Here is a 57,671-nt window from a genome sequence, read left to right as displayed (position 1 = left end):
AAAAGAGATATTTCAGATACATGCCGATAAAGAACAGTTGGATAATCATCCGTACTGTACCAATCAGGGCAGGTTTCAGTAGTCCCGTTTTAAACTTCCAAAGATAAAAGAACGGGATGGCAAGCAGAAGCAAGCCTATAAAAAGATTATAATATGATATATCAATCGTTCCCACAATGTATTCTTAACAATTCTATCCGATTCGTATTAGAGTTCTCTCCAATCGTTACAATTCTATTAAATAATGACAACCCGAAGCAAAATCCTTATCATGCGATACGGCCAGCACTGCTGTTCCCTTTTCCGCCTGTCGCCGGAAAAAAGACAAGACCCTACCGGTCGAATCGGCATCCAAAGCAGAAGTCGGTTCGTCTATAATAATCAGAGGTTTATTGAGCATAGCGGCTACGGCGAGCATGATGCGTTGACGCTGACCGCCCGACACTTCATTCACTCTCTTGGTATATAATTCATGTTCCAGTCCCAATTCATCAAAACAGGCAAAAAGCCTTTCTTCCGAAAAAGGGACAGAACGGTTCACTTTCAGTCCGAACGGGAGAGCTACCATCTCTTTCACCCATTCGAAAGGCAATGCCAATTCCTGGGGAATCCATGCAATCTGCCGCCTGACTGTATCAATAGTCGATTTATCCAGTACCATTCCTCCTATCCTGATTATCCCTTCTTTCAACGGAACAAAACCCATTATCGCATTCAGTAACGAAGTCTTTCCACAGCCAGATTGTCCTACAATACAGGCAGTTTCTCCCCTTTCCAATTTCATATTAAAACCGGAAACAAGAACCTCTGTCCCAAAAGCAATACAAATGTTCTCAATATGTAGCATTTAATCGTACCTTTTGAAAATTTCACCAAAAGTATAAAAAAACAAGGGCATACGTATCAAAATCCCTTTGTTTTCTTAGAAATTTTCTTAGAACGACATGTTTTGTCGTCACGTGACATTATCTTTGCTCTTGATAATTAAAATTAATACCAAATATGGGCAAGAAACGGGAAGGAATGCAACGAATGCTGGTCATTATCAATAAATTAAAAGGACCTCAACAGTATGTGCCACGTAAAGAATTGGAGAACTACGTGACACATCGCATGGAAGAACGAGATGGAACACCTGTAGACATAAGAACTTTGCAGCGAGACTTCAAAGATATAGAAGATCTATTTGGTATCCGCATCTGTTTTGATAAGAAACAAAACGGTTATTATATCAATGAGGAAGACGATTTGAAAAAGGAGCAGTACGAACGGCTTCTGCTAAACTTCGACCTATTGAATGCTTTGGACAAAACTTCCAACCTACACACCTATGTTCTTGCCGAACATCATCGACCAAACGACAGTGAATGTCTTCCGGCATTGATAAAAGCCATTAAATTCTTTCACCCGGTAGAATTCAGTTATATTTATGTACGTGAAGGAGACAAAGTACGCAAAAAGAAAGTCTTACCTTATTATCTGAAAGAAGACCAGCAAAGATGGTATCTCCTCGCCTATGACAACAACATATTAAAAACTTTCAATATAGACTGTATCCGCAATCTCCAAATCCTTTATGAGGAAACCTTCAAAAGGAATATGAATATTGATGCAAACAACTTATTTAAAGACAGCTACGGCATCTGGAATCAGACAGATATTCCAGTAGAAAATATTGAACTAAGCTATAGTGCATTAGATGGTAGTTTCTTGAAATCGATTCCTTTGCATCATTCACAAGAAATCATTACGGACAATGAGATGGAATTTCGAATCAGATTACGCCTTCGTATTACTAATGATTTTGTAATGGCATTGCTCTCACGTAGTAGTTCACTTACAGTAATTGAACCGTTACATCTTCGGGAACGAATACGGAGAATTTATGAGGAAGCAATAAAAAGACATTTATAATATAACGTTTAACATTAAAACTATGAATCTATTTAAAGCATTATTTGGTAGCAGTTTTTTTCAGCAAGAAATGAAACGTAATCAACAATATCGCGACAACTATGCCTGCTGCGATGATATTGACGTAAATATTGATCTTGCAGAAGAAATTGAAAACGAAACACAGAATGAAAAACTGGTTTTGTCTGACTATATACCTGAATCTTATTTATATGACAATGAGAATAGAGAAATGGATGATGAGATAGATTTGATAGAGTAAGAAACGAAGACTATACTTAAACCTAAAAAAAACAATACCCTAGAGTGTTATATTGCAAAATATATCTATATTTGCACTGTCATCATAAGCAATTATATGACATTACATTTTATTAGATGAAAGTGTTTTGCTTTTATCCTTATTCGGGAAATCTGGTAAATTTCAAAAGGAACAGGGATAACAATAACACTCATCACTTGTATTTTCGTATGTGTTACCTATGCGCATATCTATACAAGTGTGGGGTATTGTTTATTTGTTCCTTAGGTTTACCAGAACCTCCCGATAGATAAACAGACGACTCCACACTTTCTTTTTTATGTATAACCTCATTTTAGGGAGTCGAAATGATATTATAAATAGGATGTTTATGGAAAAAATTTCGGCAATTCCCAAACCTGAAATTGGAGTTAGAATTCTTCTTTCCCAAGAAGTTGGTGTAAAAAAACACAATGAAGATTTTTTAATTCTAACAGTACTATTCTGTTTATTCATGTTATGTTGGATATTTGCGTTTTTAAATTTTATAGGAATAGATGTTTAATAATATAAACTTTGATTATATGGAAAACAATAATGAAATAAAAAAGATTGATTCTTCAATGGTTGAATGTCCCTTTTGTAAGAATGTGATAGAAGCTCCTTCTAAACCGGACGTTATATTCAAATGTCCCAAATGTTATAAGGAGCTTATTACTTATGATAAAAGTAATGAGCCTACACTAAATTATTCACAAAATTCCACAACTCTCAATTGTAAAAATATGTCCTTAATTTATTGTAAAGATTGCGGGAAGCAAATATCAGATAGTGCTTCAAACTGTCCATTCTGTGGTTGTTCACAAAATAACATCCCATCTAATAATAACGAAATTAGTCTAAGTTATCTGTTCGTCAGCTTCTTAATACCACTGATTGGTCTGATTTTGTGCTTTACTTCATGGAATCGCCATGAAGGAAAAACAAAATCTGCTTTGATAGGTACATTAGTCGGAATCATATTTACAGCAATACTTTATTCTATTATCTAAACATATTCATTCTCATGAATAATTCTGATAAGTTCATTTTATTTAGTATCATAGTTATAATAGGATTACTAATCATCTGGGGTGTTTCTTTTCAGAAAGATTATCTCCCTGAATTCAATCCCAATGCAAGTGAAGAACAAAAGACAAACTGGATTAAGGCAAAAACAAAAGAATATATTAAAAACAATTTGTACAATAATGAAGAATATATAGCATTAAAATGGGAAGGAAGTGGTTATACTGATGATTTAGGTCATACAACTACGTATAGCACTTTTCATATACCTTCCGTTGAATGGAATACATTGCGCCTTTCACATACATTCAAAATAATCAATAAAAAAGGTTGTGAATCTCATTATTGTAAACATATTGAATTTGACAAAAAAGGGAATATTACAAATTTTGTCAATCGTATTGATGGAGAAGATTATACAGGGATAGAACAAATTACAGGTATGATACAAGGTCCATTAAGAAATAGTAATAACGAGGAGCTTATAATATGGGGAGAGGATATAGTAAGAAAACATATTTCAGAAAATCTGAATAACTCACAAAAATATATTCCTATAGAATGGACACTATATACAAAATTAACTTTAGAACGAAAAGTCTTTGATGCGTTGGATTTTACATTTTCTTCTATTAAACAAGTTGCTGATTTTCATCCTAACTGGATACACGCAGCATTATGTATTGAGCATAAATATATAATAGAAGGAAGAGATGGATATAAGCAAACAAAGCACAGCGTATTCATAATATCTCCCAAAGGAAAAGTTAAAGAAGTTTCCTACGGATATTTCTCTATTAGTAAAAGTGCAGAGGAACAGTACAAGCTATTATTTACCAATTTTTATTGATATAGAATTTGTCATGCTTTAATATTATTGTTTATGAGAAAGTATATTTTTTTATTCCTGCTTTTATGTTTTACAACAAATGTTTTAGGACAAAATACGGAAAGTTCTCAAACGGAACAACATCAATTAGTTGAATGGTCAAAAAACTGTATCAAGGAGTTTTTCAATGCAGTATCATTATCGGATACTCTCATTCATGAACCTATTGAATGGATCTTAATTGTGCAAGACGCACGTTATCCCATAAAATTGAAAATGGAGGAGCAAAAAACAGACACACTTCGCGGTTGTATAAAACTTCTTGATAGCAGAGGAGTGTTTGACCAATATTTTGAAATATCAGAAGCCCCTGATGCATTTATAGCTGTATCATTGGTTCATAATATAAAATCCAAACGTACAGGTTTAAAAGTAGAATCAGGTGAAATTACATTCGTTCTTGATAATAAAGGAAAGGTATTGGAAATCAAGGACTATGTTAGACCTATGGCAATACGCCAAATGACGACAATGCTAGTGCTTGATAAGACAAAGCAACTATTAGCTGAAAACTTAGGTAAGGATATATTAAAGTTGGAATGGAAATTTCAATCTGATACTCAAAACTGGGTATTAGAAAATGATAATAAAATTATTTACCGATTGACACCTCTTGAAATTATCTATTTTGCTCAAAAATTTATGAGAAAAAGAAATTAGATTTATTTCTATTCAATCAATAGTTCGTTAAACATTTCCTTAACACTTATGCTACGTAAAGAATTGGAGAACTACATGACACATCACATAGAAGAACGAAAACATAACTTTCATCATTAAACTAATTTTATTTATATGAAACCAAGAGAATATGAAGAGTATATCCGAGAATTATTCAATAAACAAGGATATACCACTGAATTAACTCCACAAAGCGGAGATTATGGAATTGATATTTTTGCCACAAAAGGAAGGGAAAAGATAGCGATTCAAGTAAAAATGTACGGAAACTCTAGAAAAGTAAATAGAAGCATGATAATGGAGTTACATGGTACAAAAGATTATTTTGGATGCAATAAAGCTATTTTAGTTACCAATGGAGAAATCATGCCTGATGCTATAGAAGTAGCCAACCGTCTACAAATAGATTTGCAAATAATTGATTATCCTGACAAAACAACCAAAACAGCAGAAGGTACCCTTTATTCATCAGCCTCCCCCAAAAAAGTACAAGATATAGAATCTAAGAGCTCAAACATTTTTTTTACCAATGAGGAATACACGTTCGATTCCATTTGGGAAACATACATTATGCCACTCAAAGGGAAAACTTTGTATAATAACCGAGGAAAAGAAAATATAATCACAAACGTAGATTGGGCAGGAATAACAAGAATAACCTCACAAGGAAACCCAGGTAAAATTGAAATAGAACATTTCAAAAATGCCATTAAAATACTATTAAAAAAAGGAGAAATCACTCGGGATTATATCAACCAGAATTGCGTAAAACGAGCTTCTTCCGGTATTGTATTAATCTTGTCACAAGTACCATTCTTTAAGTTGGATGAAAACCCCTTAAGACTTACTTTTAAGTTGAAAGAATAAGTTTTACTTTCAAAAATGACAGTATCATACCTTGAAAAATGAACTTTAAGCGTAAGCACTCAGCCTGTTTCCTCTTTGATAAAATGAGATATTCGATGCGAAGGTTACGGACAGTGAAAGTGTAAACTACGAAAGTGTAAAGAAGCGATTTTCCCTTTTTTCTTTCATCGTTTAATGTAAAGTTTTCCAATTTTGATTTATCTTTGCCTCACTAATTAATTCAAGAAAAGTTATGATACTGAACGAAAGAGATGCCCGTCATGAGCATGTATTACAAGTAGCCCGCCAGATGATGACGGCTGCGCGTACTGCTCCGAAAGGAAAAGGAATCGATATTATCGAAGTGGCCCTAATCACGGATGAAGAGATTAAACAACTATCGGACACTATGATAGCTATGGTAGAAGAACACGGAATGAAATTTTTCCTTCGTGATGCCGACAACATCTTAAGTGCCGAATGTGTTGTATTGATAGGAACACGCGAGCAGACACAAGGCTTAAACTGCGGTCATTGCGGCTTCACCACCTGCGACGGACGTACCGGAGGAGTTCCCTGCGCATTGAACAGCATAGACGTAGGTATCGCCATAGGTTCCGCCTGTGCTATGGCAGCCGATTTGCGTGTAGACACACGTGTGATGTTCTCCGCCGGGCTGGCAGCACAACGCCTGAACTGGCTGAAAGACTGCAAGATGGTAATGGCCATTCCTGTAAGTGCATCTTCTAAGAATCCGTTCTTTGACCGGAAGCCAAAGCAAGAAACGAATTCATAATAATACGTAATGATGCGTAACAGGCACACTGACGACTGACGCAGACAATAAACTGATTTTATAAATAACCAAATAGATAATAGTCTAATGGGAATCATGGTTGGACTTCCCAGCCCAAGTGGCTCGGAGAAAGATTTGCAATTGAATTTCGGCAAAAACATGACCGTGCAGGTAGAAATGAGAGCCCCTCATTTGCCCGCCGAATGGCATACGCAGAGTGGTATACAGTTGACATGGCCACACGCCGGTACAGACTGGGCATACATGCTGGCAGAAGTGCAAGAGTGTTTTATAAACATAGCCAGGGAAATAGCGAAGCGAGAGTTACTATTGATTGTCACCCCCGAACCGGAAGAAGTGAAAAAACAGATAGCCGCTACCGTCAACATGAACAACGTCCGCTTTCTGGAATGTGCCACCAATGACACATGGGCACGCGACCACGGAGCCATCACCATGATAGACACCGGCACCCCTTCCCTGCTCGACTTTACATTCAACGGCTGGGGACTGAAATTTGCTTCCGAACTGGATAATCAAATCACCAAACAAGCGGTAGAAGCCGGAGCCTTGAAAGGCCAGTATATAGACCGCCTCGATTTCGTTCTCGAAGGAGGCTCCATCGAAAGCGACGGAATGGGCACACTGCTCACTACCTCCGAATGTCTGCTGTCTCCCCAGCGGAACGGGCGACTGAACCAGGTAGAGATAGAAGAATACCTGAAATCAACCTTCCACCTGCAAAAGGTTCTTTGGTTAGACCACGGCTATCTTGCCGGCGACGACACTGACAGCCACATCGACACTTTGGTACGTTTCTGTTCTACCGACACCATTGCTTACGTAAAATGCGACGACAAAGAAGACGAACACTACGAAGCATTACTCGCAATGGAGGAACAACTGAAAACATTCTGCACCTTAGCAGGAGAACCCTATCGCCTGTTAGCCTTACCGATGGCGGACAAGATCGAAGAAGACGGCGAACGCCTGCCCGCAACTTACGCCAACTTCCTGATTATGAACGAAGTTATTCTCTACCCGACATACCATCAGCCGGCAAATGACCAAAAAGCAAGAGAAGTGTTACAACAAGCATTCCCAGACTATCAAATAATCGGAATAGACTGCCGTGCCCTGATTAAGCAACACGGTTCCCTGCATTGTGTCACCATGCAATACCCATTGGGAGTTATAAAATAACGAATGAATCAACCAAGTAATTATTCATCATGAAAAAGATAAAAGTCGGAATCATCCAACAATCCAATACCGCAGATATTCGGGTCAACCTGATGAACCTCGCAAAGAGTATCGAGGCTTGCGCTGCTCACGGTGCGCAACTGATTGTGCTTCAAGAGTTACACAATTCACTTTATTTCTGCCAAACAGAAAACACCAACCTGTTTGATCTGGCTGAACCCATTCCCGGACCATCCACAGGCTTTTATTCCGAGTTGGCAGCCGCCAATAAAGTAGTCCTTGTCACCTCTCTTTTTGAGAAACGTGCCCCCGGACTATATCATAACACCGCTGTTGTGTTCGACCGCGACGGAAGCATTGCGGGTAAATACCGGAAAATGCATATTCCCGATGATCCGGCTTACTACGAAAAATTCTATTTCACTCCCGGAGACATCGGTTTTGAACCCATTCAAACCTCTTTAGGAAAGCTGGGCGTACTGGTATGCTGGGATCAATGGTATCCGGAAGCTGCCCGCCTGATGGCACTGAAAGGTGCGGAACTTTTAATTTATCCTACTGCCATTGGCTGGGAAAGCAGTGACACGGACGACGAAAAAGCCCGCCAACTCAACGCCTGGATTATTTCGCAGCGTGCCCATGCCGTTGCCAATGGTCTTCCTGTTATCTCCGTCAACCGTGTAGGACACGAGCCCGATCCTTCCGGACAGACAAACGGCATCCTATTTTGGGGAAACAGTTTCGTAGCAGGACCGCAAGGAGAATTCCTGGCACAAGCCGGAAACGATCATCCGGAAAACATGGTAGTGGAAATAGATATGGAACGCTCGGAAAACGTCCGCCGCTGGTGGCCTTTCCTCCGTGATCGCCGGATTGACGAATACGAAGGACTTACCAAACGCTTTCTCGATTAAAGTTCAATGCAGAAGTTCCCCAATAAAGTTCACTCCCAAAGACATAAGAGAGGATATTTATAAATATCACAACAAAAAAGGAGCTGTCTAACGAATTCTAAATATTGAAAATCACCCACGCTACAGATAGTTATAGCGTGGGTGAAATTATTAATAGGGACTTGTCAGACAGTCCCTATTATATTTATTATGTGGGAAATGTCTCTGCTACAATAAGGAAATAAGAAGGGCACAGAGTCAAAATCTAAATTTAAAACTCTGTGCCCTTTCTATATATTATATTTAATAACTATTTCATTGAAAAGTTATTTTCTTGTTGGCTAGGAAATTAGCTCCTCCATAAATAAACAATCCCAGAAATTGAGCCAGATATTCATTCATGTCCAGTCCTTCTACCAATAAGATAAGAAATAAAAACTGTGCGGTGTAAGCCACGGCAAAAGCAGAACAAAAGAGCAGTATCTGTTTCCAGATACTATTCTTTTTATTTTCTACAGGGAATATCCAGTATTTGCACCAGATAAAGTTATGGATTTGAGCTATCAGATACGCTGTTATATTAGCCACCATATAGTCGCCGTCAAATGACATTTCTTTCATCATTAACCATACAACCAACGCCATAATCAAAGCGTTCATTGTACCGATGACTATAAAACGGAATATGCGTACAGATTCTTTCACTCGCCCTCTTTCAAATCTACGATCAAATTCAGTTCATCAAGCTGGCTCTGGTCGATTGCAGAGGGTGCGTCCAGCATTACATCACGTCCGGAATTATTTTTCGGGAACGCAATACAGTCGCGTATAGAATCCAATCCTGCAAACAAAGACACCCAACGGTCGAGTCCGTATGCCAAACCACCGTGAGGAGGCGCACCATACTTAAAGGCATTCATCAGGAAGCCAAACTGTGCCTCTGCCTTCTCCGGAGTGAATCCAAGAATCTCGAACATCTTCGCCTGCAATTTCGCATCGTGGATACGGATAGATCCGCCGCCAACTTCCACACCGTTGATTACCATATCGTATGCATCTGCACGTACAGCTGCCGGGTCAGTGTCCAACATCGGAATATCTTCCTCTTTCGGATGAGTAAACGGATGATGCATAGCCATCAGGCGTCCTTCCTCTTCGCTCCATTCGAACATCGGGAAGTCAATCACCCAAAGGCAAACAAACTTATTCTTATCACGCAATCCCAGTTGAGCACCCATTTCCAGACGAAGCTCGCAAAGTTGTTTACGTGTTTTCATTACATCGTCGCCAGACAGAATCAGAATCAAATCACCCGGTTTAGCTCCGAATGCTTCTTTCATTTGCTGGAGCACCTCCTGCGCATAGAATTTATCTACACTCGATTTCACCGTTCCGTCGGCTTCCACACGGGCATAAACCATTCCTTTCGCACCAATCTGCGGTTTCTTTACAAATTCGGTCAATGCATCCAGCTGCTTGCGGGTATAAGTCGCAGCACCTTCGGCACAGATACCACCCACATAAGCCGCATTATCGAATACAGAGAATCCGTGACCTTTCATGATATCCATCAGTTCCACGAATTTCATGCCGAAACGCAAATCCGGTTTATCGCTACCATAATATTTCATGGCGTCCGCCCAAGACATACGTTGGAATGGTTCATTCAGTTCCACACCACGAAGAGTCTTAAACAAATGTTTAGCCATTCCTTCGAAAGTAGTGATAATATCTTCTTGCTCAACGAAGCTCATTTCACAGTCGATCTGTGTAAATTCCGGCTGACGATCGGCACGTAAGTCCTCGTCGCGGAAACATTTCGCAATCTGGAAATAACGGTCGAAACCGGAAACCATCAACAACTGTTTTAAGGTCTGCGGAGACTGCGGAAGTGCGTAGAACTGTCCCGGATTCATACGTGACGGCACCACGAAGTCGCGTGCGCCTTCAGGAGTAGAACCGATCAAAACGGGCGTTTCCACTTCGATGAAACCCAGACTATCCAGATATTTGCGAACTTCAATTGTCATTTTATGACGCAGTTCCAAATTGGAACGTACAGCGTTACGGCGTAAATCCAGATAACGGTATTTCATGCGGATATCATCCCCCCCATCCGTGTTATCTTCGATAGTGAACGGAGGAGTCATGGCAGTATTTAGTACGTTCAGTTCGGAAACAATGATTTCAATGTCTCCGGTAGGAATGTTTGCATTCTTGCTGAAACGTTCATTAACCGTTCCTGTCACTTGAATGACGAACTCACGTCCCAATTTATTAGCACGTTCACAGAGTTCAGCATTAATTTCTTCATTAAAAACCAATTGGGTAATTCCGTAACGGTCGCGAAGGTCAATGAAAGTCATCCCTCCCATCTTACGGCTGCGCTGTACCCATCCGGACAGCGTGACTTGCTTGTTTACATCAGAGATTCTAAGTTCTCCACATGTGTGCGTTCTAAACATATATTTTTTATTTAAACGATTATCACTCGCGTTTTTATTTTGATCGAACCAAAACTGCGCAAAAGTACGCAATAATTTGTAATTCGGTGTCAGTAATCCGTTATTTTATCAGACTTTCTTTGTCAGCTTTTTCAATATTTTCTTGTTTCTATCTGTTATATTGTCGACGATGGCTTCATTCATCAATTTGATACCATTCATATATTCCTGCGCTCTTTGGAGCACATTGGCTGCGTCCTTTTCCGATGCTCGTGGCACTACCACGCGCAATCCTCTTTGAATCAGTTGAATATTTACATTGGCATCCGTTTCCATGGGGTCACCATCAAAATGCACGACGCCCGGAGTAGTCCGGCGGATGCACAACTGTTTGCAGCGGAAAGTCTTGATACGGCTATTCTGATCGATTGTTTTATTGAATAATTGAAAGGCCAATGAAGGAACGTCCAATACGGTGAACGGTTCGAGAATGGTCACATCCAGCAAACCATCTGTCAGAGTGGCTTGTGGCGCGATATAAGCATTGTTTCCATATTGCGACGCGTTTCCGCAGGCAATCAGGAAGGCTTTATACTTGGAGACTCCGTTTTCCGTTTCCAGTTCATACGTTTCCGGCTCATATTTAAGACTTTCCTGCAGGGTTTTCTCCAGATAAGTCAATAGCCCCCGTTTACCGGCATGCGCAAACTTCAGACTGACAAACGCGTCGAATCCCACTCCGCAAGTGCAGAAAAAATCTGTACCGTTGATCTTACCATAATCTATCACATCCATGCAACCTTCGTTCAGCACTTCCAATGCTCTCTTCGGTTCCATCGGTATATGCAGATGCCTCGCCAGTCCATTGCCCGATCCGCAGGGAATAATTCCCAGTGCGGTATCAGTATGCACCAACGAACGAGCTATTTCATTGATCGTTCCGTCCCCACCGATAGCCACTACTATATCTGTTTTCTCTTCGGCAGCTTTGGCAGCTATTTCTACTGCATGACCGGCTCTTTCCGTATACACTACTTCCCAAGAGTATCTCGCCTTGTCTATTTTTTCGTCCAGCAAGTTAAGAATCAATTCTTTACTTTGTGTTCCCGAAATAGGATTGACGACGAATTTTATTTTTTTCATTCTTTCGTTCATGCTATTCTTGTCGATTGTAGACGACAAAAGTAATATAAATATCTTAAATTTTAATCTATTAGAGGTTTCTAATCATACGAGAGCAACTTTTTTCTCTTAAAAAGAACAGATAAAAGCAAATTTTGTTATCTTTGCCCCCTGTTTTTAAACACTTGTTAAGATAAAAGGATGTAAGATCGTCAGCGAACGATCTGAGTATGAGTATAAAAATTATAATTCATGGGATTATTACAAGAGAAGTTAGCTAAGTACGACCTGCCACAAAAGTTTATGGCACAGGGCGTTTACCCATATTTCCGTGAGATAGAAGGAAAGCAGGGTACAGAGGTAGAAATGGGCGGACACGAAGTGTTGATGTTCGGTTCCAATGCATACACTGGCCTTACGGGAGATGAAAGAGTGATTGAAGCAGGTATCAACGCCATGCATAAATATGGTTCCGGTTGCGCAGGCTCGCGCTTCTTGAATGGTACGCTTGACCTGCACGTTCAGTTGGAAAAAGAACTGGCTGCCTTTGTAGGCAAAGACGAAGCACTCTGCTTCTCAACCGGTTTTACGGTGAATTCCGGAGTTATTCCTGCTTTGACAGACCGCAATGATTATATCATTTGCGATGACCGCGACCACGCATCTATCGTAGATGGCCGTCGTCTCTCCTTCTCTCAACAATTAAAATACAAGCATAACGATATGGCGGATCTGGAAAAGCAACTTCAAAAGTGCAATCCGGATTCAGTGAAACTAATCATAGTGGACGGTGTGTTCTCTATGGAAGGTGACTTGGCAAACTTGCCCGAAATCGTACGCTTGAAACATAAATACAACGCTACTATCATGGTAGACGAAGCTCACGGCTTGGGCGTATTCGGAAAACAAGGACGTGGCGTCTGCGACCATTTCGGTCTGACTCACGAGGTTGATTTGATTATGGGTACTTTCAGCAAGTCACTGGCTTCTATCGGCGGATTTATCGCTGCTGATTCTTCTATCATCAACTGGTTACGTCACAACGCACGTACTTATATTTTCAGTGCATCCAACACTCCGGCTGCTACTGCATCTGCTCTCGAAGCTCTCCACATCATCCAAAATGAACCGGAAAGACTTGAAGCATTGTGGGAAGCTACCAACTATGCATTGAAACGTTTCCGTGAAGCTGGCTTTGAAATCGGTGCAACAGAATCACCTATCATCCCTCTTTACGTACGTGACACGGAAAAAACGTTTATGGTTACCAAATTAGCTTTTGATGAAGGTGTATTCATCAATCCGGTTATTCCTCCGGCATGTGCACCGCAAGATACTTTGGTACGTGTGGCATTAATGGCTACTCATACAAAAGATCAAATAGACCGTGCTGTAGAAAAGCTAGTTAAGGCATTTAAAGCATTGGATCTTTTATAATCTACGAAAAATATATCACTCATTATTGGGTGAATAAAATGAAGTCTGACACAAATCAATGTGCCGGACTTTTATTTTATCTTATTCACTTTTGAGTACTTCTGCTGGATTTTGCCGGGCGGCTTTCCACACGCGCCAGATGATGCTTAAGAAAATGACAAGGCCCATTCCTATAAATATAACTGCATATAACCACCATTCCATCGGTGTTTGCTTTATATAATTTTCAAGCCAATGCTTCATCATAGCATATCCTAGCGGAAAAGCAAAGAACGATGAAAGTACAAGTAAAAATAAATATTCTTTAAAGAATAGATTCAAGATTATTCCTATATTGGCTCCATTTACCTTGCGTATAGCTATTTCTTTACGACGTTGCTGACAGGATAAAGTCACTAACGAGAATATACCAAATACCGCAATTAATATACAAATAGCAGAAACCACACTCAACAGTTTGCACAATGTTCTCTCTGATTTCATGTAAGCGTCGTAAACTTCTTCAATATTAGACAACATCAATTCTGCATTTGGATTAACTTTATTCACTTCCGCTTTTATCTTTTCAGAAACAATATTCCAAGTTCCCTCTTTCACTTTGAATATAATACCTCCTCTGTCTCTACTATCTGGTAAATGAAACATAGCAGGAGCTACCGGATGTATTGGAGCATTATATGAAATATTTTTAATAACACCTTTCACTATACATTGCTTTCCTAATTTTCCCATTTTCTTTCCAATCGGTTGTGTCCATCCGAAAGCTTTCATAGCAGCTTCATTTATAACAACCATATCTTTTCCATCCTTTTCATCCAGCATACTTCCATTCAACACCTCTACTCCAAAGAAATCGGCATAGTCCTGATTAATCGTTTCATCTTCCAATTCAATATATTGTTCACTATCAGCGACCTTTCCATCCCATTCCTTTACCCTATATATTGAATAAAACATCTTAGGAATAGGTGTATGAAAACCATTCAAACATTCTGATACCTCTGGTATCTGACTTACAATTTCTTTGAAAGGGATATTTTCAGAGCAATAAACAACTGCTCCTACATTATGCCGTTCTATTCCAAGTTCTCTAGTATTTAGTAAGAAATGAAGTTGCATCATCATTACCAGAGTACAAAAAACAAAGCCTATACCGATAAACAGCTGAAATAAAATGCTACTCTTATAAAACCAGCCGGAGAGATGAAGATTGGATTTCTTGTTTATATTACTAAGTAGAGTTCGCCTACTAATATATCTTATAAGCAGAGATGCAAAACCAACTGTTACAGCAATCAATGATAGTATATAAACAAATATTTCGATATAAAAAAATGAAGCACCCTCATTGATTTGTGACAAACGTTTAAAAGTCGGCAGGATGAGTTCTATCAATACCAACCCTATTCCTGAAGATAAAATTAGTAATAAGACAAGTTCTGTAAGAAGTAAAGTGAGTAACCCACCATTTGATGAACCATTGACTTTCCTCAACGCTAACTCACGTTTACGCATCCGGATACGAGTTATCAACATTGTTAAATAATTACATATTCCACAAATTATCACCAAACCGCTAATACATGCAAAAAGACGAATATGATTCAACTTCACATTCACATCTTCCCTCGGATGACTACTCCGCAATGTGGATAATGGAGCAATAAGCGTAGAATTTGGATATTTATGACCATCTTGTTGTACTTCATATTCTGACAACCTCTGTTTCAATGCTTCTATATCACAGTTGGGATAAATACGAAAAAGCGTTTGGCATCGTTGGTTCCCCCAATTGGGGTTTGTATCATGAAATGGCAATAATATATCAAATGAAAACAAAGAGTGTCCTTCCCATGACTTTACAACTGCAACGATTATTTTTTCTTCGTTACTTTCCTCTAAAATCAAGTGTTTACCTATCGGAGATTCTTTCCCAAATATTCGCTTTGCCGTATTTTCTGTTATAGCAATTTCATCCTTTTTTAGCTGTAGATGGTTATCTCCATCCAATACTTTAATATTGAACATTGAAATGAAATCTGAATCTACCTCTATACGTCGTACCACAAACTCAACATCCTCATTCTTAATCTTTTTTTCATTCCAGTCATAAAAGATACGACATACTTTCTCTATCTCCGGACAATTCTTTGCCAGATAATCAGCTAGAAAACTAGATGAATTATAGGTAAATCCGTCTCCATAAAGACGAAAGCTACTGCCTGCCAGATAAATGCGATCGGCTCCCTCATGAAAATTATCATACGTCATTTCATAACGTATCCATAATACCGACAGCGCAAAACAGGTAAAGCCGACTGCTAATCCGATAATACTAACAAGACTTTGTGTTTTATACTTTATCAGATTACGAAAGGCTACTTTCAGATAGTGTTTTATCATGATATTGTTATTTTATTATTCATTTTTGATAACTTCCGCAGGATTCTGTCGGGCGGCTTTCCATATGCGCCAGATGATGCAGAGTAAAATAATAACTGCCACTACAACGAAAATCCCTACATATACCCAACCGTTAATCACAGTTTGTCTCACATACGTTTCAAGCCACTGCCTCATAACCACATATCCCATTGGGAAGGCTATAACAGCAGCAATAACCAGCAACAGCAGGTATTCACGGAAGAACATCTGCAAAATATGACGAATTTGCGCCCCGTTTACTTTACGTATGGCAATCTCCTTTTGACGTTGCTCACACGATAGAGTGACCAATGAAAAGATTCCGAATACGGAAATGAGTACACAGACCAATGACACGAAGCTCAATAGCTTCATCAGTGCATCTTCGGAACGAAGATATTTACCATATTCCTCCTCCTCGCTAAACAACCGTAAGTAAGCATTGGGGAATTCTTCTTTGTGGAGTTTTTCTATAGCTTCACGACATTCGTTCCAAGTCCCCTCTTTGAATTTAAAAAGGATACCGGCACGATTCAGGAGATATTCTTGTGCTTCGGGGCGTTGAAAGGCAATAAGTCCCGGCTTACTTGTCGGAGAACGATAACTAAAGTTTTTCACCACTCCGACAACTTTGTATGTAATGCCCTGACGACTGTTGGTGTTATTGCCGAAAGTCTTTCCTAGAGCATGTTTCCATCCGAATTTCAGGCACGTACTTTCATCAACCACAACTTCATTCTGCTGGCTCTTTTCAGATATAAATTCACCTTCCAGTAATTTCAAATCATAAAACTTAAAGAATTCCTCCTTTGCCGGCATTATGCCAACAAGTAGTGTTTTTTCTGTCACCTTGGGCAGCCCATCCCAATTTGTTATTTCTGCATACATCATCGGACCGGTTGGAATAATTGGAAAGTACGCAGGAGGTAAAGTTTCTGTTACCATAGGGAGAGCTTTTATTTTCTCTGCCCATTGATAAATGTCTCCATTCCACAATGCCACATTAGCTACATTATGACGCTCCATACCTAAATCCGTATTTTTCAGGAAATGTAGTTGTTTCATGATGACAACCGTGCAGAAGATAAAGCTAAGGCTAACCATCAACTGTACGATAATACCTATTCTGCGGAATAAGTACGGACGGGCAGTAGCAACATTTCCTTTGATCGTTTCCTGCAATGTTCGACGACGAAAATAGGACAATGGCATCAGTGTAAACAGAAACGACAGGATAATTACTGCCAGAAGATATACCAAGATTTCTCCATAATATGAGCTGGGCTCTATTTGCGTAAAGTTCAGGAACCGGGACATACTCATCTCCACCAGCAGCAATCCGCTGAACAGAGCAATACATAAAAGCAGCAATAACTCAATGGCAAACTGTACAGACAAGGCTTTATTGCTTGCCCCATTCACCTTACGAAGTGCCATTTCACGGTTGCGCATACAAAGGCGACTGATAAAAAGCGTCAAATAATTGAATAACGAACAAATAATCACCAGTCCGCCTGCCAAAGAGAAATAGAATATATAACTGAAAGAGATAACAACATCTGCTTTATCTACATAATCCGAATAGCGCAAAGCTGACATCCGGGTAATCAACAGATCGGAAAGTTCGCTCTCTTTCTCAATATCGTTGATGCGAACGGTGCTCATTTTTGTTCGGAATGCGTCTATATCTGTTCTTTCGCGTACACGAATAAATAGCTGCTCATTCGAACTTCCCCACCGAGGAGAATGTCTTGCCGGAGCCAGTATATTATATGGAATATTGGAATGGTTCGACCATCCGCTCACGATTGCTCCTATTTTACATACGCGTCTGCCTACTTCCACTTCTTTCCCCAATGCATCCTCTTCTTTGCTGAAGAGCCGCTTTGCAAATTCTTTGGTGATAGCCACTTCCTGACCATCGCTTTTCAGGAAGTTGACAGTACCTTTCAATAATTGTATATCAAAAAAGTTCATGAAAACAGAATCTGCATCAATCATTCCGACCTCCTGTTCTGTTTCCTCCAAACGGAATTTTACATGATGCGGGGTAAAAGCGGTTGCAGCTTCTATCTCCGGCATTTTATCTTGCAAATATTCCATTAAAGGATATGGAGTAAATTTACTTGTACCGGGCTCATTGGCGTAATGCGCACGTACCATATAAATGCGGTCGGATCCTTTATGGAAGTTATCATAAGTCATTTCATAACGTATCCATAAAGCAGATAGTGCGAAACAAGTGAAGCCGACTGCCAGTCCAATGATACTGACAAGGCTTTGTGTCTTGTATTTCATCAGATTGCGAAAGGCTACTTTCAGATAGTGTTTTATCATGATATATTCTTTATCGACAACTTATGTTTACATACTAACTTCAGTCACCACCTGTCCGTCAAACAGATTTATAATGCGGTCGGCATAACCGGCATCATGTTGTGAGTGGGTCACCATGACGATGGTGGTTCCCTCATTATTCAGTTCGCTCAACAATCCCATCACTTCTTTACCGTTTTTGGAGTCCAGGTTACCGGTCGGTTCATCAGCCAGAATCAGTTTAGGGTTTGCCACGACGGCACGGGCAATAGCGACGCGTTGCTGCTGACCACCGGAGAGTTGTTGCGGAAAATGCTTGCTACGATGGGTGATAGCCATTCTCCCCATAGCTGCCTCTACCCTCTTTTTCCGTTCGGAAGCAGAAATTCCCATATAAAGCAAAGGCAGTTCTATGTTTTCGTATACATTCAACTCGTCTATCAGATTAAAGCTCTGAAACACAAACCCTATCACACCTTTGCGAAGACTGGTACGTTGCGATTCGGTATACCGGGAGACTTCCGTTCCATTCAGGTAATACTCCCCTCCTGTCGGGTTATCGAGCAGCCCCAAAATGTTGAGCAATGTTGACTTACCACAGCCGGAGGGCCCCATGATGGCTACAAATTCACCTTGTTTCACTTCGATACTGACGTTATTCAACGCCCAAGTTTCTACTTCTTCCGTTTTGAAAATCTTCTGTAAGTTAATGGTCTTAATCATAACTGTATTGTTTTAGAATTATATTTTTATTCGTTTTTGTGATGTCTTTCAGGATATATTCCAGTGCCTGCACTTCGTACAAATCATCCTGAAATGTACGTACTTGGGAGGGAATATTCTCCGGCAGCACTTCACGACGGATAGTCTCAATCCATTTAATTACTTCTTTTTGCTGTTCGGGATAACATTTCACATAGCAGTGCCCTACGTATTCGGAAGAATCATAAAGCGTGAAAGCAAATCCGCCATTATGATTATGTACATCTGTCTGAAAGGGGGCGCATACTCCACAGACGGTAAAATCACTGGTCCAGTCGTAGAAGTTCATTCCGATGATATCTCTCTTTTGTCTTTTCTGCCAAACTTCATCCATTACGAGATCCTTTTTTGTCCGGATCGTCCTACCCTCCGTCATCGGAATGTTCATGAAGGTGAAGAAATTCAATGGTACACACATTACATTGATATCAATCCAAGAGTTATCATTTCCCTTCTCCGTCATTAATAAGTTTCCGGATACTCCGTGAGTATAGGATATGTCAGATAACAAAATATCTTTCACACCGGCATGCTGCCTGAAACGTTCCACCATTTCTAGTTTCTCTTTATTCTCTAGGAATGAATAGTCCAGCGGTATACTAAGAATCGCTTCCACTTCGCCCATAGCCCAAGTACGAAGTTCTTCGGATAACGCTACTTGTGTACCGGAAAAATAATCCCCAGTCTGTTCATTATAAAAATTTAGTTCTGCTATGCGGGAATAATTATCAAAACAATGATTGGTGGATTCTACAAAACGGCTGCAATACATACATACGCTGAAACACAGTAGTCCTACTGCCAATCCGATGACAGAGATTATATTCTGCGCCTTGTACTTCCACAAGTTTCTAAATGCTACTTTTATATAATGTAAAGTCATAAATTATATGTGTTTATTTCAAAATCAACTCTTCTGCATCCCCAAAGGTATCATATCCGGTTGTAATTACCCAATCTCCCGACTGTAAACCTTCTACTATTTCATATTGCTGCGGATTTTGGCGACCAATACTCAATGGCACACGGACTGCTTTTGTCTTTGATGTATTTACTTTGTAAATCCATTGTCCGCCTGTAGACTGGTAGAAGTTGCCTCGCGGAATAATGAGTGCTTGCTCCGGCTGTCCCAATTCAATCTGCACACGGAAGCTCTTGCCAACTCGTACATTATCGGGCATATCTCCTGTAAAGACAAGATCGACATCAAACATACGGTCTTTCACTTCGGGAACCACTTTTGTTATTTTCAGCGGATATTTGTTTCCCTGATAATTCACTGTAGCCGGTAATCCGGTGGTGATCCTGTCAATGTAATATTCACTAAGTGAAGTGTGGATTTTGTATTGGTCTAATACTTTTATTTCAGCAATACTTTCACCAGAGGAAACCTGTTGCCCCAGAGTGACCTTTACAAAACTAAGCTGGCCTTTCAAGGGAGCTGTAATCACCAAACTATTCAACCGTTCGCAAGTACGTTCATACTTCTTCCGTTCCCGCTCCCGGTCGTTACGGATCAGTTCCTTGCGTATCATCGTAACGGCAGAATCATGCCGCAGACTCTCTTGCTGCAGGGCTGCATTTTTCAGTTTGTAGCCGTATTCATCTTCTGCTACCTGCAATTGAGCCTTACTCTTCACGCCCATCTGGAATTCTTCGCGGTCGAGAGCGATGCTTTTTTTCAGGCGTTCCAATTCGTAGTTGTTGGTAAGGGCTTGCTGTTTCAGGTTCAGACTTTTTTGTTCCATTTCAATCTCCTGCTCCTGATAGGTAATCATTTGCTTTTCCCACTCGTCGCGCTGGTCTTCAATACTACGAAGCAAATCGGGATTGGAAAGAACAAGAATAGTGTCTCCCTGTTGAAGCAAACTTCCCTCTTCACCGACAATTCTTTCCACACTTCCTGCTTCACGGGTATTGATCTTGATGGTTAGTATAGGCTGAATGAGCCCTTCCACGTCCACATATTCCATGAAATTAGACACTTTTACTTCTGCAATCTGTATATCTTCGGCATCTATCCGCAGTTTTCTGGGACCTAAAGACAAAGTAATCACATAAATCAGGAAGGCGACAAACAATATCCCTCCTATCAGATAGTATCTGTAACGAATGTACCACGGTTTCTTTTCTAATTTTATATCCATGAAATTATCTGGTGTTTTACAAGTTTCTACTAGCTATGATTCAATTTCTATTCTTTACTGACTTTTCGTTGTTCTCTATTCAATCAGCAGATGATAGTCTTCTGTCAGCATCGTATTTCGCTCAAAATCATATAGTGTCATGCTACGGAGTGTGTAATATAAACTCCAATAATTATATAAAGCCGAAATATAGTTACGGCGAGCACTGTCTTTCTCTGAAATGGAGGCATTCAAATCAAGAATAGTAGATTTACCTAATAAGTAGAGTTTGCGTGCCACTTCGCTTCTTCGTTGGGCTGTTTCATCTGTACGGGCAGCGATGCGGACACGTTGCGTTTGCAGATTGAATTGTTTGACGAGTTTACGGACGTTCAGTTCAAAGTCTGTCCGGCTCTGTTCTACTTGTGTGTACACCAAATCACGATTGGAACGGGCTACTCGTACCTGTCCTTTTCCACGCCCCCAGTCCAGGATAGGAAGAGAAATGCCGATGCTCACGTATTGCTGGTCCAACAAATTTCGATAAGCTTCGGGCAGTTTGTCAGCAGTCTGCGTCAATCCGAAACGGAGATAGATATCTGCTTTCAGGCCAGCATTGGCACGGGCTTTCGCAACTGCACTCTCACTTTCCAGTTTGCGTCTTTCCATCGTCTGTATGTCCGGACTGTTTTCGTAAGCTAAAACCAGTGCTTCATTCAGGTTCACACTGAAATCCGGAACTTGGGGACTGACAAGAACACGCAGCTCCCGGTCTTCGTGAATACCGAGATAGGAACGGAGTTCCTGCATACAATTATCCATCTCAATACGGGCATTCATGCGATTCGTCTCTTCCGTCAAACGGTTGAGTTCCAGTTGTAGCATTTCATTTTCTGTGATGGTACCTATATTATAACGGCCTTGTGCATAACGGTAAAGTGTATCGGCATTGGCATAATTAAAGGAAGCAATATCGTAATCGCTTTGGGCAGTGGCCAAGGCAAAAAATTTATGAATCGCATTGGCTGATACGAGTTCGAGTGTCTCTACGTAGCTTTTCTTTGCCTCCTGATAGCGTACAGGTTCTATCCGTCTATCCCATTTCAGGCTATTGTAGCCAAAAAGAGACTGGCGATAACCTATCATAATAGGGGAAGTCTGCCATGAGTATTTATGTTCGCTGAATAAATCCATACGTTGAGCAGAGGTTTCAAGAAAGAAAGAACCACCAGTCCAGGATAAATTCTGTGAAAGATCCAAGGTTAAATCCGTATTCAATAAATTTTGTTCGACAAACTTTACCGAACCGTCTCCCATCGTTATCTTATTAATGGCACGGTTCAGATTAGGATCGGATGTCAAACTTAAAGACGGTAGATAATTGGCACGATAATATTTATAGTTCCAATATGCAGAACGGAAACTGTGACGTGCCGTTTGTGCATCGGGAGATTCCATACGGGCCATTTCTATGACTTGCTTCAATGATAACTCTGTAATTTGATTTTGAGCAATCAATAATTCTGTCGACAATAGTCCGAGATATATGAAGATTAATTTCAGATTCATTCGTTGGCTTTATTTGTTATTCATCATTCAAAAGATGTGCCATTTGCATAAATCACTATCATTCAACAATTTATCAATATCCATTCAGTTGATTGTGTGTGCATATACGCACAAAATTAGTGCGCAATCGCACACACAACACATGAGATTTATCCATATCTTTGCTCCCGGAATCTAATAGATTATAAGATATGGAAGAAGTGAACAAATTAGGAAAGATACTTATAGTAGATGATAACGAGGACGTGCTCTTTGCTCTCAACCTGTTACTGGAACCTTATACGGAAAAAATAAAAGTAGCTACTACCCCTGACCGTATCGAGTATTTCATGACCACCTTTCATCCCGATCTTATCTTATTAGACATGAATTTCAGCCGGGATGCCATCAGCGGACAAGAGGGATTTGAAAGTCTAAAGCAGATATTGCAGATTGACCCACAGGCTATTGTTATTTTCATGACTGCCTATGCAGATACAGACAAAGCTGTTCGGGCCATCAAAGCTGGTGCTACTGATTTTATTCCCAAGCCTTGGGAAAAGGATAAATTGCTGGCTACGCTGACTTCAGGAATGCGATTGCGTCAGTCACAACAGGAAGTCAGTATTTTGAAAGAACAAGTGGAAGTTCTTAGCGGTCAGAATACTTCGGAGAATGATATTATTGGAGAATCATCTGTTATGCAGGAAGTGTTTACCACGATAAATAAACTAAGTAATACAGATGCCAATATACTAATTCTCGGAGAAAACGGTACAGGCAAGGACGTGATTGCCCGACTAATATATCGTTGTTCTCCACGATACGGCAAACCTTTTGTCACGATCGACCTGGGAAGTATCCCCGAACAATTGTTTGAAAGTGAGCTGTTCGGCTTCGAAAAAGGCGCTTTCACCGATGCCAAGAAATCGAAAGCGGGACGAATGGAAGTAGCAACCAGCGGGACTTTATTTCTGGATGAAATTGGCAATCTATCACTTCCTATGCAATCCAAATTACTGACTGCCATCGAAAAAAGGCAAATCAGTCGTTTGGGAAGTACGCAAACCGTTCCCATTGACGTCCGTTTAATCTGCGCCACTAATGCTGATATCCGTCAGATGGTGGAAGACGGGAATTTCCGTCAGGACTTATTATATCGTATCAACACGATTGAAATACATATACCTCCACTCCGTGAACGTGGCAATGACATCATCTTGCTTGCAGATCACTTTCTGGACCGTTATACCCGTAAATATAAAAAGAAAATACACGGACTGACCCGGGAAGCCAAAAACAAACTGCTGAAATATGCATGGCCCGGAAATGTAAGGGAACTTCAACATACGATAGAACGTGCCGTAATTTTAGGAGACGGCTCCATGCTGAAACCTGAAAACTTTCTTTTTCACACCACGTCCAAACAGAAAAAAGAGGAAGAAGTGGTACTGAATCTCGAACAACTAGAACGACAGGCCATTGAGAAAGCACTCCGAATCAGCAACGGAAACATCTCCCGTGCTGCCGAATATTTAGGAATTACCCGTTTTGCATTATATCGCAAACTTGAAAAATTAGGTTTATGAAACGATTTGAGTTTAAAGTAATTCTGCACATCATAGTTATCTTTCTACTTTCCATTAGCAGTTGTCTGCTGTATCAAAGGCAGTTATGGTTCAGTACTACCGTCTGTATTCTCCTTCTAATAGGCGTCGGCATACATCTCTACCGAATACAGTTCAAACAAATCGCCTTATTACGGCAATTAACGGATGGACTCCGATACAACGATATAACGCAGAATCTTCATCCTCCTTTTAAAAATAAAATGATGGATGAGTGGGCACAGGAACTATCTAATGCATTAAAGGACTTTCGCGGAAAGCTATTGGCAGAAGAAATCAAGCATCAATATTACGAGAATTTATTGAATAAAGTAGATACCGCCGTACTCGTAACCGATGTAACCGGGCATATCGAATGGATGAATCAGGCAGCAGTCACTCATCTGGGGCAACTATCACAACTTCCGGAAGTTCTTCAAGAGGCTTCTACCAGTAATGACATATCCATTATTCGCATCGAGCAAAATGGCATCGTTCTGGAAATGGCAATTTCCTGCACCACATTTGTCACACAAGGTGCGTTCGCCACACAAAGCAAAAAGCAACGGCTAATTAGTTTAAAGAATATCCATTCCGTACTGGAACGAAATGAAATGGAAGCCTGGCAAAAGCTGATTCGTGTATTGACACATGAGATCATGAATTCCATCACTCCTATTATCTCTCTTTCGGAAACATTAAGTGAAAGAGGAATCCCCGAATCACTCGGAGAAAAGGAGTATTCTATCATGTTGCAAGCCATGCAGACTATTCACAGAAGAAGTAAAGGATTATTGGGATTTGTGGAGAATTACCGGCGACTGACACGTATTCCGACACCTGTCCGCACCAAAGTATCTGTTGCCGAATTGTTTACGGACTTAAAGAAATTATTTCCGGAAGAGTATATTCATTTCGAAATGCCCGCATCCGATTTATATTTATATGCAGACCGTGCACAGATAGAGCAAGTGCTTATCAACTTATTAAAAAATGCCCGCGAAACGTGCGAGCGGAAAGCAGATAAAGAAATACAAATAAAGTTTTTCTCTAAAGGCAACCCGACATTAGCGATATCTGATAATGGTGAGGGAATTCTACCAACTGTTTTGGATAAGATTTTCGTTCCTTTCTTCACTACCAAAACATCCGGTTCGGGTATCGGATTGAGCCTGTGCAAACAGATCATGGCTTTGCATGACGGAAGTATCAACGTAAAATCTGAATTAGGGAAAGGAAGCTGTTTTATTCTTACTTTCCCTAAATGAGAGCCACCAAAAGTCTTCCGGATCCTTTAATACGATGGATTAATCTGGGCAGCAGAGGATAAATCATCCTCTACTGCCCAGACTATTTGTATCCGGATTTAACTCCTTAACAGCTTCTTTGACTGCTTTATGAGTCGGCTTGCGATATACTTCCGCCTGTTGAACGGGGACAATCTCATTCACCATTTTTTCATATCCTTTTTGCTCTAACAAGTGGACTTCTTTTTCACCTGTTTCTTTTTGTTTTCTTGTTTTCATAAGGCTTTTCATTTTAAAATTCTTATTTATAGAACAGAAAACATTGAAAGATAGTTCATACTCACAAATTATTCGTGTACAAAGAAACCACACCCCCAATATACCACTATGGACTTGTTCATTCCGATACAAGATTTAAATTGAATAGTTACATAGTGAAAAAATATCCATCATGCTATCATTCATTTTAATAGTATTCTCATTATCAAAAGAATAAGTATGATAGATAGCTTTAAAAAAGGTATCTATCATACTTTTATTGCAAAAAAACGGCTATCTATCATGCCTATACTTTGTCTATTTTTAGTGTAGTATTAGGTGAGATTACCCATTTAAAGGCATAGGGATACACGTTTTATAGGATGATAACCTGTATTTGACAGCTTAATAATCTATTGGGAATGGTGGTATTTATATAGCCCACGTATGCAGGCTGTACAGCCCACACCTGCAAACTGTACAGCCTACAGATGCGGGCTGCACGGTTTACAGGTGTGGGCTATAAACTTATCGCCATTAAAGTTGGATTATTAAGCCGTGATCATCGGATTTATACGGATTCATTGCAACAAAAACAAGCTATCTTATGCATATAGGGCCTTTATTCGACTATTCTATTGATGATAGACAACCTGTTTTTGCTGGTAAAAGTATGATAGATACCTTTTTTTAAAGCTATCTATCATACTTATTCTTTTGACAATGAGAATACTATTAAAATGAATGATAGCATGATGGATATTTTTCACTATGTAGCATTTAATTCAAATCTGTGCTCTAATGAAACAAACTTTTGAGACGGTTGCCCTGATTTATGTATACCTTTTCTATAAATATATAAATTAAATCATATATTTGTGCTTTCATTCAACTCATCCTCTTATTAAATTATGAAAGAAAACAAATACGACAATAGCGATTTCTTCAGTCAATATTCTCAAATGTCCCGCTCGGTGGAAGGCTTGAAAGGAGCCGGAGAATGGCATGTATTGCAGAAAATGCTCCCCGATTTTGCAGGGAAAAGAGTTTTAGACTTAGGCTGCGGATTCGGTTGGCATTGCGTCTATGCGATAGAACACGGAGCGACACACGTTACCGGAATTGATATTTCGAAGAAGATGCTCGAAGAAGCCCGGAAAAGGAATCCTTCTCCATTCATTGAATACCAATGCATGGCTATCGAGGACTTTGATTTCCAGCCGGATACTTATGACATTGTCATCAGTTCGTTAACCTTCCATTATCTCGAATCTTTTACGGATATATGCCGGAAAATCAATAACTGCCTGACTCCGGGAGGCACCTTCGTCTTCTCCGTAGAACATCCGGTATTTACAGCCTATGGCAATCAGGAATGGCATTACGACCAGGACGGGAAGCCTATCCATTGGCCGGTAGATCGCTATTTTACGGAAGGCAGGCGCACAGCAATCTTTCTGGGCGAAGAAGTTGTCAAATACCACAAAACGCTGACTACGTATATAAACGGACTCCTTCAAACCGGATTTGAGATATGCGAACTTATAGAGCCACAACCGGACGAAAGATTGCTGGATACCATCCCGGGCATGAAAGATGAATTACGGCGTCCGATGATGCTTTTGATCTCTGCCAAGAAAAAAAGTAAAGACGCAAAGCTATGAGATTCAAGGCATTGAAAAATAATAGATAAAAAACATTCGTTTAGCTATTGTTAATTAAAAAATACTCCCTATCTTTGCACCGCTTTTGAAAAGAACAACCCTTCAAAAAAGTAGCGGGGTGTAGCGCAGTCCGGTTAGCGCACCTGCTTTGGGAGCAGGGGGTCGTGGGTTCGAATCCCGCTACCCCGACTACAAAGAAAAAGGGAGTTCGGTTAAAAGTTTTCGGGGTGTAGCGCAGTCCGGTTAGCGCACCTGCTTTGGGAGCAGGGGGTCGTGGGTTCGAATCCCGCTACCCCGACGAAAAATTCAAGTCAAGAAAAATTGAATGGTGTTGAGCTGATACAGTTTGTATCGGCTTTTTTGTTTGTGCAAAATAGACCCAATTATACCCTATTTTGGGGCAAATAAAAGGGATAATTCTTTGAACTATCTTTGAACAAGTTTTTCTATTTGCACCTATTTAGTGGAAAATAAAGCAATTTCCCGCCAATTTACCCCGATTCAAGCTGTTTAATGCAATTTTAAACATTTAAAAAACATTAAAACAGTATGGCAACATTTAAAGCAATCGTTTTCCAAACAGGAAGACATATAAAACAAGATGGAACATCAAATATAAAAATCAGAATCTATCATAATAGAGAATCCCAGTATATAGCAACCAGCTACTATATCCGCCCAGAAAACATGGACGACTCCGGCCGGATCCTACCCAACGTACCTAACAGTGAAATGATAGAGTACGAAATAAATGCGTATATCCAAAAGATCAGGAGAGAGTATTTGAAGCTAGGACAAGAAAGAACCCAATTTATGTCATGTAAGGACTTAAAAGAAGAAATAGAAAAATCATTAGTTCCTGATGCCGAGTTTATAGATTTTGTAGAGTTTACTCAAAATATAGTAATTCAAACGGAAAAGAGAAAAACTGCCGAATGGTACAGATCTTCTATCGATACCCTATGTTGGTACATGAAAAGAAAAAAGATAGATATAAAACTTATCACTTCATTCATGCTGAATAAGATGATCAAAGACTTATATCACTCCGGACCTGCCGGCACACCTTTAGAACCAGGCACGGTAAGCCATTATCTTAGGGGAATAAGAGCATTGTATAACAAGGCAAAACTCTATTATAATAACGAAGACTTTGATATTATAAGGATTCCTGGCGACCCATTCAAGAAAGTTGAAATCCCGGAGTATCGGAGAAAACGAAAGAATATAGATACCAACACCTTATTAAAAATCCGAGATTTTCAGTCTGATAAGAAATGTACTAATATGGCTCGTGATGTTTTTATGATGATGTTCTATATGATGGGAATCAATATCAATGATTTATATAGCATGTCATGTGAACGTCGTGGAAGGCTGGAATACACACGTTCCAAAACAAAAACGCGGAACAATCATGAGCAAATACCGCTTTCGATAAAAATAGAACCGGAACTCCGCATCCTCCTTGATAAATACACAGAGGGTTATTTCCTCTCCTACTTTCATACCAACTATTGTAACTTGAATAATTTTATGCGGGCAGTCAATAATGGGCTGAAAGACATTTGCATGAACTTAGAACTCGATTTCAAGATCACCACGAACTGGGCGCGTCACAGCTGGGCCAGCTTGGCACGCAACAAGGCTGGAGTTCCTAAAGCTGATATTGATTTCTGCCTTGGTCATGTGAATAACGATTATAAAATGGCCGATATCTACATTGATATAGATTATAGTATTTGTGATAAAGCAAATCGTGCTGTTTTGGACTTATTGCAAAAAAAAGAAGAAAAAAAGACCTGAAACGTTTGCAAAAACAAAAACTCTCTATATATTTGCAACCAAAATGGTGTTGAGCTGGATAAAACAATGATTTTATCCGGCTTTTATTGCATATATATGCTTCAATTGTTCATATTACTGAAACTCATCTCATTTTTACGCTATGCGCCACAAAACAATGACGCATGGAAATTACAGTTTCAAAAACAGCTTTATTAGATAAGCTTAAATCAATCGGGCGAATCATACAGCCCAAAAATTCAATACCGGCCTATGACAACTTTTTGTTTGTCGTCGATGAATTTGGTATCATCCTAGTTACAGCAGGAGAAGAAGGCGGGCGTATCTCTACCAATATTGACGGTAAAACAGACTTTACTGATCGTTCTTTTATGGCTAATGCCAAAACATTACTTGATGGATTAAAAGAAATCCCGGAGCAGCCATTAACTATTCATCTCTACGAAAAAGAATTGGTAGTCAAATATGCTAATGGAAAGTTTTCTATACCTGTTGAAAAAGGAGATCAATACCCGACAATGAGTACAGATAATACTGCTACCCCATTACTTGTATCAGGAAATGACTTACTATATGGAATAAGGCAAGTATTGTTTTGCAGTGCCAATGACGAATTACGTCCGGTACTGAATGGAGTCTATTTTGATATAGATTTAGATACTATCTCATTTGTTGCAACAGACGGCACCCGACTTGCGATGATTGAGAATCCTTCCGCTTATACGCGCAAGGAACGGGCAGCCTTCATCCTGCCAAGTAAATTTGCCAAAGTCCTTTCTAATATTGTTCCGGAAGATTGCATGGAAGTAGAAATATCAGTAAATCAGACTAATATTTTATTTGAGTTTGATTCATACCGTTTAACCTGCCGCATGATTGAAGGCCGGTTCCCTAATTATCGTGCTGTTATCCCTCAAAAGCAACCCAACCGTGCAGTATTGAAAAGAACCGATATTGTATCAGCCTTAAAACGCGTATCTGTTTTCTGTGATGAAAACTCTTCTCTGGTGATACTCAAGTTTTGTCCTGGTTCCCTTAAAATTACAGCCCATAATTTAGACTTCTGTAAATCAGCTGAAGAAACTGTTGCTCTACGAACTGGTTGTGATATTGAAATTGGCTTTAAGAGTAGCTTTTTAATCGAAATGATAAACAATATTCCCTCCGAGGATATTGCTATTACTATGAGTGACCCGTCGAAAGCCTCAATTCTTACTCGCTGCGATGAAGAAGTTCGTAGCTTGACTTATCTATTAATGCCTTTATCAATTAATTATTAATGCTATGGGAAAAGAATATCAATCACCTAAACAGGTTATTCAATCATATTTAGAAGAGCGAGCAAAGCGTGACCCTCTCTTTGCTACCTCCTATGCAAAGCCAAATAAGAAAATAGATGAATGCTACGACTATATCATAAGTCAGGCAAAAAAACGCGGTGGTAGCGTTGTATGTATGTCTGATGATGAAGTATTCGGATTAGCAGTTCATTACTACGATGAAGATGATATCAAAGTTAGTAAGCAAAACAATTATAAGGTATCAGCTGGAAATGTGAAAAAAGAAGCATCTACAGAACAACCAGAAATTAAAAAGTCTGCTTCTGCCCCTAATAAGCGTAAAGGGATGAAAAAGCAAATACCTTCCGGACAATTTTTATTATTTGAAGACTTATGAAGCCAAGAACGAAATTACAGCTTAGAGTAGCAGGTTTAAGTAGCCAGCTGCCTAATATTGAGAGTTTGATGATTGACTGGGCTAAGAATGAGTGTTTGAAACATATAGGATATGCAACCAAGTCACGTATTATCTGTATGGAGTGCGGCCAACGCTTCGCTCCGGAACTTGTAAAACGTAAACGTGCTGTTTGTCCTCATTGTGATACGTCTTTGAAAATAGAACAGTCGAGGAAGCGTATCAATAAACAGACAATGTTTATTGGCAAGGCAGAAATTTGTGAGGAATTCCAAGTTATCCGAAGTTTTGAATTGATTGCTTATTACCGGGCAGAAACAAAGCCTCGTTATTATATTCGTGAGATACTACAACATTGGATAAAAGACGACGGTAACCGGGAAGTAGTAGCTCGAGCCAATAATATGGGCTTCAATGGCTGGTGCGGAGAACTGGAGATACGGAATAAAGTTGTTGGATCGTATTATTACAATCATAACAATGATATTTACTGCGAACGCTATCATCCGGCCTCCGTCTTTAGACCTAAATATATTCAAATGGGTATAGATTGTAAATTACGCGGTATGTCATTTCTTACTGCCGCCAATACAATTCCCCATTCTCCCAAGGCTGAAACACTTCTAAAGGCAAGACGTTATGAATTAATAGATTATTTCGAGGGACACCGCTATAAAATTGATAAGTATTGGCCATCTATAAAAATTTGTCTTCGTAATAAATATCAGATTAAAGATGCTCCAATGTGGTTTGATTATTTGGAACTACTAGATCGCTATCACAAGGATCTTCATAATGCTTTTTATGTTTGCCCTAAGAACTTGCGTAAAGCTCACGACTACTATGTAGCCAAGCGTAAGAAAGAACAGGAAAAAGCTGAAAAAGAACGACGGGAACAAGAGATGCTAAAGCAAAAAGAAGCTATTAATAAATTCCTCGAGCGAATAAGTAAGTTTCAAGATTTGGTTATCACTGATAATCAATTGACTATTATACCTCTAAAATCTATCGAAGATTTTAAGGAAGAGGGAGATAAAATGCATCATTGTGTATTTACTAATGAATACTGGAAACGTGAGAACAGCCTGATTTTGTCAGCTCGTATTGAAGATAAACGCATTGAAACGGTTGAAGTCAATCTAAAAACATTACGTGTCGTTCAATCTCAAGGCGTCCTTAATCATGATACCAAATATCATGACCGTATTATTGGGCTCGTAACAAAGAATATGAACTTAATACGTCAAAAGCTGACGGCATAAAAAAGATCTAAATATGGCAAGACCATTAAAACAGGGACTGGATTATTTTCCTTTAGATACAGATTTCTTATCTGATAGGAAAGTACGCAAGATAATAAATGCTTGTGGCCCAAATTCCGTCACTATACTAATTTGCCTGCTATGTAATATCTACAAGGATAAAGGGTATTACATCGTGTGGGACAAAGAAATGCCTTTTGATATTGCTGATATAGTCGGGGTATCCGAGGGCGCTGTAAGTGAAGTCGTGAAGAAGGCCCTACAAGTGGAATTATTCGATAACACCCTGTATAGAAAGTTCCATATTTTATCTTCCCGTGGTATTCAAAATAGATTTAAAAGCTGCACTTCAAAAAGGAAAGATGTTGAAATTATCCCTGATTTTTGGATTAATGACGCCAATAACTCGATTAATGACGTCAATAACTCAATAAATGTAGGTGATAATGAACAAAGTAAAGTAAATAAAAGAAAATCTTCTCCCCCACATATACGCGTGGGAGAACTTTTTCCGGCGGATAGCTTCTTCGATAAGTCCTTAGATGATTGCTATGCTGAACTTAAATCAAATCAATCATGGGCGGAAACAGTAACGATGAATACTCGTTCTTCCGGCTACAATGACTTTACACTAGAAGCTTTTTACGAGTATTTGAAGCAGTTTTTCATGGAGCAACAGAATAAAGGCGAAACAGCGAAGTCTCCCAAAGATGCTATGTCCCATTTTGCTAGTTGGTTGAAAATTGAGCTTAAAAACAAGAAAGATGAACGGAGAACTAATAAAAACAGAACTGCAGGTAGTGCTAAGTCCGTCACAGATTGTCCAGAAGACAGCAATCAGAAAGGAATTAACACCGATACAGCAGGCCTTACAAGCTGGATCGACAGCCTCTCAATTGGTCGCTGAATGGAGCGGTACAATCGCACAACTAAACTGTAATGTCTCATTGTCAGATGTGGCTAATGCAGAGAATATACCCACTTTGGCAGACGTAAACAGGAGCTTTAGCAACTCAACATCAGTAGAGATCATTACCGAGCATTTGAAATCTGTACTGAGATATGCCGGTGTTGAGTTGACTAATGCCCAGCTGGCAGAAACAGCCCTGTCCATACTATCTAGCTACTGGTACCTGAATTTAGCCGAGTTATGTATTTTCTTCTCCCAGCTAAAGAACGGCAGCCGCGGACAATTCGTCTGGGGATCGAAGATCAATAATCAAGCGATTATGGTAGCACTTGTCGAATTTTGCAAAGACAGGCGACGCGAAATTGAGCATAGAGAAAATGAACTTGTACGAAAAAAGGCTGAAACTGGCTATGCCCGTAATGAGAACTTGATTAAAGATATCGTAACGGGAGTTCAAAATACCAGAAGAGAACGTGAAAAAGCAAAACAGGACTTCAAAACCTTCTGTGAGCTATTTCCATATCTGCCTGATAAGTATGAGCCCATGGTACTTTGGAAAGCATGGGGAGGCAATAAAAAGGCTCTACGTAAGATTTACGGTGAAAGTATTCCTCCTCCAGATGTAGCCGAAATGGATATCGGGATGTATTTGTGTAATTATAACATTGCTAAAACTAAAGAAAATGAGAGTTAAAGTATTGACAGTAAAACAGCCGTGGGCCTCATTGATCGTTCACGGTATCAAAGATATTGAGAACCGGAGTTGGCAAACAAATTTTCGTGGACGTGTACTTATACATTCAAGTGCAAAGGGAGATATTGCTAAGTTTGGTTGCTTACAGCCAAGCCAAAGATTAAAGGTGCTCAATACACCTATGAGCCGTATAGGTTTCAACGATCTTCCTTTTGGCTCCATCATCGGTAGTGTAGAGATTGTAGACTGTGTGCAAAATCATCCCTCAATATGGGCGGATAAAGGTGTTTCTCACTGGGTACTCACTAATCCCGTTCTCTTTGAAAAGCCAATTGAAAATGTAAGAGGGAAATTAGGATTATGGAACTATGACTGGGAGGAAACAATATGAAATACAAAGTTACAAGAGTTGAGTTAATAGATAGCATTTTAAACAAGTCCGTAGTTAACAGAGTACAAGATTTAACGGATGATATCGAAGTATATCGAAAAGAATTAAAAGAGGCACATAGATGTAAACGTGTGCTTTTGGTGTACGAAGAACTGCAAAAATAAAAGCGGCTGGCGTAATTTCGCCAACCACTCTCATAAGCACAAAGCTTATAGCTATTAGGAACAGCAAATATATAAAATCTTTGTGCTTATGGCAAGTAAAGCAGTAAATAATTACATAACAAAACGTTACGAACGCTGGCTTGATTACTCTTTGTATCATTGTGGGCTTGCCGGCATTCCTGATGAAGCGACAGATGTCTTGAATGAGGTTATTTGTTCGCTCCTTCAAAAGAAAAACAGGTTGCTGGACAAACTACTTGAAACAAAAAAAAATGGCTATACAGAGCTTGATTTCTTTGTTTTAAAGATGATAAAGCTAAACGCATCCTCTCCTACTTCACAGTATAGGAGTAGATACAAGCCCCTGCCTGTGGACGATAATGTAGATTATTCAAGGCTGGATATTGAAGATATCCCGGATGAATCAGAAGATAGAAATACTGAAATACTAAATAAACTGCATTTAGTAAGAGATACGTTTGAAAGCCTTGATTTAGGTCCGGTAGCAGCTCGTGTTTTTGAGTTTCATTTCTTCCAGGACGGTAATTTTTCCGACTGGGAAGGTCCGGAAACATTGAAACAACTATATGAGATTTATAACGGAGTGCAGGAACTTATTAGAAAGAAAATAGCCGGGGAAACTATATTTTAGTGAAAATTCCTTGGTCATGGAAGAAAAAGTAGAAATTAAGATTGATCCCCGGAACTATCGTATCCATGGGGACGAAAACAAGCGGCTTATTCATAAAAGCCTCGTTGAATGTGGAGCCGGTCGGTCCGTATTGGCCGACCGTGACAATGTGTTAATCGCTGGAAACGGCGTGTATGAGGAAGCTCAAAAGTTAGGTCTCAAAGTGCGTATTGTAGAGTCTGACGGAACGGAGCTCATTGTTATTAAACGCAAAGATTTATCTACGGAAGATGAAAAGAGAAAACTGCTAGCCTTGGCAGATAATCATACTTCCGATACTTCTCGTTTTAACTTCTCTGCTATCGTTGATGATTTTAATCTTGATATGTTAGGTGAATGGAATTTGAATATTCCTAACTTCAACATTGATGAAGATAAATTGGACGATTTCTTTAGTGGGAGTACTCAACCAGCTTCAAAAAAAGAAAAAGTGTTGATCTGCCCTTTCTGTGGAAGAAATGTATATGAAAAGGAGGATGACGATGAATAAACGAGTTATTACCTATAATCAAGTAATTGGTTTTCATTCCTATCCGGATGCACCTCCTTCATGCATTTATTTATCAGCACGGCATCGGCACGTATTTGTAATACGATGCAAGTTCGAGGTTTCAGACAATAACAGAGAAATTGAAATTTATACGATGCAGAAAAAGCTAGAAAGCACTTTGCAGAATGAATTTGGATCACCATGTGAATTTGGTTCATATTCATGTGAAGATATTGCGCAATGGCTTCTAAATCGTTTTTCTAGTATGAATGAAGTTGAAGTATTGGAGGATGATTTCGGTGGAGCCGCTATTCAAAGATAATCTTAAAGTTCATTTTGCAGGATGCGAAAATCTGGATAAACTAACGGCACTTCATACTGTAGGAGTAAAGTATTTCCTTTTTACATGCTATCCATTCGTCAAACAAATGATTAATGGCAAGCTTTCAAATAAAAATAGAAATAATATCATTCCTTCATTAGTATCTTCTCTTGGTGAGCATGCAATAATGGATTCCGGACTGTTTACTTTAATGTTTGGAGCAAACAAAGGAAAACATGATGAAGAATTCTTATACACTTGGATGTTGAAGTTAGTCGAATTTGTGAAAGAAACAGGATTCACTGGAACATGTGTTGAAGTTGATTGCCAAAAAATTCTTTCCCCAGAAATTGCCTGGAAATTCAGAAAAGAGATGAAACGTCTTCTTCCTGATAACAGGATAATCAACGTTTTTCATCTAGAAGACGGAAAGAAGGGACTTGATCGCTTGATAGACTTCTCGGATTATATTGCAATAAGTGTTCCAGAGTTGAGAATACATAAGAATCGAACCTACAAAACAGATGTTGCCTATCTGACTAGATATATCAAGAAGAAAAAGCCTCAAATTGATATACATCTGTTGGGATGCACCGAATCCAAAATGTTGAAAGAGAATAGCTTTTGCACGAGTGCTGATAGTACAACTTGGAGTGCTATTGTAAGATGGCCGAAACTTCCATTTGTCATTAATGGGAAGAAACTAACAAAACACATTAAAAATTTAGATGAATCAAAGTTATTAGAATTTTATGCAGAAAGTATCGATCAATTAGTAAAAAAGTATCGATTCAATCCTCGCTCTAAACCCACTTTGGCAAAAATTTGTTTGGCCGGTGAGTTATGTTTGCACGAATATGATTATTTATTAGGTAACCAAAGATGAAATTATGTACATAGTAAAAAAGCGTATTGAGATTTCAGCTTCACACAGTTTGAAGCTATCCTATGAAAGTAAGTGTCAGAACCTGCACGGGCACAATTGGATTATTATTGTTTGGTGTCGTGCAAAAACACTGAATCAAGATGGTATGGTAGTCGATTTTACACATATCAAACAGAAGATCCAGGACAAACTAGATCACAAAAATCTGAATGAGATTCTTCCCTTCAATACAACTGCGGAGAATATGGCAAAATGGATTTGTGATCAGATCCCGGGATGTTTTAAAGTAATGGTACAAGAATCTGAAAATAATATTGCGTGGTATGAAAAAGATTAATGAGATTTTTTACAGTATACAGGGAGAAGGTTATCGTACTGGTACTCCTGCTGTTTTCGTTCGTTTCTCTGGATGCAATTTGAAATGTCCCTTCTGTGATACACAACATTCTTCCGGAAGAGAAATGTCGGATGAAGAAATTATCAAAGAGGTTTGCTTCTACCCTACCCGCTTCGTTGTTTTGACCGGTGGCGAGCCGGGATTGCAGGTAGATCGAGAGTTTATCAATAAGCTCCATCAGGCAGGGAAGTTCGTTCAGATAGAAACAAACGGGACAGTTCCCCTTCCTATCGGCATTGATTGGATTACTTGCTCACCGAAAGAAGGAAGCAAAGTTATTGTTGTCAATCCTCACGAAATAAAAGTCGTCTATACAGGGCAAGATCTGTCAACCTATGAAGCCATGACAGCTGCAGTATATTATCTGCAACCATGTTCCTGTCAAAACACAGAAGAAGTTATTAACTACGTAAAAGAACACCCAAAATGGAAACTAAGTCTACAGACACAAAAGATATTGAATGTGCAGTAAGAACAATCCTATCGTATATTGGTGACAATCCAGAACGCGAAGGATTAAAAGGAACACCGGAACGCATTGTCAGAATGTGGAAAGAACTATTTCGCGGATATGATCCTGAACAGGCACCGAAAATAACGACTTTCCCCAATGGTAAAGATGGATTATCCTTTAATAGTATAGTTGCAGACTCTGGTAACTACTACTCAATGTGCGAGCACCACATGATGCCTTTCTTCGGAAAGTATTGGTTTGCCTATATTCCTAATTCGGAAGGAAGCATATTAGGCATCTCAAAGATTGGCCGCGTTATCGATTATTGTGCAGCCCGCTTACAGGTACAGGAGAGACTAGCTCAAGATGTCGTTACGATGATAGTGGATGCACTCGGAAAAGAACACCCACCGTTAGCAGTTGGTATTATTATGGAAGGAGAACACTTGTGTAAAACCATGCGTGGAGTAAAAAAACAGGGAAAAATGCGTTCTTCTTTCTATTTTGATAATGGAAGGTTGCCTGAACTGAGGGCTGAATTATCACAATTTGCTAGTTTTGGTTAGTTTATGACAGAGAAGAAGAATCCGGCCGAGAAGAAAAAAAGAGGGCGTAAATCAGAGTACAGAATAGAGTATGCCGATCAAGCTCTAAAGCTTTGTTTGTTGGGTGCAACAGATAAAGAGCTCGCCGAATTCTTCTCTGTTTCAGAGCAAACCTTAAATAAATGGAAAAAAGACTATCCCGAATTTCTTGAGTCCCTAAAAAAAGGAAAGAATATTGCGGATGCGAACGTTGCATCTCGGTTATATAATCGTGCTATCGGTTATTCCTGTAAGGCAACAAAATTTGCAACATCCGAAGGAAGAATAACAGACTCAAAAGAATATATTGAGCATTACCCACCTGATACGACAGCTGCTATATTCTGGCTGAAGAACCGGCAGCCGGAGAAATGGAGAGACAAAAAAGAAGTTGATGCAAATGTGAACCTTGGTGATGAATTGGAAGGATTGAGTGACGAACAACTACAGGCTATAATTGATGGCAAAGAAGAAGAGTAAAAGACAAATATTGATTCGTAAAGCAAAGGCTGCTACCATACTCCGCAAACGAATAGCAAAGAAAGACTTTTGGGCGTTTTGTTTGTACTATGATCCGAAGTTTTTCTCTAAACGTCTGTTCCTAAAAAAGGTCGCAGAAGCGTTCATGCGTGTGTATGAATCATATTCTGCCAGTATAATCTACCGTCTTGCTGTCAGTATGCCGCCACGTGCCGGAAAGTCTTATATATCTTCTCTATTCATTGCCTGGATGTACGGACACTTTCCGGAAGAGTCAGTTATGCGTAACTGTTGTTCGGATACTCTCTATAATAAACTATCATACGATACTCGAGATGTTGTGAAATCTAGGCGTTTTAAAGAAATATTTCCCGATATCCATTTAAAGGGTGATAAGCAGAATGTCAAGAGCTGGAGTGTGGAAGGCGCTCGGCAGGTAAGCTACTTCGGTGGTGGTGTTGGTGGTACCGTTATTGGATTTGGTGCGTCAATGCTCGCCATGACGGATGACTTGTACAAGAGTCTGGAAGATGCATTATCGGATAATAACAATGAAAAGGTATGGTCTTGGAAGCAGGGTACGCATGACTCCCGTATTGAAGGAAGCTGCTGTATGATTGATATTGGTACTCGCTGGTCCTCTAATGATGTCCTTGGACGCATGGAAGAAGCCGGCAAGTACAATGAAATCATTCGTATTGCTGCGCTGGATGAGAATGATGAAACTTTCTGCGCCGATGTTCATACTACAGAATATTACAAGGAATTACGTTCTGAAACAGACGAAAGTATTTGGATGGCCGAGTATATGCAGGAACCGTTCGAGGCCAAAGGGTTACTATTCCCCAAATCGTCTCTCATGCGCTTCAAACTTGCCGATATTGCAGGGAAAAAACCTGATGGAACACTCGGAGCCTGTGATACTGCTGATAAAGGAGATGATGATTTCTGCGCACCATTCGCAAAGGTGTTTGGTCCAAAATACTTCATTACCGATATTCTTTTCACTAAAGATCCTGTCGAAGTCACAGAACCGCGCCTGGCGCAAATGGTTATTGATACAGAGTGCGATCAACTACGTATTGAATCAAACAATGGCGGGCGTATATTTGCTATCAATGTACGCAAACTTGTTACTGCTAAAAAGAAATCATGTATGATTCAAGCCCGGGCAACAACACAGCACAAGGAAACACGTATCATCATGAAAGCTGGCTGGATAAAGAAGCATTGTGCTTTTCTTGATGAAACAGAATATTCTAAAGGATCAGACTACGGTCGTTTCATGAAAGCGTTTACCAGTTACAAGCGCGAGGGTGATAACGCTCATGACGATGCTCCGGATGGCATGACAATCCTTGCAGAGTTTGCAGAGTCACTTGGCTTGAAATTTAAGAAGCAAACTCGTAAGGTAGGACGCGGATAAGTTCCTTTCTGTGTATATTTTAAGAGAAAAGTATATGCCAGACATTAAGGATATTCTGAAAAATGAAGATTTCGGTAGCATAGTAGGTGATTTATGCGTTGATACCCGTGAAAATCGTAATCCTCGTGAATATATGGAGGAATACAATGGAGACAGAACCCGTCGTAAAGAATCAGTTGGGTATCGGGAGCCTAAAAAGATTGCTGTATATTCAGATACAGAAGTAGAAATTGACCCCGAAACAGGAGCCGAAAAGCCAAAGAGACTAGAAGACAAGACTGTCGATGTAGCTAAGGTCGTAACCAACCTACCTAAAAAGATCGTCCGCACATCTGTTGCTTTTTTGTTCGGCGGTGAAATGACTATCACAGCAGAAGATTCGAACGACGGATTTGATGAATTTAAGAAAGTCTATAAGCGAAAGCTCAAGATGCAATCGGTATTGAAAGAGTTTGCTCGCAAGGTGTTGTCTGAAACCAAAGCAGCTATTGTATTCTATCCGGTCACTAAAGATGATGGAAAAAGCCAGTTGAAGGTTAAGATTCTATCTACTCCCAAGGATAGTAATGTCGAATGTGAATTTTATCCACACTTTGATGAAGACGACGATATGGACGGCTTTATCTATAAGTACAATGCAGAAGTCAATGGCCGTACTTGCGAATGCGTGAAAGTCTATACGAAAGATGTTATCTACTCCGGTATTATGGACGGTGTTTGGCTAGTGAAAAAGATAAAGAATCGTTTTGGCAAGATTCCGGTAGTATATGCTGAAGTCGATTGTCCGGATTGGGAAGATGTCGCTAATTTGATAGACAAGAAAGAAATGAGACTTTCCCGCCTATCAGATACTAATGACTACTTTTCCGAACCGATACTGAAAACTTATGGTTTGGCTAATCTTCCGAGCAAAGAAACTGTAGGCAAAGAGTTAAACTTTACTATGGAAGTAGATGCGGATACCGGTAATACATATCACGGTGATGCAGATTACTTAGCATGGCAACAGTCCTGTGAATCCGTAACACTTGAACTTAACCAGTTAGATGATGCAATACATTCCGGATCTTCAAGTCCTGATTTATCTATGAGTAAACTAATGGGGCTTGGCAACCTTAGTGGTACCTCACGTCGTTTTATGTTGATTGATGCAGAGATTAAGGCATCTGAACAAATGGAGATATTCGGCCCGGCAGTTCAACGTACAGTGGCAATAGTTCAGGCTGGAATGGCTAATATTACGCACACTAAATATGCATCGCAATTAAAAGATAACTACATTGAGGTTGAGTTTGGTAGTATCCTCCCACAAGATCTAGCTGAAGAACTCAAGAACCTTGAAACTGCTTCTCAATTCAATAGCAAGGAAACGATTATAAAGAATTCACCATACACTGACGATGTGGAAACAGAATTGAATCGTAAGAAGCAAGACGAAAAAGAGACTGCACAGAATAATTCATTTATTGGAGCAACTTTATAATCTATGCCCGGACTTTCTTTCTACGATAAACAACATATACAGAAAATTGCTGCACAGCAGGCCGTAATAGCTAATATCTTTAATCAATTTATTCTTTCTGTTTCCCCGTATCTCCATAAATGGTCTGATGCGGGGAAAAATAACGTATGGATACGTAATCAGAGAATAGAGAGTGCAGTTGACCGGGAACTGCTGAATCTTGAATCAATGCTATATGCTAATATCTCTGCATTTCAAAAGGACGGTTGGGAACGAGCAGAAAGAAAGAATGATGATTTTATTTCCCAGTTCATCAAGGGAATGTCTATTTCCAGTGCAACGAAAGATGGTATGTTCGCCCATAGCTTATCTGCATTTGAAGCGCTAAAGAACGATATAGATGCTAACGGATTCAAGTTATCTGATAGAGTTTGGAATATTACGCAACAAACGAAATCGCAACTCGAATTCTATCTTGATAGTGGCGTAGTTGCCGGACGTAATGCAAACGGAATCAGTAGCGATATACGGCAAATTTTGCAAAATCCCCAAAAACGCTTTCGCAGGATCCGGAATGAGAAAGGTGAATTGGTATTATCACAACCAATGAAGAATTATCATCCAGGACAAGGTGTTTATCGTTCAGCATATAAGAACGCTCTCCGGACATCTGCTACAACTACGAACATTGCTTATCGTAGTGCGGACTATGAACGTTGGAGCAAACAGGACTTCATATTAGGTATTGAGATACATCGCTCGGCCAATAATCGAGGACCGTGCAAGATATGTGATGCGATGGTAGGTAAATATCCGAAAACATTCAAGTTTACAGGCTTTCATCCTTTTTGTATCTGCTTTGCCACTCCTATCACCATGGAGCCGGAAGATTTTGCTGATTTCTTGCTGAATGATACGGTTCCGCAAGGTCAGACTATTACGGATATTCCCCAGGCGGCAAAGGATTTCGTCAGCGAAAATAAAGATGGATTACAATCTGCTTTCTGGTACAAGGATAACTTTACCAATGATGGAGGACTACAAAGAGAAATAGTTTCCCAACCTATTACGAATGAAGTTATAAAGGTTTCTAAACGTATCAAGACTGATGCAGAGAAAAATGATATTCAAAAAAGATGGGAAGACCGATTTGTAAGAAACTTCAACCAAGCCAAAATAGAACAGAAGATTGGTGTAAAAAAAGGCAAAGAAATGACCTTCGAAGAAGCTAATGAGTTACGGGGAAACATTAATTATGGAAAAGCAAGCGAATATAGTGTAAATTGCCAGTCTTGCGTAGTTGCTAATGAATTGAGGAGACGTGGATATAATGTTACAGCTCTACCAAATCTTCAAAAGACAGGGAACATTCCATATGAGTTATCAATGCGAACCAATTGGGTATGGATCGACCCCAAGACTATGGTTATGCCTAAAAAACAGACTGCAGGAGGCATATATGATATAACAAGATCGGGAGCTTTAAAAAGCAAAAGTATAAAAGAGTTAACCAAAGAATTAGTTGAACTAGTAAAAGAACCGGGAAGATATCATATTGATTTTGCTTGGAAAGGCAAGAATTCTGGGCATATTATTACTCTGGAAAAATTACATAATGGAAAAATAATAATATATGACCCACAAACTGGAAAGATGAAAAACTGGAGAGAATTATCAAAGGAAATAAGTTTGAGATATGGAGTTAATGTATTACGTGTAGACAATTTGTTGGTTAATACTGATATTATTAACGGAATAGTGAAAAAATTATAGTAATGTATCTACATGATCTTTAGGCATGGAAGTCATTCCCATTATATCTTCTGATTGAGTATATGGTGCTAACGTAGCAACACTATCTTTAACAAGGATAAAGCGAGGATAACCAATACAACATCCTGCATCTTCTTTCCGGGATACTGTATATGCTAAATAGCCGTTCCATTCTCCATAATAGGAAACTTGATCGAATCCATTTTGAAGAGCGAGTTCTTTAGCTTTCTTTCTATATTCTTTCTTCTTATTATCCATGTTGCAAATATAGTCATTGATTCCGGAATAAAATATATAAGCAGGAAAAATTTACTCCCCTTATATTTTAATAGAAAATCGTTATGACAATCATTGATGCAATTAAAAAGGGCTTGAAAGCCGCAGGTGTAAATGAAAAGTACGCTGTAAAGGTTCAGAAACTCTTCAAAATCGAAAAGGAGGATGATATTGATACTTATATTGCCTTGTTCAAAGACAATATTCTTCCTGATCTTGAAAACACATCCGCAATAGAAAAAGCGAAAAAGGATGCTATTGCCGAGTATGAAAAGAACAATGGTTTAAAGGATGGTAAACCTATCAAATCGGCTAAAAAGACTAAGAAAACAGTAAAATCCGAAGACGATGATGAAGAAGACGATGATGAAGACTTCGAAGATTTGCCCGCATCTGTAGTTAAGCTATTGAAAGCCCAACAGAAGCAAATCTCCGAGTTGACCGTATCGGTATCTTCTGTCGTATCAACAGTCACAACTTCCACGAAACAGGCATCAGCCAGAACACTATTTGCAGATGCAAAACTCCCTGAAAAGTGGTTTAACCGTATTGATGTCAATTCTGAAACTTCTGTTGAAGATCAGATTAAAGAGTTGCAAGAAGAATACGCTGAAATCAGACAGTCGGTAATAGATGATGAGGTCGCCGGTGGCGGTTACAAGCCTAATTCCTACAAGCCCAAAGAACGTTCTGAAAAAGAATGGCTAGAACTTATGGAAGACGAAGAAAACTCAAATAATGGAACTGCCAGTCTTGGCCTCGATGAATAATAACTAATAATTAAAAGCTATGTTCAGAAAAAAACAAAAAGAATTTCAGTATGCTCCCGGAATCGAAAAGATTATTGAGGACATTCAGGGCGGTGGTACTATTGCCCGTGCGGAACTGAAGGGAATCATTGATGAACTTCCTCCGCTTGTTATGGTAGGTAAGGATGCTAACGGTCTTTATCATACTGTTAAGACCGGAAGAATTACGGCAGTTGCGGATGCTGATGCAGTAACTATTCAAATAGCAAAGAATCATGTGTTTAAAGTTGGAGAGGCTGTTACTGTTGGTGGTGCCTTAACTGGAGCTGCTGATGTAATCTCTGCAATCGACAAGACCAACCCAGGCTACGATACGATAACCCTTGCTGGACCAATTGGAGCTGCAGAGATAGGTAATGTATTAGTTCTTGTTACTGCCAAAGCTGATGCCAAAGCCGCCAAGTTCAAATATGTACCAGAAGTTATTACAATGAACAAGGTTGATGTAACGGTTGCTAACCAGCAATCAGGACTTCTGGTACGTGGTACTGTAAATGAGGCAGTAATGCCCTACCCTATTGACGAAGCAATGAAGGCATTGCTTCATTTTATCCGTTTTGTGTAATCCATTAATTCATAATTATGTATGGAAAGAAGTTTAATTAAACAAGTGAACCGTAAGAATATGGGTGCCCGTCTTAACTCGCGTAAAGTTAAGCCGGTATTCTTCCCTAATTTCTTTGGTGTAAAACAGAAGAACTCTCTGAAATGGGAAACTCTTACTGGCGAAAAAGGTGCACCGGTTATCGCTGATGTTATTTCATTCGATTCTTCCGCACCGCAAAAGAAACGTGAAGTTATCGGCAAGATGTCAGGTGATATCCCTAAGACTGCCGTAAAACGCGGTATGAACGAAAGCGACTGGAACGAATACCAGCAACTTAGCCGGGATTGTGAAGGTGATGCAGACTTGAAATCAATTCTAGACCTTGCTTTTAAAGATCAAGACTTTGTATATAACGCTGTTCGTGGCCGTTTCGAATGGTGGTGTATGCAATTGATGTCTAAAGGTGGCTTCATTCTCAATTCAAGCAATAACAATGGCATTGTTACCGAAGAATTTGTAGGCTGTGGTATGCCTAATGAAAACAAGAAAGTTGCTGCTGTGGATTGGTCTAAGTCTACAACGGCCGACGGCTTACAGGATATTGAGGACACTGTGGTTGCCGCTTCTGCCGAAGGTGTTACTATCAAATACGTAGTAATGCGCAAAGACAGATTTGCTCTATTGAAGAAGCAAAAGGCTGTTATTGAAAAGGTAAAAGGCTGGATCAATCAGAAAGAAAAACTGACTATCTCCAAAAAGGTTATCAATGAATACCTTGCTGCCCAAGAGAATACGGAAGGTGTCCAGATTGTTCTTGTAAGTCCGTCTGTTCGTATTGAGAATGCTGCTCATCAACGTACTACTGTAAATCCATGGGAATCCGCTAATATTTGTTTCCTGGAAGATTTACAGTGTGGCGACATTCAGCATGGTCCTATCGCAGCGGAACATTCTGTTGAATACAAGAAGAAAGCTACAACGCTGAAAAAAGACTTTGTTTTCATCAGCAAATGGTCTGAACTGGAACCGTTCAAGGAGTGGACTAAAGCGGAAGCCAACGCAATTCCTGTAATTAATGATCCTGATGCAATGTACATCATGAAAACTGATGGCCAAGCATGGGAAGAAGGTGAAGATACTGAAAAAACAGATGAAGAGTAAACTATATGGCAACAATCAGAGAAACAATACTGGAATATCCTTCTATTGAGGATATGGAAAGCTTCTTAGATAAGGTAGTCTTCGTCAAGCGGGGCATCAACCCCGAAGCGGAATGTACTACTGAAAACATGAAGCAAGTTGGTCTTTGTGTCGCTGATACGTACGCCATGTTAGTAAACTCACAGGATTTCAGTGAGAATAAGCTTTCTATCACTCATCCCCGTTCTTTCTATGTCCAGACTGCAAAACAACTGTATATAGAAAACGGGGAGCCGGAGAAAGCCGGTAAACTCGGGAAACGAATCATTATCAAAGGAAAGGCTGGTAACAGATGGTAAAACGATATCCACATACAGCGATAGTCACTATCGACGTTAACGGAAAGACAGTAAACGGTGAATGGGTTCCGGGGAAACCGATTGAAATATCCGTTCCCGGACGTTATGATCCTGTAAGTGATGGTACTGTTGTCTATAAACGTAATTCTGCTGGTGATGAAGCGCAAGTACATGGCTATTTTTACACCAAAATCCAACCGCCGGCAGACAGTAAGTTTTTGCGTTTGAAAGTTGATTCCAAAGGCGTAGATGTACCAATTATTTGTTGGGAATCTTATCAATCACATTCAATTATCAACGTATGAAAAATGGCATGACTCCCCTATTCGACCAACATTCACTAGAACGTTGGTTCGATCACTTTCAAAGCAAAGCAGAAAACAAGATACTTGTATTGCTGCAGGCAGGAGGTGAAAAGTTTATCGATATAGCTCGCCAGAACGGCTCATATAAGGACCAGACTGGCAATCTTCGTTCATCTATCGGATATATAATTGCGAAAAACGGAGAAGTGGTTGCAGAGAACTTTACTGAAAGTGAAAAAGGAACTGACAAGACAACCGGTAAGTATAAAGGGCGTAGGCTTGCAGAAGAAGTATCTCTGTCTCATTCCGGTGGTTATGTGTTGGTTGGTGTTGCAGGAATGGAATATGCGGCTGCCGTGGAAGCTAAAGGATATGAAGTCGTTTCAGGGGCTAATACGCAATGTGAGAAGTATCTAAGGGATACGTTGAAATCAGTTTTTAGCAAGATTTGATTATGGATGAATTTGACGCTGTAGATATAGTTTATAATGCTGTGGCCGCTGCGGGCACCGATGTTATGATTTACAAAGACAAATCGGAAGCAGGCTTGACCAATGAACATATCGTTATCAATCATCTACAATTGAATGAACTCGACTTCATTAATAAAGTGCCTATTAACGTCAACATCTTTGTCCCTTTGAATGAAAATGGTATGCACCAACGTCAACGCATGAAGGAAATTAAGCGTAAGGTGCGGAAGTCGCTTGATTCAATCAATAGTAATGACGGTGTATGTAAAGAAGTGACAATTCTCTGGAGTGTTCCAATGCCGGACTTGAAAGAGAAATTCGCTTGTACAAATATTAGACTAGAAATTTTAATAGATCAATAATTATGACAGGAGAAGTAAGACCTATCGCTATGGGCGTAGGTAAAATTAAATTTGGAACAGTCGGAGACGGTGTTCCAGGAGCGGACCTCAAAGATTTTCCTCTTCCGACAAAAGGAAGTGTAGTATTCAACTTTGCGGATCCTAAAGAAGTAAAAGTCGAAACGGAAGGAAGCGATGAACCTTTGTATGTTGAATTTGTAAAAGATACAACAGATTACATCGAGCTCTCTATTCCTACTCCTTCTAACGAAGTACTTAAAGAGTTAGCAGGTGGTGAGATTGATACAGCTGACGGAAGAAACATCTGGAAGAAACCAATCAACGTTCCTTCTATCTCAAAGACATTCCAGTGTGAAACATTACCCAAAAACGGTAAAAAGGTAGTTTATACCGTAGTTAATGGTAAGATTACTTCTAAGATCTCACAAGCTCCCGGTTCCGAGCAAGCGGAGTTGTTACTTGTACGTGTATATATGCAGGCAGCTATTACAGCTTCCGGAGAAAAAAAGGCTGCTTTTATGCGTGAAGTTATAAGCGTGTCTGAAAGCGGAGAAGCCCCGGCAAATCCAGCAAATCCCGAAGGCGAAGAAGTAGTAGAGTAAAAATGGTTTCCTGTGTAGCTTAGTTGGTTAAAGCACTACATTAGTAGAGACCGGTGGTTCGAATCCACTCACAGGAACAAACTATTTGAAGGATGGAGCCGAAAGTATTAAAGGTTAGTCGCGAATAACTGGACATATTGTCAGGAAGTACAACTGACTAGGCTCCTTGATGAAATTTATGAGTATAAAAAACTTATTCCAACAAGAATCTGATTCTGTTACAGAACAACCTGTAAGAATCCCATTTGATTTCTCTAACCGAGATTCTATTCCTAATGGAAAGGACCCAGGTAATAGTATTGTAATAAAACCAATTACCGTCCGGACATGGTTTAGAATTCGTCCGCTTCTTCTTGAAATTGAAAAAGAAGATATTGATAGGATGATTGTAAAAAAGGGAGAGCTGCCAGAAGATTTTCCCAAAATTATGGATAAGTACGGAGAACTGCTTCTTGATATCGTATGCTTAGGTATTCATAATAAGCCAAGTGATCCGCCAAAATGGTTTAAACAAGCTCTTGCAGACAATTCCACATGGGAAGATATACGCATATTATTCAATGCAATTATATATCGAATAGGATATCACCCTTTTTGTACCTCTATCACGATGCTTCGGAACGTGAGCCCATTGCGAGAGACGGAGATAATAGCCGCTCGGAAAAATCTACAAAGCTGGAAGGATACAACCAAAGTAGATTCTTAGTTATTGTAAAAGAAGCTCTAGGATTGACTTTTAATGAGACGCTGGATAGTAGCTATGGATTAATAGAGATATTACTTCAGGAGTACTCCTTTGTAATGAGGGAGCGAAATAAAACGACAGATGAGGACGGAGAAGTCGAAGGACGAGACTATGAATGGATAGAACTACCAAGTTTTGATAATCCAAACGAAAAGATCCGGATGAAAAGATATTATGATATTAACGGGAAGGTCAAAAGATAAAGTAATTTGCCATTGTGTTTATATATTAGGTTAACTGTTTTTTTATTAAATTGATTTAGAGTTGTTTTTGGTCCCTTGTGTCTGTGAAGATACAGGGGATTATTTTTTCATTTCTTGAAGCATCTGATTGAGAGAAGCATTATCCTGCTGTAGATTTTTAATCAATCTTTTCTGATAAGAGAGCATCCCTTCAATTCTTCCTTCACTCTTCCCTTTCTCGTAGGCAGCTTTAATCTCTTCTTCCGTATAGCTACTTTTATTCGCTATGGATACGTTTTCATTTTCCTTGGTCATGGCGCTAATGAATAGTGATTTATATATTATAGAAAAAGGCTATCTCTCCCCTTTTATTCCGACCAAGGAACATAATCTTTCAAATGCTTTGGGACTATGTAGCAAAGGGAATTGATAGCCTTATATTGTAATTCTAGGCTTATCAACTCCCCAAAGCATTTATAAAAACTGTTCCTTGGTCTTAGAACACTGCAAAGATGCTTATTCTTCTTGAAATAGCCAAATTTTGGCTCCTCTTTATATTTTAAGAATAAATGCTATATGAGTATTCAGAACAAAGATGGAGCGTTGTATTTCGCAACAGGCATAGATAATTCAGGACTATATTCCGGGCGTCAGGAAGCGATGGGAATCATTAAGGCAATGGCCAGTGAAATTACCGCTTTCGATGTATTCGGTGGGATCGGCATTAGTGCAGGTATCGCATTTGCCAGAGCTGCCAAAGGTGCATACGACTTTGAAAAACAGTTTCAACAAAGCATGAAAGAAGTTGCTACTCTTTCAAATGGAATTAAAGGCAGCTTAACGGATTACATGAATCAAGTTATGGAGATAACTCGTACTATTCCCGTTGAAGCAAACGAAGCAGCCAAAGCTCTCTATCAGATCGTATCTGCCGGACATGACGGAGCCAACGGAATGAAAGTGTTGGAAGCATCCGCAAAAGCTGCTGTTGGTGGAGTAACCGATACTGCTACTGCAGCTGATGCTATTACAACAGTTCTAAATGCTTATAAATTGGATGCTTCTAAAGCCCAGGAAGTTTCGGACCAGTTATTTACCACCGTTCGATTAGGTAAGACTGATTTTGGTCAACTAGGCAAAAGTATAGCCCAAGCAGCACCTATTGCTGCATCATTTGGCATTGATATAAAAGAAGTCCTGGGCGCAGTAGCATCAATCACCAAACAAGGTGTTCCCACTTCGGAAGCAATGACGAAAATACGTGCTGCTATCTTAGGTACAGCCAACCAGTTGGGAGACGCTGCATTCAAAGGACGTACTTTCCAAGAAGCATTACAACTTATTTATGACAAAGCAGGTGGTTCATCAACCAAAATGAAAGAATTGTTGGGTACCGATGAAGCACTCCAAGCCGCTTTAATGCTTACTGGTGAAAAGGCCAAGGAAGCAGCTTCCGATCTAGACGAAGTTAATAATTCTGCCGGTGCAGCAGAAGCAGCCTTTAAAGAAATGGCTTCATCTGCCGAAAATCAAATGAAACTACTTGGAAATAATATAACAGCTACCCTTCGTCCCCTTGGAAAAGAGATTTTAAAACAAATATCAAGTGCCGCACAATCAATAAATAAGGCATTTGATAATGGAAATGCACAGGAATCATTAAAAACTATTGGTGCCCTAATAGTTACCGTTACTACGGCTCTCGCTGGATATAAAGGAAGTATTTTGGCTGTAAGTACCGCTAAACAAGTACATGCAACAGTTACAGCTATTGTTAACAAGCAGCGGACTGTTGAAGCGGCTAACTTGGTATTGACTAAAGGCATGTATGCCGTTGAAGCTGCAATGATTGCCAAAAACACATCTGCACGTGTTTTATTGACAAAAGCTCTCAAAGCCCAAACGATTGCACAATTAAAAAATGCAGCAGCGATGCTAACCAACCCTTATGTGCTGGCTGCCGCTGCATTTGCAACGCTCGGTTACGCAATATACCATGTGGTAACGGTTGAGACAGAAGCTGAAAAAGTACAGAGAAAATATAATGAAGCATGCAAAGCATATACCGAACAAGCTGATAATTTGAAAAAAAGTGCTACAGATTTACTTTCAACGATACGCGATGAGACTTCTGCAAATTATGAGAAAGTCATAGCATATAATAAGCTTCAAAGCATTATGCCAAATATTTTTAAGAATATGGATATTGAAAAACTTAAATTGATGGATATCCTTTCTTTAAATAAGATGATCGCAGAAGAAGTTCAGAGACGTGCACGAATTGGAGCACAAACCAAATTGATTATGGCTCAACGTAATTATGACTCAATTCAGGCTTTAATTGCTGAAGATTCAAAACGTGGAACTTATTCCGGACAATATGACATACAACTTGGCAGGGCTAAAATAGAAGTTGATGCAGCTCAAAAGGTTGTAGATAATATTGCAAAGATTCAAAAACAAGCGAAAGAAGAAGATGAAAAAGAAAAGGAAAAGTCGGAGATTCAAAATAAAGCCTTTTGGACCAAGCAAAAAGATGATGCAACGAAAGCACTAGATTCAATAGCTTCGGCTCAAAAGAAATTGATGGATGCTGGAAATTTCAAAGGGATTGATGCTACTGTCGTTACTGCCTACAAAGAAAACATCAAAAAGCTAAAAGAAGCAGAGAAAGAGTTAAAAGTTTATGATTCATTTTCCAAGCAAGATGATAAGGCACAAAAATTACGTGAAGAACAAGAAAAATATAAACTCCTGTTAGAGAAACAGAAGTTTGACCAGGAACGAATGAAAGAAGATTCAGCAAATGAACTTGAACAGATTGAAATCAATAAACTTAAAGAAAGCAGTGAAAAGGTTCTAAGGCAAAGAGCACTCAATCATCGGCTAGAATTACAGGCTATTAAGCGCGAAACCGAGGATAAGAAACGGAAAGTAATAGAAGATGCACGAGCTGCTTTTGAAATCAATCCTCAAAATAAAAAGAAGGTTTTTAATGCAGATGTTTTCATCAATTCAGAATCTACGAAAAAACTGTTTGCTTCATTCGATAATATAGCAAAAGAAGCTACAATCGCTACCAATACAAAGTTTGATCGCGGAGATGATTTATCTGACCTGTTGAATCAGTATCAGGATTATACAGACCAGCGTCTTGCGATTGAACGAAAATTTAATGAGGATATTGCAACGTTACAGGAACAGCGTAAACAAGCTACGAAGAATGGAGATACAAATCAGGTAGAACAGATAGACCGTTCCATTGCTCAAGCAACGAAAAATAAGGGAATGGAGTTAATGAAACTGGACTACGATAAGTTGAAAGAATCCCCAGAATATGTTCGCGCCTTCGAAAACTTGAAAGAAACTTCTTCCGAAACTCTTAATTCCCTTTTAACGCAATTAGAGAATGCAAAGAGTACAGCGGCACAAGTTCTATCTCCTGATCAACTTCGCGAATATACGAGTACAATTCAATCCATCATGGACGAATTGGATTCCCGTAATCCGTTTCAGTCATTATCTGATAAGAAGAAAGAACTAGCGGAAGCTGAAGAAGAGCTAGCCAATGCGCAAATCGAGTTAGAAAATGCTCGGATAAAAGCCGAGGCTGTGAAAGGAGGTGCTAAATTTGAGAATGGGATCAAATCCTCTAAATACAATCCGGAAACAGGTAAAATAGAATCGACTAAAGCCTATTTATCCGAAGCGCAGGCCTTGGAGCAAGTTAAAAAGAAAACTGAAAACTACAACGCAGCAAAAGATAAGGTTGTCAAGAAAGACAACCAAGTTAAAAAGGCAGAGAAAGAAGTCAGAGCACAGATATCAGAACTAGCGGACACAATAGATGAACTTGGAAAAACGATCGGTGGACCTGCTGGAGAAATTATCTCTTTGATTGGTAATATCGGAGCATTTACAATGACTGCTATGTCTGGCGTTGAATCAGCAGCAAATACATCAGCGAACGCTATTAGTACAGTTGAAAAAGCGTCTGTTATTCTTGCGATCATTGGCGCAGCAATGCAGGTAGCAATGAAAATCTTTGATTTGTTCGGAAAAGACGATACAACGGAGAAATACGAGAAAGCGAAAGAAACGTATGAGTCTTATATCAGTATTCTTGATAGAGTAATCGAAAAGCAACTGGAATTAGCTGAAACTCTTACAGGAGATAATGCCAATGCAGCCTATGAAAAAGCGCTTAAAATGGTAAAATTGCAAAGTGAAAATGCTAGGGTTTTAGGACAACAGTATCTAAATTCTGGTGCTTCTGGAAAATCACACTCGAAGGGATATAGTGAAGTTGAAGATATGTCCTGGGAAGGTTGGAAACAAGCAGCGGACACACTAGGAATGTCTATTGATGATTTCAAAAAGAAAATGGGCGGACGTATGACCGGTCTATTTGATTTGACAGATGATCAACTTGCAAAGCTTCAGGAGAATGCAGGCATATTTTGGTCACAACTAGATTCCGATACACAAAAATTTGCCGATCAAATAGCAAATGGTGTCGCAAAGGTTGCGGAAGTATTAGAACAACAAATTGCTGATACGACTCTTATTGATTACAGTTCTCTCCGCTCTGACTTCCAAGACTTGCTTACTGATATGGACGCCGATAGTGCTGATTTTGCAGACAACTTCGAAGAATATATGAGAAATGCCATTCTTAATTCCATGCTTAAGGAGGATTATATGGACCGGTTGATTGAATGGAGGGAAAAGCTATATAATGCAATGGATGATGGTATGACCGAGGATGAATATAATGCATTGAAAGCCGAAGGCCAACAGATTGCCAATGAAATGAAAGCTAAACGCGATGCATTATCAGAAATATATGGTTTTGGCAAAGATGATGATGAAGAACGTGAGGCATCAAAGAAAGGATTTGCTTCTATGTCGCAAGACTCTGCAGATAAGCTAGACGGTAGTTTTGCTGTTATGATCTCTCATACATATTCAATTAATGAAGGTGTAAAGCATCTCCAGTCTAATTCGGATAAAATAGCGGAAAAACTCGCATATCTTTCAAATTTGGATAAATATATGGGAGAAATAATGAAATACAATGATATTGTTATCACTTATCTATCTGATATAAGCAGCCATACAGCACGGCTTGAAGCGATTGAAAAAGCCATAGAGTCTATAAAACTGGGTATTGATACATTAAACACAAAAGGCATAATACTGAAGCGATGAAAGGACAATTACTAATAGATGAATTAGATATGTATACCAAACACGGTATTTCAATTATAAAGGGGAGCTACAATAATCTTGTTGCCTTCCCTACTTTGAAAGATCCGGAGAAAAACGACTGGCCGGAGGAAGACGGACAAGAATTTGATCTTTCTGTGGTTGCCCTAGACACAAGCGAAATTAGTATAGAATTTGGCTTTAGAGATGACTTGGGATTTGGTGGATTAATAGCGCTCCTTTCCGATATGGGATACCATAATTTCCGTTTTCCGATTCTTGGTAAAACATATCGTTTACGTTTGTTATCACAGAATAGCTATACAATTTATCCTAGACTTGAAATAGCGAAGATAGTTTTTGCAAACGATTTTCCTCATGAAGTAAATTATGAATATCAGGACCCTGTTAATTCTATCGCTATGCCAAAGGGTTATGAAATAGACAATAAAGATTTGTCCGATTATGGCGTAATAGTTCTTCCAGGTAGTAATGCCGAGATATTGAAAACTCCGGCAGTAAAAAAGAACCTATTGCAGAATTTCAAACGTCAAGATGGAGCAATCTATGACGGTGAAGTTGTGAAATTCCAAACCAAAGAAGTATCTCTCAAATGCCTGATGCGGGCCGGGACGATTGAAGCGTTCTGGCGTAATCGCAATGCCCTACTCTATGATCTCACAAAACTGTCTGCTAAGGTCGATGATGAAGGATATGAGTATTCTGATGCTGAACGTATATTTTATTGTGATGAGTGGAGTGAAAGCTATCCTTGCTATTATAAGAGTTGCCAGACAAACAATTTTCTTCTTAATAATGGGGTATGGTGGGAATTTACCTTGAAACTTGTATTTACTAGTTTCCGGATTGGAGAAACAGACTTCCTGCTTGCATCCGAAGCAGGAGAATTTATCATAACAGAAGATGGAATATTTTATATTGACTTAAAAAATTATGCCAATTAAAAAGAAAAAAATCAGCGAATTAACGCTTGCTGATAGCATGGTAGGATTGTACACTATTGGCGTTAAAATGGTGAATGGCGTACAAACAAGTGTAAAAGTTAGTCTTGAATTCATAAAGAAAGCCTATGATGACGTAGTTGCAGCAACAAAGAAGGCCAATGACGCAGCAAAGGCGGCCGATGATTCCCGAACCCAAATAGAAGCGAATGAAGATACTCGACAACGCAATGAAGCTACTCGTATCGATGCTGAAAGAAATCGTTCAAATGAAGAACAAGCCCGGTCAGCTGCAGAATCAGTACGTATCATAAATGAGAATACCCGTAAAGCAGAGGAAGCAGCTCGTGCGACCGCTGAAGGGCAACGTGTATCTGCAGAACTTAGCCGCGTTGAAACAGAAAATAAACGAGTGTCAGATGAACAAACACGTAAAAGTAATGAAGATGCACGTAAGACCGCTGAAACAGGACGTTCTTCTGCAGAATCGGAACGTGTGAAGGAAGAAGACAAACGAAAAGCGGCTGAAACAACACGTTCTACAGCTGAAACAGATCGCGTAACAGCCGAAGATGAACGAAAAGAAGCCGAATCCACGAGAGAAACGAATGAAACTGCACGTGTGATAGCCGAAGATAATCGCGTTACTGTCGAATCTGAACGCGTATCTGCTGAAACAGACCGTAAATCAGCGGAGACAGCCCGAGTATCAGAAGAAAACAAAAGAAAGTCCGCTGAAACAGAACGTAAATCAGCGGAGACAGCCCGGGTATCCGAAGAAAATAAAAGAAAGCAAAATGAAGATACCCGCAAAGCTGCAGAAGATACTCGTTCCTCAAATGAGACTAGGCGTGTCTCTGCTGAAACAGAACGTGCAGAAGCCGAATCCCAACGTAAGTCAGAGTATAGCGGTATTATACAAGAAATGACATCTGCTACAGGAGATGCTACCGCACAACTAGAACTTGTAAAAAAAGCTACGAATGATGCAAATGCTGCCAAAAACGCATCAGTTGAACAGACTGCTCTTGCAAAGAAAGCTACTAATGACGCTAACGCAGCAATTATAAGTATTAATGCTGCCAAAGAAGAAACCCAACAAGCAACAGAAGAGGCTAACGCTGCCAAAGTTGCATCGGAAGCCCAAACAGCTTTAGCGAAAAAAGCTACTGATGATGCTAATACAGCCAAAAACGCATCAGTAGCGCAAACAGCTCTTGCTAAAGCTGCCACAGATAGCGCAAATGCGGCAGCACAGGCCGCCAATAACGCAGTTTCTGGAGTTGATGCTAAAGTAAAAGCTGCAGTGGATGCACTTGTAGCTGGATCACCGGAAGCCCTCGACACGCTTATTGAATTGGCTAATGCCCTTAATAATGATCCGAACTTCGCCGCTACCATGGCAACAGAGTTAGGGAAGAAAATCAACGTTTCCGATATTGTCAACAACCTAACAAGTGGTGGTACTGGCAAGGTCCTTTCTGCCGAACAAGGGAAGGTTTTGAAAGCAGCTTTGGATACACATAACCATGCAGGAATATACGAACCTGTATTCTCAAAAAATACAGCTTTCAATAAGAACTTTGGCACAACTTCCGGAACTGTTTGCCAAGGAAATGATAGTCGACTAAGTGACGCACGTACACCTAAAGCGCATACTCATAAGAAGTCTGAAATAAGTGATTTTCCAACTTCTATGCCAGCAAGCGATGTGCCTGCATGGGCGAAAGCTGCAAGTAAACCATCTTATACAGCTTCCGAGGTTGGTGCGTCCCCGTCGAATCATACTCATACAGGGGTCTATCAGCCAGCAGGAAGTTATGCAGCGAGTTCGCATAAACACGAAGCAACGGATATTACTCCGGATAGTACTCACCGCTTTGTTACTGATGCAGAAAAAAGCACTTGGAATGGTAAAGCTGCAGGTAATCATAACCACGATTCAGCATATCAACCTAAAGGTAATTATGCACTGTCTTCACATAAGCATACAGCAACAGATGTGACCGAGGATGCTACACACCGATTTGTAACAGATTCTGATAAAACAAATTGGAATGGAAAAGCGGCAGGAAACCATAACCATTCAGGAGTATATCAACCGGTTGGTAATTATGCACCTGCTTCGCATAAGCATGCAGCGTCAGAAATAAATGAAGATGCCACACACAGGTTTATGACGGACGAGGAACGGGAAAAACTGGACGGAATAGCGGCAGGAGCTAATAATTACTCTCATCCGGCTTCTCATCCTGCATCAATGATTGAAGAAAGCACGTCAAGAAAGTTTATGACCCAAGACGAAAAAATGCTACTAAGTTCTCTCGG

The 57,671-nt window shown here is 39.6% G+C and carries 57 protein-coding genes and 3 tRNA genes (1 of these 60 only partly in view); 46 read left to right on the top strand and 14 right to left on the bottom strand.

Annotated features, from left to right (window positions below; all coding sequences use genetic code 11):
• Positions 1-175, bottom strand: partial view of an ABC transporter permease gene (locus DW862_RS18105; RefSeq protein WP_008022384.1) — the 5' portion only. 620 nt of this gene lie to the left of the window's left edge; the window shows 175 of its 795 coding nt (coding positions 1-175); the start codon lies at positions 173-175; its stop codon lies beyond the left edge, outside the window.
• Between the two features lie 51 nt (positions 176-226).
• Positions 227-847 carry an ATP-binding cassette domain-containing protein gene (locus DW862_RS18100; RefSeq protein WP_120069744.1) on the bottom strand — a complete coding sequence of 207 codons (621 nt, stop codon included), beginning with the start codon at positions 845-847 and terminating at the stop codon, positions 227-229.
• Between the two features lie 155 nt (positions 848-1,002).
• On the opposite strand from DW862_RS18100, the gene DW862_RS18095 reads away from it, so the two are divergent.
• From DW862_RS18095 to DW862_RS18050, 9 genes are all read left to right on the top strand, one after another.
• Positions 1,003-1,914, top strand: coding sequence for a YafY family protein (locus tag DW862_RS18095; RefSeq protein WP_015531125.1), 912 nt, complete (start codon positions 1,003-1,005; stop codon positions 1,912-1,914).
• A gap of 22 nt (positions 1,915-1,936) precedes the next feature.
• Positions 1,937-2,176, top strand: coding sequence for a hypothetical protein (locus tag DW862_RS18090; protein WP_004312878.1), 240 nt, complete (start codon positions 1,937-1,939; stop codon positions 2,174-2,176).
• Positions 2,177-2,546: 370 nt separating this feature from the next.
• A complete protein-coding gene (locus DW862_RS25995) occupies positions 2,547-2,720 on the top strand; it encodes a hypothetical protein (protein WP_008640217.1) in 174 nt (57 codons plus the stop codon).
• A 501-nt stretch (positions 2,721-3,221) separates the two neighbouring features.
• Positions 3,222-4,073: a hypothetical protein gene (locus DW862_RS18075; protein WP_004312880.1), complete on the top strand. Its 852-nt coding sequence runs from the start codon at positions 3,222-3,224 to the stop codon at positions 4,071-4,073.
• A 33-nt stretch (positions 4,074-4,106) separates the two neighbouring features.
• A complete protein-coding gene (locus DW862_RS18070) occupies positions 4,107-4,772 on the top strand; it encodes a hypothetical protein (RefSeq protein ID WP_004312881.1) in 666 nt (221 codons plus the stop codon).
• Between the two features lie 135 nt (positions 4,773-4,907).
• Positions 4,908-5,660, top strand: a complete 753-nt coding sequence (locus DW862_RS18065; protein ID WP_120069741.1) for a restriction endonuclease — start codon at positions 4,908-4,910, stop codon at positions 5,658-5,660.
• Positions 5,661-5,892: 232 nt separating this feature from the next.
• Positions 5,893-6,435 carry a ferredoxin domain-containing protein gene (locus DW862_RS18060; protein WP_118407558.1) on the top strand — a complete coding sequence of 181 codons (543 nt, stop codon included), beginning with the start codon at positions 5,893-5,895 and terminating at the stop codon, positions 6,433-6,435.
• 87 nt (positions 6,436-6,522) lie between these two features.
• On the top strand, positions 6,523-7,638 hold the full coding sequence (locus tag DW862_RS18055; RefSeq protein WP_118407559.1) for an agmatine deiminase family protein: 1,116 nt from the start codon (positions 6,523-6,525) through the stop codon (positions 7,636-7,638).
• A gap of 29 nt (positions 7,639-7,667) precedes the next feature.
• Positions 7,668-8,552: a carbon-nitrogen hydrolase gene (locus tag DW862_RS18050; protein ID WP_015531126.1), complete on the top strand. Its 885-nt coding sequence runs from the start codon at positions 7,668-7,670 to the stop codon at positions 8,550-8,552.
• A gap of 294 nt (positions 8,553-8,846) precedes the next feature.
• Here the strand turns inward: DW862_RS18050 and DW862_RS18045 are convergent, their stop codons facing one another.
• The 3 genes from DW862_RS18045 to DW862_RS18035 all read right to left on the bottom strand — a co-directional run bounded on the left by DW862_RS18045 (position 8,847) and on the right by DW862_RS18035 (position 12,130).
• A complete protein-coding gene (locus DW862_RS18045; RefSeq protein WP_009041050.1) occupies positions 8,847-9,236 on the bottom strand; it encodes a GtrA family protein in 390 nt (129 codons plus the stop codon).
• On the bottom strand, positions 9,233-10,996 hold the full coding sequence (aspS, locus tag DW862_RS18040) for an aspartate--tRNA ligase (RefSeq protein WP_008022394.1): 1,764 nt from the start codon (positions 10,994-10,996) through the stop codon (positions 9,233-9,235). Before aspS ends, DW862_RS18045 begins: the two co-directional genes overlap by 4 nt.
• A 108-nt stretch (positions 10,997-11,104) precedes the next feature.
• Positions 11,105-12,130 carry a diacylglycerol kinase family protein gene (locus DW862_RS18035; RefSeq protein ID WP_004312888.1) on the bottom strand — a complete coding sequence of 342 codons (1,026 nt, stop codon included), beginning with the start codon at positions 12,128-12,130 and terminating at the stop codon, positions 11,105-11,107.
• A 219-nt stretch (positions 12,131-12,349) separates the two neighbouring features.
• On the opposite strand from DW862_RS18035, the gene DW862_RS18030 reads away from it, so the two are divergent.
• Positions 12,350-13,534 (top strand): aminotransferase class I/II-fold pyridoxal phosphate-dependent enzyme, encoded by a 1,185-nt coding sequence (locus tag DW862_RS18030; RefSeq protein WP_004312889.1) that lies wholly within the window; start codon positions 12,350-12,352, stop codon positions 13,532-13,534.
• 81 nt (positions 13,535-13,615) lie between these two features.
• On the opposite strand, the gene DW862_RS18025 is transcribed toward DW862_RS18030, so the two are convergent.
• The 6 genes from DW862_RS18025 to DW862_RS18000 all read right to left on the bottom strand — a co-directional run bounded on the left by DW862_RS18025 (position 13,616) and on the right by DW862_RS18000 (position 22,731).
• A complete protein-coding gene (locus tag DW862_RS18025; protein ID WP_120069737.1) occupies positions 13,616-15,937 on the bottom strand; it encodes an ABC transporter permease in 2,322 nt (773 codons plus the stop codon).
• Between the two features lie 15 nt (positions 15,938-15,952).
• Entirely contained in the window at positions 15,953-18,295 is a 2,343-nt protein-coding gene (locus tag DW862_RS18020) for an FtsX-like permease family protein (protein WP_120069734.1), read from the bottom strand.
• A 27-nt stretch (positions 18,296-18,322) separates the two neighbouring features.
• Positions 18,323-18,997, bottom strand: coding sequence for an ABC transporter ATP-binding protein (locus tag DW862_RS18015; protein ID WP_120069730.1), 675 nt, complete (start codon positions 18,995-18,997; stop codon positions 18,323-18,325).
• Positions 18,990-19,919 (bottom strand): ABC transporter permease, encoded by a 930-nt coding sequence (locus DW862_RS18010; RefSeq protein ID WP_242398139.1) that lies wholly within the window; start codon positions 19,917-19,919, stop codon positions 18,990-18,992. The genes DW862_RS18015 and DW862_RS18010 overlap by 8 nt, the downstream gene beginning before the upstream one ends.
• Before the next feature lie 13 nt (positions 19,920-19,932).
• On the bottom strand, positions 19,933-21,183 hold the full coding sequence (locus DW862_RS18005) for an efflux RND transporter periplasmic adaptor subunit (protein WP_120069726.1): 1,251 nt from the start codon (positions 21,181-21,183) through the stop codon (positions 19,933-19,935).
• Between the two features lie 75 nt (positions 21,184-21,258).
• On the bottom strand, positions 21,259-22,731 hold the full coding sequence (locus tag DW862_RS18000; protein WP_120069723.1) for a TolC family protein: 1,473 nt from the start codon (positions 22,729-22,731) through the stop codon (positions 21,259-21,261).
• A gap of 191 nt (positions 22,732-22,922) precedes the next feature.
• Here DW862_RS18000 and DW862_RS17995 point away from each other — a divergent pair, with 191 nt between their 5' ends.
• Together DW862_RS17995 and DW862_RS17990 are read left to right on the top strand one after the other, a co-directional pair.
• Positions 22,923-24,299, top strand: a complete 1,377-nt coding sequence (locus DW862_RS17995) for a sigma-54 dependent transcriptional regulator (protein ID WP_118195232.1) — start codon at positions 22,923-22,925, stop codon at positions 24,297-24,299.
• The gene (locus DW862_RS17990; RefSeq protein WP_120069719.1) at positions 24,296-25,585 is read left to right on the top strand and encodes a PAS domain-containing sensor histidine kinase; all 1,290 of its coding nucleotides are present in this window, start codon (positions 24,296-24,298) and stop codon (positions 25,583-25,585) included. Before DW862_RS17995 ends, DW862_RS17990 begins: the two co-directional genes overlap by 4 nt.
• Positions 25,586-25,648: 63 nt before the next feature.
• On the opposite strand, the gene DW862_RS17985 is transcribed toward DW862_RS17990, so the two are convergent.
• Complete coding sequence (locus tag DW862_RS17985; protein ID WP_008022408.1) at positions 25,649-25,843, bottom strand: hypothetical protein; 195 nt, start codon at positions 25,841-25,843, stop codon at positions 25,649-25,651.
• 890 nt (positions 25,844-26,733) lie between these two features.
• Here DW862_RS17985 and DW862_RS17980 point away from each other — a divergent pair.
• The 21 genes from DW862_RS17980 (at position 26,734) to DW862_RS17880 (ending at position 43,373) form a co-directional block, all read left to right on the top strand.
• Positions 26,734-27,486: a bifunctional 2-polyprenyl-6-hydroxyphenol methylase/3-demethylubiquinol 3-O-methyltransferase UbiG gene (locus tag DW862_RS17980; RefSeq protein ID WP_120069716.1), complete on the top strand. Its 753-nt coding sequence runs from the start codon at positions 26,734-26,736 to the stop codon at positions 27,484-27,486.
• A 114-nt stretch (positions 27,487-27,600) separates the two neighbouring features.
• A tRNA-Pro gene (locus tag DW862_RS17975) sits at positions 27,601-27,675 on the top strand.
• Positions 27,676-27,709: 34 nt separating this feature from the next.
• Positions 27,710-27,784, top strand: a tRNA-Pro gene (locus DW862_RS17970).
• Positions 27,785-28,035: 251 nt separating this feature from the next.
• Positions 28,036-29,292: a phage integrase SAM-like domain-containing protein gene (locus DW862_RS17965; RefSeq protein ID WP_049702804.1), complete on the top strand. Its 1,257-nt coding sequence runs from the start codon at positions 28,036-28,038 to the stop codon at positions 29,290-29,292.
• A 164-nt stretch (positions 29,293-29,456) separates the two neighbouring features.
• Positions 29,457-30,572, top strand: a complete 1,116-nt coding sequence (gene dnaN / locus DW862_RS17960) for a DNA polymerase III subunit beta (protein ID WP_120069712.1) — start codon at positions 29,457-29,459, stop codon at positions 30,570-30,572.
• Positions 30,573-30,576: 4 nt separating this feature from the next.
• Entirely contained in the window at positions 30,577-30,969 is a 393-nt protein-coding gene (locus tag DW862_RS17955; protein WP_120069709.1) for a Cas9 inhibitor AcrIIA9 family protein, read from the top strand.
• On the top strand, positions 30,966-32,249 hold the full coding sequence (locus DW862_RS17950; protein WP_120069705.1) for a PcfJ domain-containing protein: 1,284 nt from the start codon (positions 30,966-30,968) through the stop codon (positions 32,247-32,249). The genes DW862_RS17955 and DW862_RS17950 overlap by 4 nt, the downstream gene beginning before the upstream one ends.
• Before the next feature lie 13 nt (positions 32,250-32,262).
• Entirely contained in the window at positions 32,263-33,156 is an 894-nt protein-coding gene (locus tag DW862_RS26430) for a DUF4373 domain-containing protein (protein ID WP_120069702.1), read from the top strand.
• Entirely contained in the window at positions 33,050-33,853 is an 804-nt protein-coding gene (locus DW862_RS17940; RefSeq protein WP_243636510.1) for a hypothetical protein, read from the top strand. The genes DW862_RS26430 and DW862_RS17940 overlap by 107 nt, the downstream gene beginning before the upstream one ends.
• Positions 33,843-34,244 carry an ASCH domain-containing protein gene (locus DW862_RS17935; RefSeq protein WP_117979995.1) on the top strand — a complete coding sequence of 134 codons (402 nt, stop codon included), beginning with the start codon at positions 33,843-33,845 and terminating at the stop codon, positions 34,242-34,244. Before DW862_RS17940 ends, DW862_RS17935 begins: the two co-directional genes overlap by 11 nt.
• A 252-nt stretch (positions 34,245-34,496) precedes the next feature.
• On the top strand, positions 34,497-35,060 hold the full coding sequence (locus DW862_RS17930; protein WP_008998646.1) for a hypothetical protein: 564 nt from the start codon (positions 34,497-34,499) through the stop codon (positions 35,058-35,060).
• Between the two features lie 16 nt (positions 35,061-35,076).
• Entirely contained in the window at positions 35,077-35,589 is a 513-nt protein-coding gene (locus tag DW862_RS17925) for a hypothetical protein (protein WP_008998647.1), read from the top strand.
• Positions 35,582-35,911: a hypothetical protein gene (locus DW862_RS17920; RefSeq protein ID WP_120069696.1), complete on the top strand. Its 330-nt coding sequence runs from the start codon at positions 35,582-35,584 to the stop codon at positions 35,909-35,911. Before DW862_RS17925 ends, DW862_RS17920 begins: the two co-directional genes overlap by 8 nt.
• Positions 35,912-36,017: 106 nt before the next feature.
• Positions 36,018-36,797 (top strand): hypothetical protein, encoded by a 780-nt coding sequence (locus DW862_RS17915; RefSeq protein ID WP_133304330.1) that lies wholly within the window; start codon positions 36,018-36,020, stop codon positions 36,795-36,797.
• A 4-nt stretch (positions 36,798-36,801) separates the two neighbouring features.
• Complete coding sequence (gene queD / locus DW862_RS17910; protein WP_008998650.1) at positions 36,802-37,134, top strand: 6-carboxytetrahydropterin synthase QueD; 333 nt, start codon at positions 36,802-36,804, stop codon at positions 37,132-37,134.
• A complete protein-coding gene (locus DW862_RS17905) occupies positions 37,121-37,666 on the top strand; it encodes a 7-carboxy-7-deazaguanine synthase QueE (RefSeq protein WP_117980000.1) in 546 nt (181 codons plus the stop codon). Before queD ends, DW862_RS17905 begins: the two co-directional genes overlap by 14 nt.
• The gene (gene folE, locus DW862_RS17900) at positions 37,621-38,214 is read left to right on the top strand and encodes a GTP cyclohydrolase I (RefSeq protein WP_117980001.1); all 594 of its coding nucleotides are present in this window, start codon (positions 37,621-37,623) and stop codon (positions 38,212-38,214) included. Before DW862_RS17905 ends, folE begins: the two co-directional genes overlap by 46 nt.
• A gap of 3 nt (positions 38,215-38,217) precedes the next feature.
• Complete coding sequence (locus DW862_RS17895; RefSeq protein ID WP_117980002.1) at positions 38,218-38,712, top strand: helix-turn-helix domain-containing protein; 495 nt, start codon at positions 38,218-38,220, stop codon at positions 38,710-38,712.
• Positions 38,693-40,138: a phage terminase large subunit gene (terL, locus tag DW862_RS17890; protein ID WP_181982077.1), complete on the top strand. Its 1,446-nt coding sequence runs from the start codon at positions 38,693-38,695 to the stop codon at positions 40,136-40,138. Before DW862_RS17895 ends, terL begins: the two co-directional genes overlap by 20 nt.
• Positions 40,139-40,172: 34 nt before the next feature.
• On the top strand, positions 40,173-41,621 hold the full coding sequence (locus DW862_RS17885; RefSeq protein ID WP_120069687.1) for a phage portal protein: 1,449 nt from the start codon (positions 40,173-40,175) through the stop codon (positions 41,619-41,621).
• Between the two features lie 3 nt (positions 41,622-41,624).
• Positions 41,625-43,373 (top strand): toxin glutamine deamidase domain-containing protein, encoded by a 1,749-nt coding sequence (locus tag DW862_RS17880; RefSeq protein WP_120069683.1) that lies wholly within the window; start codon positions 41,625-41,627, stop codon positions 43,371-43,373.
• Here the strand turns inward: DW862_RS17880 and DW862_RS17875 are convergent.
• Positions 43,368-43,631, bottom strand: coding sequence for a hypothetical protein (locus DW862_RS17875; protein WP_008998658.1), 264 nt, complete (start codon positions 43,629-43,631; stop codon positions 43,368-43,370). The genes DW862_RS17880 and DW862_RS17875 overlap by 6 nt on opposite strands.
• Positions 43,632-43,714: 83 nt before the next feature.
• Here DW862_RS17875 and DW862_RS17870 point away from each other — a divergent pair, with 83 nt between their 5' ends.
• The 10 genes from DW862_RS17870 to DW862_RS17825 all read left to right on the top strand — a co-directional run bounded on the left by DW862_RS17870 (position 43,715) and on the right by DW862_RS17825 (position 48,952).
• On the top strand, positions 43,715-44,419 hold the full coding sequence (locus DW862_RS17870; RefSeq protein WP_120069680.1) for a hypothetical protein: 705 nt from the start codon (positions 43,715-43,717) through the stop codon (positions 44,417-44,419).
• A gap of 19 nt (positions 44,420-44,438) precedes the next feature.
• Positions 44,439-45,023, top strand: a complete 585-nt coding sequence (locus DW862_RS17865) for a hypothetical protein (protein WP_120069677.1) — start codon at positions 44,439-44,441, stop codon at positions 45,021-45,023.
• A gap of 21 nt (positions 45,024-45,044) precedes the next feature.
• Positions 45,045-46,166: a major capsid protein gene (locus DW862_RS17860; protein ID WP_008998661.1), complete on the top strand. Its 1,122-nt coding sequence runs from the start codon at positions 45,045-45,047 to the stop codon at positions 46,164-46,166.
• A 5-nt stretch (positions 46,167-46,171) separates the two neighbouring features.
• A complete protein-coding gene (locus tag DW862_RS17855; RefSeq protein WP_008998662.1) occupies positions 46,172-46,504 on the top strand; it encodes a hypothetical protein in 333 nt (110 codons plus the stop codon).
• A complete protein-coding gene (locus DW862_RS17850) occupies positions 46,498-46,809 on the top strand; it encodes a hypothetical protein (protein WP_008998663.1) in 312 nt (103 codons plus the stop codon). Before DW862_RS17855 ends, DW862_RS17850 begins: the two co-directional genes overlap by 7 nt.
• Positions 46,806-47,261: an HK97 gp10 family phage protein gene (locus DW862_RS17845; RefSeq protein WP_120069674.1), complete on the top strand. Its 456-nt coding sequence runs from the start codon at positions 46,806-46,808 to the stop codon at positions 47,259-47,261. The genes DW862_RS17850 and DW862_RS17845 overlap by 4 nt, the downstream gene beginning before the upstream one ends.
• 2 nt (positions 47,262-47,263) lie before the next feature.
• Complete coding sequence (locus tag DW862_RS17840) at positions 47,264-47,644, top strand: hypothetical protein (RefSeq protein WP_120069671.1); 381 nt, start codon at positions 47,264-47,266, stop codon at positions 47,642-47,644.
• Positions 47,645-47,646: 2 nt separating this feature from the next.
• Complete coding sequence (locus tag DW862_RS17835; RefSeq protein WP_120069668.1) at positions 47,647-48,246, top strand: hypothetical protein; 600 nt, start codon at positions 47,647-47,649, stop codon at positions 48,244-48,246.
• An 8-nt stretch (positions 48,247-48,254) separates the two neighbouring features.
• Positions 48,255-48,323, top strand: a tRNA-OTHER gene (locus DW862_RS17830).
• A 101-nt stretch (positions 48,324-48,424) separates the two neighbouring features.
• Entirely contained in the window at positions 48,425-48,952 is a 528-nt protein-coding gene (locus tag DW862_RS17825) for a hypothetical protein (RefSeq protein ID WP_008998667.1), read from the top strand.
• 341 nt (positions 48,953-49,293) lie between these two features.
• Here the strand turns inward: DW862_RS17825 and DW862_RS17815 are convergent, their stop codons facing one another.
• Entirely contained in the window at positions 49,294-49,488 is a 195-nt protein-coding gene (locus DW862_RS17815) for a hypothetical protein (protein WP_008998668.1), read from the bottom strand.
• Positions 49,489-49,749: 261 nt separating this feature from the next.
• On the opposite strand from DW862_RS17815, the gene DW862_RS17810 reads away from it, so the two are divergent.
• The 3 genes from DW862_RS17810 to DW862_RS17800 form a co-directional block, all read left to right on the top strand.
• Positions 49,750-54,384, top strand: coding sequence for a phage tail tape measure protein (locus DW862_RS17810; RefSeq protein WP_120069664.1), 4,635 nt, complete (start codon positions 49,750-49,752; stop codon positions 54,382-54,384).
• Positions 54,381-55,346 carry a hypothetical protein gene (locus DW862_RS17805; protein ID WP_120069661.1) on the top strand — a complete coding sequence of 322 codons (966 nt, stop codon included), beginning with the start codon at positions 54,381-54,383 and terminating at the stop codon, positions 55,344-55,346. Before DW862_RS17810 ends, DW862_RS17805 begins: the two co-directional genes overlap by 4 nt.
• Positions 55,336-57,671: hypothetical protein (locus DW862_RS17800; protein WP_243636509.1), on the top strand; the 2,336-nt coding region annotated here is incomplete at its 3' end. The genes DW862_RS17805 and DW862_RS17800, both read left to right, overlap by 11 nt.

Origin of the sequence: Bacteroides sp. AM37-9 (assembly GCF_003603455.1) — a bacterium.
GTDB lineage: Bacteria > Bacteroidota > Bacteroidia > Bacteroidales > Bacteroidaceae > Bacteroides > Bacteroides xylanisolvens.
This window is presented reverse-complemented; position numbering and strand designations above follow the sequence as displayed.

Bases quoted from the DNA above. Each gene is read 5' to 3' on its own strand.
- DW862_RS17870 (WP_120069680.1), top strand. From the start codon at position 43,715: ATGACAATCATTGATGCAATTAAAAAGGGCTTGAAAGCCGCAGGTGTA.
- DW862_RS18025 (WP_120069737.1), bottom strand. From the start codon at position 15,937: ATGATAAAACACTATCTGAAAGTAGCCTTTCGTAATCTGATAAAGTAT.
- DW862_RS17825 (WP_008998667.1), top strand. From the start codon at position 48,425: ATGAGTATAAAAAACTTATTCCAACAAGAATCTGATTCTGTTACAGAA.
- DW862_RS17840 (WP_120069671.1), top strand. From the start codon at position 47,264: ATGGATGAATTTGACGCTGTAGATATAGTTTATAATGCTGTGGCCGCT.
- DW862_RS18050 (WP_015531126.1), top strand. From the start codon at position 7,668: ATGAAAAAGATAAAAGTCGGAATCATCCAACAATCCAATACCGCAGAT.
- DW862_RS17930 (WP_008998646.1), top strand. From the start codon at position 34,497: ATGGCAAGTAAAGCAGTAAATAATTACATAACAAAACGTTACGAACGC.
- DW862_RS17805 (WP_120069661.1), top strand. From the start codon at position 54,381: ATGAAAGGACAATTACTAATAGATGAATTAGATATGTATACCAAACAC.
- DW862_RS18070 (WP_004312881.1), top strand. From the start codon at position 4,107: ATGAGAAAGTATATTTTTTTATTCCTGCTTTTATGTTTTACAACAAAT.
- DW862_RS18100 (WP_120069744.1), bottom strand. From the start codon at position 847: ATGCTACATATTGAGAACATTTGTATTGCTTTTGGGACAGAGGTTCTT.
- DW862_RS17955 (WP_120069709.1), top strand. From the start codon at position 30,577: ATGGGAAAAGAATATCAATCACCTAAACAGGTTATTCAATCATATTTA.
- DW862_RS17985 (WP_008022408.1), bottom strand. From the start codon at position 25,843: ATGAAAACAAGAAAACAAAAAGAAACAGGTGAAAAAGAAGTCCACTTG.
- terL (WP_181982077.1), top strand. From the start codon at position 38,693: ATGGCAAAGAAGAAGAGTAAAAGACAAATATTGATTCGTAAAGCAAAG.
- DW862_RS17980 (WP_120069716.1), top strand. From the start codon at position 26,734: ATGAAAGAAAACAAATACGACAATAGCGATTTCTTCAGTCAATATTCT.
- DW862_RS17915 (WP_133304330.1), top strand. From the start codon at position 36,018: ATGATTAATGGCAAGCTTTCAAATAAAAATAGAAATAATATCATTCCT.
- DW862_RS17995 (WP_118195232.1), top strand. From the start codon at position 22,923: ATGGAAGAAGTGAACAAATTAGGAAAGATACTTATAGTAGATGATAAC.
- DW862_RS17880 (WP_120069683.1), top strand. From the start codon at position 41,625: ATGCCCGGACTTTCTTTCTACGATAAACAACATATACAGAAAATTGCT.
- DW862_RS17875 (WP_008998658.1), bottom strand. From the start codon at position 43,631: ATGGATAATAAGAAGAAAGAATATAGAAAGAAAGCTAAAGAACTCGCT.
- DW862_RS17810 (WP_120069664.1), top strand. From the start codon at position 49,750: ATGAGTATTCAGAACAAAGATGGAGCGTTGTATTTCGCAACAGGCATA.
- DW862_RS17965 (WP_049702804.1), top strand. From the start codon at position 28,036: ATGGCAACATTTAAAGCAATCGTTTTCCAAACAGGAAGACATATAAAA.
- DW862_RS18095 (WP_015531125.1), top strand. From the start codon at position 1,003: ATGGGCAAGAAACGGGAAGGAATGCAACGAATGCTGGTCATTATCAAT.
- DW862_RS18090 (WP_004312878.1), top strand. From the start codon at position 1,937: ATGAATCTATTTAAAGCATTATTTGGTAGCAGTTTTTTTCAGCAAGAA.
- DW862_RS17850 (WP_008998663.1), top strand. From the start codon at position 46,498: ATGGTAAAACGATATCCACATACAGCGATAGTCACTATCGACGTTAAC.
- DW862_RS18020 (WP_120069734.1), bottom strand. From the start codon at position 18,295: ATGATAAAACACTATCTGAAAGTAGCCTTTCGCAATCTGATGAAATAC.
- DW862_RS18065 (WP_120069741.1), top strand. From the start codon at position 4,908: ATGAAACCAAGAGAATATGAAGAGTATATCCGAGAATTATTCAATAAA.
- DW862_RS17845 (WP_120069674.1), top strand. From the start codon at position 46,806: ATGAAAAATGGCATGACTCCCCTATTCGACCAACATTCACTAGAACGT.
- DW862_RS17925 (WP_008998647.1), top strand. From the start codon at position 35,077: ATGGAAGAAAAAGTAGAAATTAAGATTGATCCCCGGAACTATCGTATC.
- folE (WP_117980001.1), top strand. From the start codon at position 37,621: ATGGAAACTAAGTCTACAGACACAAAAGATATTGAATGTGCAGTAAGA.
- DW862_RS18055 (WP_118407559.1), top strand. From the start codon at position 6,523: ATGGGAATCATGGTTGGACTTCCCAGCCCAAGTGGCTCGGAGAAAGAT.
- DW862_RS26430 (WP_120069702.1), top strand. From the start codon at position 32,263: ATGGCAAGACCATTAAAACAGGGACTGGATTATTTTCCTTTAGATACA.
- DW862_RS18035 (WP_004312888.1), bottom strand. From the start codon at position 12,130: ATGAACGAAAGAATGAAAAAAATAAAATTCGTCGTCAATCCTATTTCG.
- DW862_RS18075 (WP_004312880.1), top strand. From the start codon at position 3,222: ATGAATAATTCTGATAAGTTCATTTTATTTAGTATCATAGTTATAATA.
- DW862_RS17860 (WP_008998661.1), top strand. From the start codon at position 45,045: ATGGAAAGAAGTTTAATTAAACAAGTGAACCGTAAGAATATGGGTGCC.
- DW862_RS17920 (WP_120069696.1), top strand. From the start codon at position 35,582: ATGAATAAACGAGTTATTACCTATAATCAAGTAATTGGTTTTCATTCC.
- DW862_RS18030 (WP_004312889.1), top strand. From the start codon at position 12,350: ATGGGATTATTACAAGAGAAGTTAGCTAAGTACGACCTGCCACAAAAG.
- DW862_RS18000 (WP_120069723.1), bottom strand. From the start codon at position 22,731: ATGAATCTGAAATTAATCTTCATATATCTCGGACTATTGTCGACAGAA.
- aspS (WP_008022394.1), bottom strand. From the start codon at position 10,996: ATGTTTAGAACGCACACATGTGGAGAACTTAGAATCTCTGATGTAAAC.
- DW862_RS17895 (WP_117980002.1), top strand. From the start codon at position 38,218: ATGACAGAGAAGAAGAATCCGGCCGAGAAGAAAAAAAGAGGGCGTAAA.
- DW862_RS17885 (WP_120069687.1), top strand. From the start codon at position 40,173: ATGCCAGACATTAAGGATATTCTGAAAAATGAAGATTTCGGTAGCATA.
- DW862_RS18005 (WP_120069726.1), bottom strand. From the start codon at position 21,183: ATGGATATAAAATTAGAAAAGAAACCGTGGTACATTCGTTACAGATAC.
- DW862_RS17905 (WP_117980000.1), top strand. From the start codon at position 37,121: ATGAAAAAGATTAATGAGATTTTTTACAGTATACAGGGAGAAGGTTAT.
- DW862_RS17815 (WP_008998668.1), bottom strand. From the start codon at position 49,488: ATGACCAAGGAAAATGAAAACGTATCCATAGCGAATAAAAGTAGCTAT.
- dnaN (WP_120069712.1), top strand. From the start codon at position 29,457: ATGGAAATTACAGTTTCAAAAACAGCTTTATTAGATAAGCTTAAATCA.
- DW862_RS18010 (WP_242398139.1), bottom strand. From the start codon at position 19,919: ATGACTTTACATTATATAAAAGTAGCATTTAGAAACTTGTGGAAGTAC.
- DW862_RS25995 (WP_008640217.1), top strand. From the start codon at position 2,547: ATGGAAAAAATTTCGGCAATTCCCAAACCTGAAATTGGAGTTAGAATT.
- DW862_RS17865 (WP_120069677.1), top strand. From the start codon at position 44,439: ATGTTCAGAAAAAAACAAAAAGAATTTCAGTATGCTCCCGGAATCGAA.
- DW862_RS17990 (WP_120069719.1), top strand. From the start codon at position 24,296: ATGAAACGATTTGAGTTTAAAGTAATTCTGCACATCATAGTTATCTTT.
- DW862_RS18015 (WP_120069730.1), bottom strand. From the start codon at position 18,997: ATGATTAAGACCATTAACTTACAGAAGATTTTCAAAACGGAAGAAGTA.
- queD (WP_008998650.1), top strand. From the start codon at position 36,802: ATGTACATAGTAAAAAAGCGTATTGAGATTTCAGCTTCACACAGTTTG.
- DW862_RS17950 (WP_120069705.1), top strand. From the start codon at position 30,966: ATGAAGCCAAGAACGAAATTACAGCTTAGAGTAGCAGGTTTAAGTAGC.
- DW862_RS17935 (WP_117979995.1), top strand. From the start codon at position 33,843: ATGAGAGTTAAAGTATTGACAGTAAAACAGCCGTGGGCCTCATTGATC.
- DW862_RS17855 (WP_008998662.1), top strand. From the start codon at position 46,172: ATGGCAACAATCAGAGAAACAATACTGGAATATCCTTCTATTGAGGAT.
- DW862_RS18060 (WP_118407558.1), top strand. From the start codon at position 5,893: ATGATACTGAACGAAAGAGATGCCCGTCATGAGCATGTATTACAAGTA.
- DW862_RS17835 (WP_120069668.1), top strand. From the start codon at position 47,647: ATGACAGGAGAAGTAAGACCTATCGCTATGGGCGTAGGTAAAATTAAA.